The sequence below is a fragment of the Egicoccus halophilus genome, from assembly GCF_004300825.1.
In the GTDB taxonomy this organism is placed as follows: domain Bacteria; phylum Actinomycetota; class Nitriliruptoria; order Nitriliruptorales; family Nitriliruptoraceae; genus Egicoccus; species Egicoccus halophilus.
Genome location: NZ_CP036250.1, coordinates 2,634,702 through 2,692,372, shown reverse-complemented (window position 1 = coordinate 2,692,372; position 57,671 = coordinate 2,634,702). Strand labels below are relative to the sequence as shown.

Here is a 57,671-nt window from a genome sequence, read left to right as displayed (position 1 = left end):
TCACCGGTGACCTGCGCCACCACGTCACCCTCGACGCGCTCGAGCAGGGCCTGGCGCTGATCGACGCCGGCCACCACGCCACCGAGGTGGCCGCGCTGCCGGCCTGGATCGAACGGCTGTCCACGGCCGCCGACGGACGGGGGCTGGTGGCCCCGGTGATAGCGTCGACCACGCCGACGACCACGTGGAGATGACGGTGGCGGATCCGACTTCCGAGGACCTCGAGCGTCTGCTCGAGCTGCAGGCCACCGACCATCGCGTGCGCAAGGTGCAGCACATCCTCGACGACCTGCCCGAGCAGCAGCAGCTGGTCGAGGCCAACGAGCGGGTCGCGGAGCTGCGACGGCAGCACGAGGACCTTCGCGTCGAGCTCGAGCGAGCCAACGCCGAGCAGCGGCAGCTCGAGCGCGAGACGGACGTGCTCATCGAGCGGCGCGACGCCGAGCGCGTCCGCCTCTACGACGGGTCGGTGACCAACGCCCGCGAGCTCAAGTCGGTCGAGGCCGAGGTCGACGCCACCGTGCGGCGCATCGAGGAGCACGAGGATTCCATGCTGGCGGTCATGGAGCGGCTCGATGAGCTCGAGCAGCGCAGTACCGAGCTGCTGCAGGGCGCCGAGGCCGAACGCCAGCGGATCGCCGAACTCGAGGTGACCCTCGACGAGTCCGCGAAGGACTGGCTGGCCGAGCTCGGCGAGCTGCGCGCGATGCGCGACCGGCAGGCCGCCGAGCTCCCCGGGCCGCTGCTCGAACGCTACGAGGAGGCCGCCCGACGCGGCGGCGGCACCGGCATCGGCCGGCTCGACGGCAACGCCTGCACCGCGTGCCGCATCGAGATGTCGTACGCCGACGTGGGGGAGCTGTACGAGGGTCCGGCGTTGACGAGCTGTCCGCAGTGCCGCCGGCTGCTCGTGGTCGCCGACTAGGCGAAGCGCCGCGCCCGTCCGGTCGCGGCCGCGACGGGTGGTGGTGGTCAGAGCACGCGGCCGTCGGCGGCGGCGGCTCGATCCAGGCCGGCGGCCTTGGCCCGCTCCTTGGCGCGATCAGCGGCCCGCAGCAGCGAGACCTCGTCGCCGGCGTCCTCGGGGTACCGCGCCAGGCCGTAGGCGGCGTGCACCTCGAACCAGCTCCCGTCGGGCAGGACGACCTGCTCGTCGTGCAGGCGGGTGACGACGTGCTGGAGGATGTCGCCGGCACGTTCGCGCTCCGAGCCGGTCAGGGCCATGGCCACCTCGTCGCTGCCGAGCCGACAGGCACGCAGTTCCTTGCCTGACGCGCGACGCAGGACGTGGGCCAGCACCCGAACGGCCTCCGTGCCGGTCGGATGTCCCCACCGCTCGTTCAGGGTGCGCATCCCGCGGATGTCGGCCAACAGGATCGTGAACGGCTCCTCGGCCCGGCGCAGTTGCGCCAGCTGGTCGTAGAACACCCGGACGTTGAGCAGACCGGTGACCGGGTCCTCCCGGACCGAGCGCTGGACCGCCTTCTCCTTGGCCCGAGCCAGATCCGTTCCGGCGGCCCCCACCACCGCCAGCCACGGCAGGGCCGCCGATCGCGCCAGGAACCCGATGGTGTCGGCCGGCGAGGGCTGCTGGGTCAGGTCGACGGCGAGGTGGGCGAGCGCCGCCGCGCCGGCGTACCCCAGCGCCGGCCGCACCCCGCCGGCCAACCCGGCGAGCAGGACGATCGGCGCCAGCAACCAGGCGACGTTGCCGTCACCGAGCGCGAGGTGCAGCCCGACGCTGACCGCGAGCGACCCCGCGAGGACGGCGATCCGCACGGGCCGCGGACGCAGCGCCGCGGCGGCCTCGGTCAGCCGCGTGCGGGTCGTGCCGGGCAGCGTCGGTCGTCCCACCTCGTCCTCGTCACCGGGTCGCGGATGTGTGGCCGGTCAGGGACCAGCGTCGCCTCCGGCGTCCCCGAGGGCGCACAGGAACGCGACCACGTCGTCGGGGTCCCGCAGGCGGCGACGTGCCACCGTAGCGCGCGCGGTGTCGGCGACCAGGATGCCGAGACCGTCACGGCGGTCGGCCTCCCGGAAGGCGTCCTCGTCGGTCACGTCGTCGCCGAGCACGAGCGGTCGTCGGCCGGGGGTGCGCTCGGCGATCCAGGCCAGGGCCCGCCCCTTGTCGACCCCGGCCGGTCGCAGCTCGACCACGGCCTTGCCGGCCAGGACCTCGAAACCGGGACCGTCCTGCCGCCGCTGTTCGAGCAGGTCCAGTACCTCGGGCAACGTCGCGTCGCGCAGGTCGTCGGCGACCCGACGGTGGTGGACGGCCAGGGAGGCGGTCTTGCGCTCGACCTGCCAGCCGGCGTCGTCGGGCAGGCGCTCGCGCAGGTGGGTCTCGAGCTCGTCGAGGACGCCGGCGACCGTGTCGACGTCGACGAACGCACTGGGTTCGCCCTCGGCGGTGCGTACCTCGGCCCCGTGCCCTCCCGCGTAGGTGATCGGCAGGCGCCCCAGACGCGCGTCCAGCTCGGCGATCGGCCGCCCCGAGACGACCGCGACCGGGGTGCGGGCGGCCAGCCGCTCCACGGCGGCGACCACCCCGTCGGCGGGCGCGGCGTCCTCCGGGCGCTCCACGATGGGGGAGAGCACCCCGTCGAAGTCCAGGACGAGCAACCAGTCCTCGACCGGGCCGAGTTCGTCGGCGAGCTGGATCGGGTCGTCGAGGTTCATGGTGAGGCGTGCCCCCGGGCGATGTCGGACAGTTCGTCGTCCACCCAGCGGAACACGTCGCAGGAGCGGACCGCCTCCGCCATCCGACCGATCCGTTGGCGGCGGTCGCCCTCGTCGAGCTGCAGCGCGGCGGCCATCAGGTGGCTGGTGCCCTCGGAGTCGAACGGGTTGCACCGCACGGCGTCCTGCTCGAATTCCTGGGCGGCGCCGGTGAACTCGCTGAGCAGCAGGGTCCCGGCCTCGCCGGCGGCGGCCTGGACGGTGACGAACTCCTTGGCGACGAGGTTCATCCCGTCCTTGAGCGGGGTGATGCACATCACGTCGGCGAGCCGGTAGTAGGCGGCCAGACGGGTGCGCGGCACCCCCCGGTAGAGGTAGTGCACGGGCACGTCGGACCCGGGTTCGGTGAACCGACCGTTGATGCGCCCGACCTCGGTCTCGACCTGGGTGCGCAGGTCCCGGTACTCCTCCACGTCGTCGCGGCTGGGGACCGCGATCTGCACGAAGGCGATCTCGCCCCGCAGCTCCGGGTGTTCCTCGAGGAGCAGCTCGATGGACTGCAGGCGGTGACGGATGCCCTTGGTGTAGTCGAGTCGGTCCACCCCGAGGAACACCTTGCGGCCGGCGAACTGCTCGCGCAGCTCGGCGAGCTCGCGCTCGGTCTCCGGGTCGTTGGCCAGGTCGCTGAACTCCTCGGTGTCGATCGAGATCGGGTGCGCCACCGTCTGCACGTAACGGCCGTCGGGCAGCGCCAGGGTGTCGCCCAGCGAGGTGATGCCCGTGAACAACTGCTGCACCGAGCGGACGAAGTTGTCCCGGTACCGGGTGGTGTGGAAGCCGATCGAGTCGGCGGCGAGCATTCCCTGCAGCAGCTGGTCGCGCCACGGCAGGCGTGCCATCAGCTCCGGCGGGGGGAACGGAACGTGCAGGAACAGCCCGATCGGGCTCTGCGGGCTGAGCCGCCGCAGCAGGTCCGGCAGCAGCAGCAGGTGGTAGTCCTGCACCCACAACAGCGGCGGCTCGTCGGCATCGGCGATCACCCGGTGGGCGACCTCGGCGAACCGGCGGTTGACCTCCTGGTAGGCCTGCCACCAGCTGCGGTCGATGACCGGTTGCACCACCGCGTCGTGGAACAACGGCCACAGCGTGCGGTTGGAGAAGCCGTGGTAGTGGCCGGCGACCTCCTCGGCGGTGAGCGAGACCGCGTGCAGGTCGGCATGCAGACCCTCGACGCGGCGGGGCACCGCGTCGGCGTCGTCGTCCCAGCCGATCCAGGCGCCACCCGTCTCGGCGATCACCGGACGCAACGCGGTCACCAGCCCGCCCGCGGAGGCCTCCCAGCCGTCCTCGGTCTGCGTGACCGGCAGGCGGTTGGCGACCACGACCAGTGGACGGCGTCGGACCTCGTCGAGCAGCTGCGGCGCGGTCATGACGGGCGCTCTCCTCGGGGTCGTCGCGGAGCCTAACGAGCCGACCGGCGAGTCCGCGCTCTCCGACGGCGGCCGGTCGTACCGAGCCTGCGACGTCGTTCAGGGGTCCAGCGTCGCCGACACGCGGGCGGCGAAGGCGGCCCGCAGCCGTTCGGTGACCGGCCCGGGAGCCGGGTACTCCACTTCGTCGTCGCCGTCGAACAGCACCGCGTGGACCGGCAGCACGGGCCGGGTCGCCGACACGACGAACACCTCGTCGGCGGCACGCAACGCGTCGAGGTCCGGCACGGTCCGGGCCACCTCGACGACCTCGGCCAGCGACCGGACGGTGATGGAGTCGAGGATCGGCAGACGCTGCGGGTCGGGACTCGACACCTCCCCGTCGTGCACCAGCACCACGGCGCCGCTGGGCAGCTCGTGCACCAGGCCGCCGTCGACGACCAGCGCGTCGTCGGCCTCCCGGGTGTTCGCCTGGCGCAGCGCCCACTGGTTGACCGCGTACGACAGCGTCTTGACCCCGGAGATGGCGGTGCGCCACGGTGCCTCGACCACGGCCAGGGAGATCGTGGCCGGCCAGGACACCGGACCCAGGATCCCGCGTACCGCTCCGCCGCGGGTCACGATCAGCCGGAGCGCGCCGTCCCGGGCGCCGAAGGCCGCGAGCAGGTCGGCGATCGCCCGATCGACCGGCGGCAACGGCAGGTCCAGGGCCTTCGCCGAGCGCCGCAGGCGTTGCAGGTGCGCGTCGCGGGCGTGGGTGCGCCCGCCGCGGACGAGCATCGCCTCGAACACGGCGTCACCGCGCAGGAAGCCCTCGTCGGTGAGCGGCACCGTCGCGTCCGCGGCGGGCAGTACCCGCCCGTCGACCCACGCGATCGCGCGGCCGCTGGCGGGTGGGACGGTCTCGGCCTGCTCGGAACTGGTCATGACCGCATCCAACCAGACCGGCAGGAACCCGACCGCACGCGCGTACCCGGTCGACCCGCCGCAATCCGGCGGATGGCGGAGCGGTGCCCGCGCCCGACGGGGGACTAGCGTGGCGAGCCGACCCGGAGGTGGCCATGGCGGCGCAGGCGGACACAGCGGTGCTCGACGGCCTGCGGGCGCTCGGGGAGGAACTGCCGTTCAACCGGCACCTGGGGGTCGAGGTCGTCGAGCTGACCACCGGGTGCGCGCGGACCCGTCTGCAGGCCGACGAGCGCCTGGCCAACCACGTCGGTGGGGTGCACGCGATCGCCGAGCTGGCACCGGTCGAGTTGGCGGGGGCGCTGGCAGCATCGGGACGGCTGGCCCCGTTGCTGGGGCGTGGGTACGTGCCCGTGGTCGGTGGGCTGACGGTGCGCTACGTCGCGCCGGCACGGGGAGTGCTGTACGCCACGGCCGACGTCGGCGAGGACGTCGTCGCACCGGCACTGGCGGCCGCCGACGCCGGCGAGCGCCCCCGCGTGGAGGTCGAGGTCGCGGTCACCGACGCCCAGGACACGACGGTCGCGTCGGCGTCACTCACGTTCGTCTACCTCGAGATGGCCGCGACCTCCGGGTGAACCCGACGGCCGGCGTGTGTCCGTCCCGAGCCGCGCGCTACCCTGCCTGGCTCGGGAGGAGTCGGCCAGGCGGCCGCGCCACTGACCTCGGTCAGGGTGAGGAAAGTCCGGACTCCTCAGGGCAGGGTGCTGGGTAACCCCCAGGCGTGGTGACACGTGGAAAGCGCCACAGAGAACAGACCGCCACGGTCCTCCGGGGTCGTGGTGAGGGTGAAACGGTGAGGTAAGAGCTCACCAGCACGGTGGGTGACCACCGTGGCTCGGCAAGCCCCACCCGGAGCAAGGCCAAGCAGGGACGACGGTTGCCCGCCCGTCGCACGGCGCGAGCCGTGCGGCACGTCCCAGGTGGGCCGCAACGAGGTGTCGGGAGACCGACATCCCAGAGAGATGGTCGCCACCGCCGGTCCGCCGGCGGAACAGAATCCGGCTTACCGGCCGGCTCCTCCCGAGTTCTCCCGTCGCGTTCCCGGTGGCCTCGCGGCGCGACGCGCGGGGGCGGGGTCGGGGTCGGGGTCGGGCACGGGTACCGTGGCGCGCCGAATCTTCGTGTCCTCGAGGACCTGCATGTCCGCTCCCGACGTCTCCGTCGACGCGCCCCCCCGGACGCACGACGACAGCCCGTTCGTTCGCGCCTGCCGCGGGCTGCCCCACGAACGCGTCCCGGTCTGGTTCATGCGCCAGGCCGGCCGTGCACTGGCCGAGTACCGCGCCATCCGTGAGCAGCACACGTTCGAGCAGGTGGTGCACACGCCCGAACTCGCCGCCGAGGTGACGCTGCAGCCGGTCCGCCGCTACGGCGTCGACGCGGCGATCCTGTTCTCGGACATCGTCACCCCGGTGCAGGCACTCGGGCTCGGCGTGGAGATCCGGCCCGGCGTCGGGCCGGTCGTCGAGCAACCGTTCCGGCAGCCGTCGGACCTCGACCGGCTCCGTCCGCTCGAGCCCGAGCACGACCTCGCGTTCGTGCTCGAGACGGTCGACCTGCTGGTCCGGGAGCTGTCGGTGCCGCTCATCGGCTTCGCCGGCGCCCCGTTCACCGTCGCGAGCTACCTGATCGAGGGAGGGCCGTCGAAGTCCTACAGCCGCACGAAGGCGCTGATGTACGGCGACGAGGCGACCTGGCACCGCCTGATGGAACGCCTCGCCGACATCACGCTGGCCTCGCTCTCGGCCCAGGTCGCGCACGGTGCCAGCGCGGTGCAGCTGTTCGACTCCTGGGCGGGGGCGCTGCACCCGGACGACTACGTCACCTACGTGCTGCCCCACAGCCGACGGGTGCTCGCCGAGCTCGGCGCGCTCGGGGTGCCCCGCATCCACTTCGGGGTGGCCACCGGTGAGCTGTTGGGCGCGATGGCCGCCGGCGGGGCCGCCGACGTCGTCGGGATCGACTGGCGGGTGCCGCTCGCCGAGGGACGGCGACGCGTGCCCACGGGCATCGGCATCCAGGGCAACCTCGAACCGGCCGTCTGCCTGGGCCCGTGGGAGGGTGTCGAACGGCGCGTCCGGGACGTGCTCGCCGCCGCCGACGGCGCCGTCGACCACGTGTTCAACCTCGGTCACGGGGTGCTGCCGGCCACCGACCCCGCGGTGCTCCAGCGGGTGGTCGAGCTCGTCCACGGCGAAGGGCGCGTCGGCGACCACCGCGGCACGGGGGCGGAGCCGACCGATGGCTGAGCTGGCCGTCGCTCTGCTCGGCGGCACCGCACTCACCGGCCCCCTGGCCGAACGCACCGGCGCGACCGTCGTGGGCACCACGCCCGACGACCACCTCGAGGTCGCCGCCCGGCTCGGTTCGGACGCCGAGCTGGTGGTCGGGATGGCGGCGGTGCCCTGGCCGGTCCTGCCCGACCTGCATGCCGAGGGCTCGGCGACGCTGCCGGCCTACGCCGGGGTCGTGTCCTGGTACGCCCTGCCGCAGCTCGCCGACGCGTTGGCACAGGCGGTCGCCAACGGCGCGAACGCGGGCGCGCACGTGCTGGTGACCGCCCCCGACCCGGGGGAGGACGTCGAGCCGCAGGACCTGATGTTCCTGCGCGAGGTGGCCGCCGCGATCGAGGCCCGCGTCGACCTCCCGCACCGCTCGATCGCCTGGCGCGGGACGACGCGCAACCCGACCGCCGTCGACGCGCTCACCAGCGTGGTCCAGGCCCACGGTCGGCGCGACGTGGTCGAGTGCCCGGTCGCTCCGGGCACGGGTGCCGATCCGACCCTGGCCGCCGCCGCCGAGGCGCTGGGTGCCCGGCTGACCTGCGTCGACCTCGGCCGGGCGACGCAACTCGACCTGCTCACCACCGTGGTGCAGACCGTGGCCGGGGTGGACTTCGACGACGACGACGAGCTCGGGACGTGGTCGTGAGCGCGGCCGCGCCGGACGGCTCGGCCGGGGCGCGCGGCCCGGACGCCGAGCGGCGACGCCGGGTGGCGATCGTGGGCGGCGGCATCACCGGACTGGCGACGGCGTGGCATCTGCGCGACGACGCCGAGGTCACCGTCTACGAGGCGGCGACGCGCCCGGGCGGGGAGATTCGCACCGTCGAGTTCGCCGATGCGCCGATGGACGTCGGTGCGGACGCCTTCCTGGCCCGCCATCCCGAGGCGGAACGCCTGGCCCGTGCGCTCGGTCTCGGCGACGAGGACCTGGTGGCGCCGGCGACCGGGCAGGTGCACGTGTGGACCCGGGGACGTCTGCGACCGCTGCCCGGCGGCACGGTCTTCGGTGTGCCGACCGACCTGCGCGAGGTGGCCCGCAGCGGGGTGCTCTCGCCGGCCGCGCTGGCGCGGGCGACCCTCGAGCCGCTGCTGCCCCGACGCGAAGGGCCCGGCGACCGCAGTGTCGCCGACCTCGTCGCCCGCCGCTTCGGAACGGCGGTGGTCGACGCCCTGGTCGAGCCGCTGCTCGGCGGCGTCTACGCCGGCCGTGCCGATCGGCTGAGCACCGAGGCGACCGTGCCGCCGGTGTGGGCGGCCGCCACCGCCCACCGGTCGCTGACACGCGGCCTGCGCGAGCACCGGGCGGGGACGCGCCACGACGACCGGCCGGTGTTCCTCACCGTCCGCGGGGGCATGAGCCGTCTCGTGACCCGACTGCAGGATGCGCTCGGTGGGCGGGTGCGGCTCGCGACGCCCGTGCACGAGGTGGAGGCGGATGCGGCCGGCTGGCGGCTCCACACCGAGAACGGTCCGGTCGCGTACGACGAGGTCGTGCTGGCGGTCCCGCCGGCGGTCGCCGCCCGGCTGCTCGTGGGCGTGTGCGACGACGCGGCCCGTGAGCTGGCCGGGATGGCCAGCGCCTCGGTCGGCGTCGTCGCGCTGGCCTACGACCGGGACGCCGCGGCGACCGTGCCCGCCGGCAGCGGCCTGCTCGTCCCCCGCTCCGAGGGGCGGCTGATCAAGGCCGCGACGTTCAGCTCCCGGAAGTGGCCCCACCACGGCGAGCGGGAGCGGTTCCTGCTCCGTGCCAGCGTCGGACGGGTCGACGACGCGAGCGCGCTGGAGCTCGACGACGACGAACTGGCCGACCGCGTGGATGCCGAGGTCCGCGCGGCGACCGGGATCCTCGAACCCGCCGAACAGTGGTTCGTGCAACGTTGGCCCGCGGCACTGCCGCAGTACGACGTCGGCCACCGCGCGCGCGTCGAGCGGATCCGGCACGCCCTCGCGGCCCGGCCCGGTCTGCACCTGGGCGGGACGGCGCTCGACGGGCTGGGCATCGCGGCCCGCGCCCGGGACGCCGAGCGGCTCGCCGCCGCCGTCCGCACCCGCTGACCCTCGTCCGCCCGCGTCGGGTGCCGGAATGCCGGAGTGCCGGTATGCCGGCGACGCTCAGGCGGGGACGGGCTCGAGCAGCTCCGGGCCCTCGTTGCGGACGTTGTTGACCCGATCGACGATGGGGGTCGCCGTCAGACGTGGCGGGGCGAGCGCCGCGACGGCGTCGACGAGGTGGGGCGCCTCGTCCTCGGAGGCCGTCAGCCAGTCCGACCACAGCCGGCGCGGCAGCATCACCGGCATCCGGTCGTGGAGCTGCTCCATGCGCCCACCTGCGGCGGTGGTGACGATCGCGGCGCTGAACAGCGGTGCGGCGTCCTCGACGGACGGATCCCGCCAGACGGTCCAGATCCCGGCGAACGCCAGCGGCTCGCCGTCCGGGTCGGCGATGTGGAACGGTTGCTTGCGGTCGCGGTCCGGTCGTGCCTGCCACTCGTAGAACCCGTCCGCCGGCAACAGGCAGCGTCGGCGGCGGAACGCGTCGGCGAACATCCGCGTGGACGCGACCGTCTCGATCCGCGCGTTGATGGGCTGTCTCGCGCCCGTGAGCTGGCGGGTCCAGAACGGCACGAACCCCCACCGCAGCGTTCCGAGACGGCGCGTGCCGTCCTTCTCGATCACGCCGTAGACGTCCTGCGTCGGTGCGACGTTGTAGCGCACCGGCAATGCCTCGGTCCGCACCTCGTCGACCTCGAGGTGTGGCGCCAGGTGTTCCGGCTGCGACAGGGACAGGAAGCGACCGCACATGCGTCCCACCGTAGCGGTCGCTCGACCTCCTTCTCCGGAGCGGGACCGACAGCTACTCTCGTGGGTCGGCCGGACCGAACCCCACCCTGCCATCGACCAGGAGACGCGGCCGTGTCCGAGGACGCGCGGGACATCGCGCAGCGCATCGTCCGCGAGGTACTCGACGCCCACCGCACCGAGCCGACCGGAACCGACCCGCTGGACGGTGCGGCCGGGACCGTCGACGCGGCGGTGTCGCCGACGACGCACGCCGATGCCACGGCCACCCCGGACGCGATGGCGGCCGCACGCGACGACGACCCGGCACGACGAGCCGCCCGGCGCATCGTCGCGGAAGTCCTCGCCGCCCACGCCGAGGCCACCCGACCACCGGTCGGGGACGACCACCCGGCGGTCGCCGAGGCGGAGCAGGCGGGTCCGGCGTCCGCCAGCCCCGTACTGCAGCCGGTGCCTGGTCGCCCCGCGGTGGTACCGGCGGTCCCGCCCGCCCCCGTCGTCGAGGCCGAGACCGACACGGCCGAGGACGCCTCGGCAATCGCCCGCCGGATCGTGGCCTCGGTCCTGGCACAGCAGCCGACCGACGTCGTCACCCGCGCCCGTCCGGCGGCGCCGGATCCGCTGCCGGATCCGCTGCCGGGTCCGGTCGACGAGGTCCGGGCGGTGCAGGAGTCGCCACGGCCGTCGGCCGACACGCCGTCGGCCGACACGCCGTCGGTCGACACGCCGTCGACCGGCCTCGTCGCGCGGACGCGCGAGACGCCGGCCCTCGAACCGCTCGAGGACCTGTTCACGTCGAGGGCCCCGATGTCCGCCGACGCCGCGGGTCCTTCCGCCACGGCGCCTGCCGGGACCGCCGCTGACGTCGCCGAGCCCGCCGCCGACGTCGCCGAGCCCGCCGCCGCGGCGGTCGCGCACGGTTCGCAGGCGTTGGGGGTGGCACGTCGGCGGCGGGACCGGAAGCGCGCGAGCGACGCCCGTCGGGAGCGTGAGGTGGCGCCGGCGGGTGAGCCCGAGGTGCCCTCCGGCTCGGATCCGGTCGAGGTGCCGCCGGTCGCCCCGGCGTCGGCGCTGGCGGACGAGTGGCCGGAGCCGGCGGCGCCGAGCGGTGGCGTGCTGCCGCCGGCGGTCGCGCGCGGTTCGCAGGCGTTGGGGGTGGCACGTCGGCGGCGGGACCGGAAGCGCGCGAGGGACGCCCGTCGGGAGCGTGAGGTGGCGCCGGCGGGTGAGCCCGAGGTGCCCTCCGGCTCGGATCCGGTCGAGGTGCCGCCGGTCGTCCCGGCGTCGGCGCTGGCGGACGAGTGGCCGGAGCCGGCGGCGCCGAGCGGTGGCGTGCTGCCGCCGGCGGTCGTGCACGGTTCCCAGGCGCTCGGCGTTGCGCCGTCATCGGCATCGGAGGCCGCAACGGTCCCGGGTGACCGTCGCTCGGACGGGTCCGGGCAGACACGGACACCGCCGGCCGAGGAAGCGCCCCTCGTCGCGACGACCCGGGATGCGGGCCCCACGGCGTCTCCTGCGCCGGAGACGCCGGAGACGGCCGAGCTGGCGGATCCGCACGCCCCCGTGACGCCGCACGGCTCCCTCGCCCTGGGCGTGGCACCACGAGCCGAGTGGGATCCGCCGCTCGCGCCCCCGACCTCCGCGCCCCCGACCTCCGCGCCGGCGACGGAGAAGCCGGCGACGGAGAAGCCGGCGACGGACGAGCCCGGAGCAGGGACGACCGAGCCCGAACCGGCCGTCGCCGAGCCCGAACCGGAACCGGTGCCCGTGGCGCCGCGGCGCGCGCCGCTCGAGGCGGTGGTCGCCGTTCCGTCCGCGACGGAGGACGCACCGAGCCCGGCGGACGCGTCGGACGACGCTCCAGACCGCCGTCCGGGCACGGCCTCGCCGATGACCGAGGACACCACGGGCGGCCTCGCCGCCGTGGACGTCGACCCCGACGACGAGCCGGTGTTCGGCATCCCGGTGACCGGCCCGCCCCGACGTACCGGCCGCTGGCTGTTGACCAGCATCCTCGGGGCGGTCGCGCTCGCCGTGCTGCTGCCGATGGCGATCGCCGCGCTGCGCGATCTCGTGGCCCTGTCCTGACCCTTCCGACGCCGCGCGGTTCCGGGTGCCGCTCGACGCGAGGTCAGGTCGCCCAGGCGTCGGCGTACCAGGGTGGCTCAGGCGGCACCGGTCCGGGAGCCGGGAACCGCTCCTCGGCCTCGTCGGTCAGGTCGAGCGTGAAGATGACGCCCAGGCCGCCGGGGAACATCACGTCGAGGTCCGGTCGACGCACGAACCCCGCTCGCTCGTACATCCGGTGCGCGCGGGTCATCCAGCTCATCGACGAGATGAACAGGCGGTGGCGCCCCTGTTCGCCGGCCCGCTCACGGCAGGCTGCCACGAGCCGCGGGCCGACCCCGCGCCCCTGGACGTCGGGGTCGACGGCCAGCACACGGAACCCACAGTCGCCGGGCGCCGGCTCGGGGCCTTCCCACTCCCCGTCGCCGGGGACGACATAGGTGACGGTGCCCACCACCTCGCCGTCGACCTCGGCGACCAACAACGCCGAGGACGTGTCCAGGCGCAGCCGCGGGTCGGCGAGGAAGGTCCGGTACGGGCCCTCGATCGTGCCGAAGCGGTCGTAGGCCTCGATGGTCAGGCTTCCGACGCGCTCGGCCTCCGCCAGACGCATGCCGCGGATGCGGACCTCGGCCGGTCCGCGCGAGGCGACGGTGGCGACGAACACCCGGTGCCGCAGCTGCAACGGCACGGGCTCGGGCAGCGGACGGCACCCGTCCAGCCAGTGCGCCAGGACCTCGTGCGCCTCCGACGCGTCGCGGAAGCCGATCGTGGTGTCGAACACTTCGACGGCGAAGCCGCGGTCGGCGAACCAACCCAACGGCTCACCCCCGGCGCCACCACACATGCCGGTCACGTCGTCGTCTCCGGCCGAACCGACCAGCACGATCGGGGCGCCCGGTCGAACGACGCGGTGCAGCTCGGCCAGGCCCCGCGACGGGTCGAGCGTCGAGGGGCGGAAGTAGTCCCCGGTCGCGAAGGCGCCGTCGAGGCTGCCGTCGGCGAAGGGCAGCTGGCCGGCCTCCCCGACGACGACCGTGCCCGCGGGACGGTCCGATGTGGGCCGGTCGTCCCCGGCGCCCGCCACCAGCGCCACGACGCGCCGACGCCGGCCCTGGAGACGTGCGGGGAGGGCACCGTCGGCGAAGGCGCCGATCCCGAGCACCGTGGCGTCGAGCGGCAGCCGGGCATCCAGGCAGGCCGCGACGGGGCCGGTGGGGTCGCTCGCCGTCCTCGTGAGCGGGTCGGCGACCGAGACGTCGGTGCGGGGCAGTGGTGACACGGGCGGGGAAGTCCTGGCGGCATCGAGCGAACGAGGCCGCGCAACCTATCGGCGCACGTGGCACCGACGGTCACGGTCCCGCGCGCAGCTCCATCTCCAGGACCTCCTCGAGGTCCAGCAGCATGCGGTCGAGCAGCTGCATTCGCTCCCCGCAGCCATCGGTCTCCAGCACCCGCTGGGCGTCGATGGGGCTCAGCGGTGCGACCACGGCGGCCTGCCAGCAGGCGACGTCGAGGTCGTCGGAGAGTTCGACGGTCGGCGGGACGCCGTCGTGGCCGAGCTCGAGTTGCAGCGCGAGGATGCGCCGCAGCCGCGGAGCCAGCGTGTCGCGCAACGCCACCGCCGGTGCCGCGGCCCGTTCCTCGGGCAGGTCGGTGACGGTGGCGAGCGGATAGGGCGACTCGGTATCCCATCGATCGACCCGGAAGCGGCGGGTGCCCACGCTCAGCACCAGCCAACGACCGTCATCGAGTCGTTCGGCGCGAAGGACGCGAGCGACGGTGCCGACGGCGTAGCGCTCGTCGCCGCCACCGACCTCGTGGCCGCGTCGGATGAGCACGACACCGAACTCCCGGTCGCCCTCGAGCACGTCGTGCATCAGTGACCGGTAGCGGGGCTCGAAGACGTGCAGCGGCAGCACCATGTGGGGCAGCAGCACGGTCCCGAGCGGGAACATCGGCAGGGGGTTCAGTCGGCATTCCTCGGCGGGGTGGGGGACCATTCGTGGCCGGAGGCCCGCCCGGGTCGCCGGTGTGCGATCGCCACGCGGCGGGCGGGCGGCAGCGTACGGTGGCCCGGGGACGACGCCGACGCGTCCCTCCGGTCGCTGGCGCGGCCGACGCCGGGCTGATAGGACACGTTCATGAGCACCCTCGATCCGGACACCGTCGACCAGGCCCTGCGCGAGCGTCCCGGCTGGTCCCGCGACGGGGACGCACTGGTGCGCCGCCTGCAGTTTCCCGACTTCCCCGCTGCCGTCGCGTTCGTGACGCGGGTCGTGCCACTGGCCGAGGACGCCAACCACCATCCGGACCTGGCGATCTCGTACCGACGGGTGGAGGTGCGCCTGTCCAGCCACGACGTCGGGGGGATCACCGACCGCGACCTGGCTCTGGCCGAGCGTATCGACGCGGTGGTCGAGGACGGGGAGGACGCCGGTCCGCGTTGACCGGCGCTCGTGGACCGGTCGTCGTGCCGACACCGCATCGGCGCCCCGGCGGAGCCGTCGACGCACGGATGCGCTGCCGGGCACCTGCCGCCGGCGGGAGCAGGAGGACGAGGTGAGGGTCGTCGTCGCCCCGGACGCCTACAAGGGCACGGCGACCGCGACCGAGGTGGCCGATGCACTGGCCCGTGGCTGGCGACGTCGACGTCCCGACGACGAGGTGGTGGTCCTGCCGCTGGCCGATGGCGGCGAGGGCACCGCCGAGGTGCTCGCCACGGCGCACCCCGGAGCCCGGTCCGTACCGGCGCACGTCGATGGTCCCGATGGCCGCCGTCACGAGGCGGCCTGGCTGGCGTTGCCCGACGGTACGGCCGTGGTGGAACTGGCCGGCGCCTGCGGGCTGCCGTTGCTGGCTGAGCCGGATCCGCTCGGTGCCGCCACCACCGGGCTCGGCCAACTGAGTGCCGCGGCGCTCGACGGCGGTGCCACCCGGTTGCTGGTGACGCTCGGCGGTTCGGCGTCGACCGACGGTGGTACCGGGGCACTGGCCGCGCTCGGTGCCCGGTTCCTCGGGCCGGACTGGCGACCGCTCCCACGCGGCGGCCGCGCCCTGCACGCCCTCACGCGGATCGACACCGCGGGTCTGCGCCCCCCGCCACCCGGCGGCGTCGACTGCCTGGTCGACGTCACGGCGCCGCTACTGGGCCCGAACGGGGCGGCGCGGGCGTTCGGGCCGCAGAAGGGCGCCGATGCCGACCAGGTCGAGCAGCTCGAGGCCGGCCTCGCGCACCTGGCGGCGGTGACGGCGGCGCACGTCGACCGGTCGGCCGACGCCACGTCGGCCGGACCGATCAAGCACCCGACGGATCTGGTGACCGCGCCCGGGTCCGGAGCGGCCGGTGGCACCGGCTTCGGCCTGGCGGCTCTGTGGGGAGCTCGGTTGCGGCCCGGTGCCTGCGCCGTTGCGGACGCGGTCGGGCTTCCCGCGCACCTGGCCGACGCCGACGTGGTGGTCACCGGCGAGGGCGCCTTCGACGCCACCTCGCTGCAGGGGAAGGTCGTGGGGGCGCTGCTGGATGCGGTCCCATCGCGAGCCAGGGTCGCCCTGGTCGCCGGGCGGCTGTCCACGCCACCGCCCACCCGCGTCGCCACCTCCCGGTCGCTGGTGGAGCTGGCCGGCGGTGAGGCGCCCGCCATGCACGAGCCGATCCGCTGGCTGGTGCGGGCCGGGGCCGAGCTGGCGGCGAGCGGATGGCACGGGGACGGAAGTGCGGCTGACCCCGGTCGGCGTTGACGTGCCCGGCCCGGGTGCCGGTCTTCGCCCGAGTGGAGGCGCCGTGGTGCGGACGCGCGTCGGGATGCCGTCGCGGTCGTCCACGGTGGCTAGCGTTCGGTGCACCACGCGGAGGTAGCGGCGCATGCAGGTCCGGGTCGATGGCAAGGTCGGGTTGGTCACGGGCGCCAGCCGGGGGATCGGCGAGGCGATCGTGCGTGAGCTGCTCGACGCAGGAGCGGCGCGGGGGTCGTGATCACCGGGCGACGGGCGGAGACCCTCGAGCCGCTCGCCGCGGACCTCGGGGACCGGGTCGTCCCGGTGGTCGGCAACGTCACGGACGGCGAACACGCCGCGGACGCCGTGCGGGCCGCCGTCGAGACGTTCGGCAGTTGCGACCTGTTGGTCAACAACGCCGGTACGAACCCGGCGGCCGGACCGTTGACCGACGTGGACCTCGGAGCGCTCGACAAGACCTGGGAGGTCAACCTGCGCGCTCCGCTGTTGTGGGCGCGGGCGGCCTGGCACGGTTCGATGCGCGAGCGCGGCGGTGCCGTCGTCAACATCGGGTCGGTCGGTGGGCTGCGGCCGAGTCCGGTCATCGGCGCCTACAACGTCTCCAAGGCCGCCCTGCACCACCTGACGCGGCAACTGGCGCACGAACTGGCACCGACGGTGCGGGTCAACGCGATCGCCGCGGCGGTCGTCAGGACCAGGCTGTCCGAGCTGTTGTGGTCCGCGGACGAGGAGGCCGCCGCGGCCGCGCACCCGTTGGGACGGCTCGGGGAACCCGAGGACGTCGCACGTGCCGTGACGTTCCTCCTCTCCGAGGCGGCCTCGTGGGTCACCGGCGTCGTGCTGCCGGTCGACGGCGGGACGACGGGGGCGTCGGCCGGACTGGCGGGCTGACACCGCGTCCGCAGCGCCACCGCGCGTTCACGGACCGACGGGGTCGCCGACCTCCACCGGCCGCGGCAGTGGCACCTCGAGGCAGCCGTGGTCCGCGCCGACGGCGGCGAGTCCGGCGCGGTCGCCCGCGCCGAGCACGACCGGCCCCTGCCCCGGGTGGACCGACATCAGCTGGTCCTCGGCGGTGACGTGGGCGAGGCCGACGAGGTGACCGAGCTCGTGCAGGATCGTCGCGCCCCAGGCATCGGCGCGGTCCCGGAACCCGGACCGGAGGTCATCGCGGTCGCGGTTGAGGACCACCTGGCCGGTGACGTAGACGCGCTCGCCCGGGCGCCCGACGGCCACCGGCACGGCCAGGCCGCGGTCGGTGTCGCGCAGCGACAGTCCGTTCTCGTGCGGCGTCGCCCAGGCGACCAGGACCGGCGCCCACCGTGGGCCGTACCGCTCCGGCTGGTAGGGGGGGCGGCGACCCGCCGGCCGCTCGTCGGCCTCGCCGATCACGCGAAGTGTCAGGCCGGTCGCGTCCGCGATCGCGGTCACGGCCCGCTCCAGGTCGTCCTCGGCGCCGGCGGGTGCTCCCTCGCGGGCGACGACGAGGTCGATCGGGGTGCACGGGTCCCAGCGGATCGGTCGGCCGTCGTCGTTGTACTCCCAGACCGCGTAGCCGCTGGCGGCCTCGATCCCCGACGCGGCATGGTGGGGCGCCTCGACAAGGTTCGCGGACGCGGCGCTGCCGCCGTCCAGTCCGTGGCTGACCCCGACCGCGGCGACCGCGAGGCCGGCTGCCAGCGCAGCGAGCGCGAGCAGCAGCACGCCGACGAGCCGGGGCCCCGCCGGGGCGTCGGCGTCGGTCGGCGTCGTCGGCGCCGGAGGGCGGCAGTCGGTCTGGTCGGCCACGGTGCCGGACGGTACCGCGAGTAGGGTGCGGGCAGCCGACCGCGAGGATGGTCCGTGCAACGGTTGCGGTGGGTGGACGCCGAAGGCAGGCGCCTGCCCGTGCTCGTCGGCGGCGATCCCGCCGCGCCGCCGGCCGTGCTCGTGCCCGGACTCAGTGACGGGTTGACCCCCGTGAGCCTGCCGGCCACGCAGGCGTTGCTTCGCGAGGTGCCCCTGCCGCTGCGGCACTTCTTCGCCATCGCGGTCTCCTACGGCGACCGGCAGTCCGACGAGCCGCCGCCGTCGACGGCCGACCTCGCGGACGAGGTCGCCGGTGCACTCGAGCAGCTCTCGGACCGGCCGGCGTGGCTGCTGGCGCACTCCATGGGGGCGATGGTCGCGCAGCACCTCGCGGCGACGCGTCCGGACCTCGTCGCCGGCCTCGTGCTCTCGGCCACGACCGGTGTGGCCGACGAGCGACTGCGCACCGTCCTCACCGAGTGGCAGGACGCGGTGGTCGCGCGCGACTGGACCGGCTTCGCCCGGGCCGCCCTCGACGCCTCCTACACGGGCCGGGAGCACGCACGACGTCAGGTGCTGCTGCGTGCAGCGCCACCGCCCGGCCATCCCGACGACCGGATCGCCCGGCACGTCGCGCTGACGGCCGCTGCGCTCCACCACGACGCGCGCGAGGTGCTGGGCGACATCGCCCGACCGACGCTGGTGCTGTCGGGGGAGCACGACCCGCTGTGTCCACCCGACGCCGGCCGCACCCTCGCCGCGGCGATCCCGGGCGCACGCTTCGCCGTCCTCGACGGTCTGGCGCACGGGTTCCCCGAACAAGCCCCACGGCGCTTCGCGGGGCACGTGCTCGATTTCCTGGCGGCCGCCGGTGCCCCGGGGATCGGGTCGGCACCGTCGTCCGCCGCTCCCCGCTGAGGAAGGTCGCCGACATGTCCCGTCTCGTCGTGGTCACCGGAGGCTCGGCCGGTCTCGGTGCGGCGCTGCTCGCCGCCGCACCCGCCGGTGCCCACCGCGTCGACGTGAGCCGTTCCGGACGCGCGCCGGCCGGCGGGGAACATTGGCCGTTGGATCTGGCGGACCCGGAGGACTGGACGACGTTCGCCGAGGCGTTCGCGCGGACGGTCGCGGACAGGAGCTGGGAGCGGATCACGGTCGTGCACAACGCCGGCACCATCGAGCCCATCGGGTTCGTCGGTGAGGTCGACACGGCGACCTACACCCGGCACGTCCTGCTCAACAGTGCCGCCACGCAGGTCGTCGGGCACGCCGTGCTCGCGGCCCTCCGCGACCTGCCGATCCGCCGGGAGCTGCTGCTGATCTCGTCCGGCGCCGCGCGGACCGCACGTCCCGGCTGGGCTGCCTACGGGGCCGCGAAAGCCGCCGGCGACCACTGGGTACGTGCCGTCGGGCAGGAACAGGCGCAGCGGGGCGGGTGTGTCGTGCTCGCCGTGGCGCCCGGGGTGGTCGCGACCGGCATGCAGGAACGCATCCGTGCCACCGACGCCGAGGACTTCCCGGGCGTGGAGCGCTTCCGGCGTCTGCACGAGGACGGGGCCCTGCTCGCACCCTCGGACGTCGCGCCCCGCCTGTGGGCGCTGCTCGACGATCCGTCGGTGTCGAGCGGTGACGTGCTCGACCTGCGCGACTTCGCCTGACCGTCCGGCGCCTCGGTCACGCGGTCGCGTCCGGTCGAGGTTCCTCGTCGTCCGCGGCGCCGGCGCCGGTCGCGTCGCCGCCCTGCGTCTCGGCCGGCTCGGTCGGCCCGGGCGTCGGCTGCGGCTCGGTCGGGGACGGCGTCGGTGTCGGTGCGGGCTCGGTCGGGGACGGCGTCGGCGTGGGTGTCGGCGTGGGTTCCGGCTGGGGCTCCGGTTCCGGTTCGGGTTCCGGTTCCGGTTCGGGTTCGGGCGCCGGTTCGGGCTCGGGCTCGGGTTCGGGCGCCGGTTCGGGCTCCGGTTCCGGCTCGGGCTGCGGCGCCTGCTCGACGCAGGGTTGGCCGTCGGCGTTGGTGAGGTCCTCGCGCACGTCGGGCATCGGGTCGGTCCCGGGCGCCGGCGGGTCCGCGAAGGTGTAGCCCGACGGGCAGGAGACGGTCTCGTCCTGGCGCTCGAGGTCCGAGAGGTCGGGGGCGGTGAAGTCGACCACCTCGAGGCCCTCGACGGCCTGGCGCATGTACTCGCCCCAGACCGGTGCGGCGAGCCCACCTCCGGTGGCGTCGCCCTCGATGGGGGTGTTGTCGGCATTGCCGAACCAGACCGCGGTCGCGACCTGTGGGACGTAGCCGACGAACCAGGCGTCCTGGTTGTTCTGCGTGGTGCCGGTCTTGCCGGCGACGGGACGGCCGATCTGGGCGGACTGCCCGGAGCCGTTCTGCACCACGCCCTGGAGCACCTGGGTGACGCCGCGGGCCACGTCGGTGTCCACGTCGGGTTGGCCGTTGGTCGACGCCTCGTAGACCACGGTGCCCTCGGCGTTCTCGACCCGCGTGACCAGGTGCGGGCGCACGTGGGTGCCCTCGGCGGCGTAGGTCCCGAAGGCGCCGGCCATCTCCAGCGGGGTGAACGAGGCGACGCCCAGGGTCAACGAGCGCACCGGCGACATGGTGTCGCGGCGCACCACCTCGCCGTCCTGTGCGACCTCGCGGTTGATCGGCAGGCCGGCGCGGCGGGCCGCGTCGATGACGCGTTCGCGCCCGACCTCCTCCTGGATCAGGTAATAGGTGGTGTTGGTCGACGACGCGGTGGCCTGCAGCACCGTCTGCTCGCCGGGGCTGCTGCCACCGAAGTTGCGGATGCGGACCGGGTCCGGGTCGGTGGGCTCGGTGACGTCGATCTCGGCCGGCGCCGGGTAGCGCGAGTCGGGGGCGTTGCCGGCTTCGAGGAAGGCCTGCAACGTGAAAGCCTTGAACGTCGAGCCGACCTGGCGCGCCGAGCGGTAGGCGTCGTTGCGCGGCTGGGCGGCGAAGTCGGCGCCGCCGACCAGGGCCATGACCCCACCGGTCGCCGGGTCGAGCGAGACGATCGCGCCGGTGTCGGTGGGGCCCTGCTCGACCGCCTCCGTGACCGTCTGCTGCGCCAGCTCCTGCATGCGCGGGTCGAGCTCGGTGTGGATGCGGTAGCCGCGGAACAGCTCCCCGGCGACGAAGTCGGGCAGCTGGGCGAGCTCGCGCTGGACCCCGTCGAGGAAGTAGGCGTTGGGGCCGAGGTCCCGGCCACGACGCTCGATCACCTCGGGGAGACCGGCGGCGCGCAGCTCGTCGTGGGTGGCCTGGTCGATCCAGCCCTTCTCGAGCATGCCGGCCAACGACACGCGCCGACGCGCCTCGGCACGCTCGGGATTCTCCCGCGGGTCGAAGTTCTCCGGCGAGGCGATGACGCCCGCGAGCGTGGCGGACTGGTTGACGGTCAGTTCGCTGGCAGGGACGTCGAAGTAGCTGCGCGCTGCGGCCTGGATCCCGTAGGCCCCACGGCCCCAGTAGATCGTGTTGAGATAGAACTCGAGGATCTCGTCCTTGCCGTACGCCTGCTCGAGCTTGAGCGCGAGCGCGGCTTCCTCGACCTTGCGGGCGTAGGTCTGATCGGCGCCGACGGCGGCGTTCTTGATGTACTGCTGGGTGATGGTCGAGCCGCCCTGCTGCACGCTGCCGGCGCGCACGTTGGTGAACAGGGCACGGGCCACCCCGGTGACCGACACCCCGTGGTGCTCGTAGAAGTCGCGGTCCTCGACGCCGAGGACGGCGTGGCCGACGTGGTCGGGCAGGTCGGCGATGTCGACGTCCTCGCGTGACGCCTGGTCCGGGCCGGCGAACCCACCGATCTCGTCACCGTTGCGGTCGTAGACCACCGAGGCGTCGGCGGCGATGTCGTCGGGAAGCGGCACGCGGGAGACGATGAGGAAGAAGGCCAGCAGCGCGACGGCGCCCAGCAGCAGACCCGGGAACACGAGCAGCGCCGCCCACCAGCGGCGGTACCAGGGCTTCTTCTGCTTGTGCCGCTTCGAGCCGCGGGGCGTGGAGCCCGTCGGGCCCGTCGAGCGCGGCGGCGTGGAGCGTGTGGCCACGGAGCGTCTGGTCCTCCAGGAACGCGCCGCGGCGAGGACACCACGACGTCGGCCTTCCTACGGTACCCCGCGGCGCGCGGCGCAACGCCCTGCGCAACCAACGGGTCGCGTCGGGCCGCGCTGGTCGCGCGTCGGGCAGGAGACTCCTTGAGTTTCCCCGTGGCCCGCTCCCGGGAGCGGGGAGCGGACCACGGAGCTTCATGGGAACCGGTGACCAGTGCGCGAGCACCGACGGCGCCGGTCACCGCAGCTGGCTCGCGGTACCCCGGGCCGCCGCCGGTGACCAGTGCGCGAGCACCGACGGTGCCGGTCACCGCACCCCGCCCACCAGGAACCGGCGGCAGAAGAATCAGAACGCGCTCTCGGGAACCTCCATGAGCCAGCCGTCCTCGACCTGGGCCTTCTGACGGCGCAGTGCGACCTTGGGCGGGACGGTGCGCAGGAACCAGCGGGCGGACGCGACCTTGCCGGTGTAGAAGTCGCCGTCACCGTTGGTGACGGCGGCGTCGAGCTGGTCCTGGGCGATCTCGGCCTGACGCAGCAGCAGCCAGCCGATGACGACCTCGGCGAGCGAGTAGAGGAACTCGGTGCTGTTGAGCCCGGCCTTGTAGATCTCGGCACGCTTGGTCTCGTCCATCGACGCCATGGCGTGGCCGACGAGGATCCCGAGGTGCTGGCTGACGTCCTCGAGCGCCTGGCCGAGGGCCTGGCGTTCGCGGGCGAAGGGGTCGTCGTCGCGGCCGGCCTTGACCAGTTCGCGGACCTGGTCGGCGAGCCAGGTGAGCGTGGCGCCCTGGTCGCGGACGATCTTGCGGAACAGCAGGTCGAGCGCCTGGATCGCGGTCGTGCCCTCGTAGAGGGTGTCGATCTTGGCGTCACGGAGGTACTGCTCGACGGGGTAGTCCTGCGTGAAGCCGGAGCCACCGAAGGTCTGCAGCGACAGGGCGAGCAGTTCGTAGGCCTTCTCGGAGCAGTAGCCCTTGACCAGTGGGAGCAGCAGGTCCTCGCGGGCGATCCAGCGGGCGTGCTCCTCGGCGTCCTCGCCGTGCAGCTGGGCCTGGTCCTGCACCCAGCCGGTGTACATGACCAGGGCGCGCATGCCTTCGGCGTGGGCCTTCTGCTCGATCAGCAGGCGGCGCACGTCGGGATGCTGGATGATCTCGACCTTGGGTGCGCGCTTGTCGGTCGACCGGGTGAGGTCGGCGCCCTGGACGCGGACCTTGGCGTAGTCCAACGCGTTGAGGTAGCCGGTCGACAAGGTCGCCATCGCCTTGGTGCCCACCATCATGCGGGCGTACTCGATGACGAGGAACATCTGCCGGATGCCGTCGTGGACGTCCCCGACGAGGTAGCCGACGCACGGGGTGCCGTCCTGGCCGAGCGAGAGCTCGCAGGTCGCCGAACCCTTGATGCCCATCTTCTTTTCGAGGTTGGACACCCGCACGCCGTTGCGCTCGCCGAGGTCGCCCTCGGCGTCGACGTGCAGCTTGGGCACGATGAACAGCGACAGGCCCTTGGTGCCGGGGCCGGCGTGCTCGGGGCGGGCGAGGACGAGGTGGACGGTGTTCTCGTGGGTCTGGGCGTCGGCCGAGGTGATGAACCGCTTGATGCCCTCGAGGTGGTAGACGGCCCCGAGGTCGTCGTCACCGTTGTCCTCGACCCGGACGGCGCGGGTGACGCCGGCGCCGACGTCGGAACCGGCGTCAGGTTCGGTCAGCACCATGGTGCCGCCCCAGCAGCGCTCGATCATCGGGCGTCCGAAGCGCGCCTTCTGCCCTTCGGTGCCGACCTGGTCGATGATCGCGCCCATGAGGGCGCCGATGGGCCACAGCATGGCGGTGGCGTGGCCGCCGGAGAGCAGTTCCGAGGCGGCCCAGCGGATCGAGGGAGGGGCGCCGAAGCCGCCGAGGTGGGTGGGCAGCGGCAGCAGGTGCCAGCCGGCCTCGTAGAAGGCACGCAGGGCCTGGTCGAGTTCCTCGGGGATGGTGATGTCGCCCTCGGGGGAGAGCTCGAGCGGGGTGCGGTCGGCGGGCACGAACGACTCGGCCCAGATCGAGTTCCGGGTGAAGCGGTCGAGCTCGCCCAGCAGCATGCGGGCCTGGTCGGCGTCGACGGCCGCGAACGGGCCGGTCCCGAAGTAGTCCTCGGCGCCGAACACCTCGTAGAGGTTGAACTCGATGTCGCGCAGGTTGCTCTTGTAGTGGCTCACCGAACGTCTCCCTTGTCGACGAACCCGATCCGCTCCACGGATGCGGCAGCTCCAACGCTTTGGAGCGTCTGCTACATATTGGAGCGTTCGCTCCAGTTCTGCAAGTCCGGGTTCGGTCGCTGCGCCGACGGTGGCGTCGTCCCGGGTGGCGGGGCGCGCACTACCGTGACCAGCGAGGACGCCGGCAGGCCGGGACCACCGCCGTCGGCGATCCGCACGGACGACGAGGAGGAGTGGGTGGCGCGCTACCGGGTGGGCCTGCAGACCAGGGAACGCATCCTGCACGCGACCCGACGTCTGGTGTCCGAGCTGGGGGTCGAAGCGGTCACCCTGAAGGCCATCACCGACGAGGCGGGGGTCGGGGCGGGCAGCTTCTACAACCTGTTCGAGTCCAAGGAGGCGGCCGTCTTCGAGGTGGTGCGCGAGGCCATCGAGGCGGTGGACCCCGACCCGGCCAGGGCCGGTACCGACAGTCTCGACGAGCTCGTCGACGCGTTCGTGGCCTTTCTGACCGACGACCGCCCGATCGCGCGCATCTACCTGCAACTGGCGGTCGGACGCGGACTGACCGACGCGGACGTCGGCGCTCGCACCATGCGCAGCCACCGGTGGCGGGTCGAGCGGTTCGCCGACGCCTGGCGTCGCGAGGACCGCACGCTGACGAGCGCGGAGTCACAGGCCTTGGCCGAGACGTTGCTGGCCGGGCTGACGGGCCTGGGCATCACCGCGCTGCTCGACCCGGACTTCGACATGCGTGCGCACGCCCGCCGTCTGCTGGTCCGGGTCCGCTCACCGCAGCCGCAGCCGGCGGAGCGCTAGCCTGCGCGGCGTGGACGACCCCAGCCATCGCCGCCCGCACCCGCCCTCGGCACCCGCGTGACCGGGGCCCTGGCGTTGCTGCTCGTCGTGGCGCTCATCGTCGCCAACGGGTTGTTCGTCGCGATCGAGTTCGCGTTGGTGTCGCTGCGGCGTCCGGTGGTCGAGGACGCCGCCGAGACGGGGGACCGGCGTGCCCGCATGGTCGTCCGCGAGCTCTCGCAGTTGTCGTTCGCGCTGTCGACGGCGCAGTTCGGCATCACCGCGACGTCGCTGATCCTGGGCTACGTGGCCGAACAGGCCATCGGGGACACGCTGATCCGTCCGTTGCTGGACGCGGTGGGCATCCCCCAGGGAGCGGCGCTGGGCGTCTCGGTCGCGCTCGCGTTCCTGCTCTCGACGATGGCGCAGATGGTGCTGGGCGAGCTGTTCCCGAAGAACCTCGCCATCTCCCGACCGCTCGAGGTGGCGCGGGCGGTCGTGCCAGTGACCCGGGCGTTCGGCATCGTGCTCGGACCGGTCATCCGGGTGTTCGACCGGTCCGCCGAGTCCGTCTCCCGCTGGGTCTTCCGCGTCGACACCCCGGCGGAGCTCGAGGGCGGGCACTCGCTGGACGAGTTGGCCCGCATCATCAGCGCCTCGGGCGCCGAGGGCAGCCTGACGGTCGAGCAGACCGAACTGCTGCGCCGGGCGGTCGCCCTGGGCGACACCCGGGTCGGCGAGGTGATGGTCCCCCGCCCGGACGTGCGGTGGCTGGCGGCCGACGACACGCTCGCGGACCTGCGCCAGGCCGCCCGCCGAACCGGTCACAGCCGGTTCCCGGTCCACACCGGCAACGAGGACGACGTGCTGGGCACCGTCCACGTCAAGGACCTGCTGCAGGTGGCGACCGAGGACCACGCCACGACACCCCTGCGGACGGTCGTCGTGCCGGCCCTGGCGGTCCCCGAGAGCGAGCCGTTGCGGCGCCTGATCACCGACCTGCGTCGGGAGCAGCGCACGTTCGCGCTCGCGATCGACGAGTACGGCGGCACGGCGGGCATCGTCACCGTCGAGGACGTGCTCGAACAGCTCGTCGGCGACATCGAGGACGAGTTCGACCGGGCCGGACACGACGTGCGCCGAGTCGGCGCCGGCCGCCACCTCGTCAAGGGCTCGCTGCGCATCGAGCGTCTCGACGAGTTGTTCGGGGTACCGGTCCCCGACGGTGAGTACGAGACCATCGCCGGGTTCGTGCTCGACCGCCTCGGACACATCCCCGAGCCGGGCGAACGGGTGGCACTCGACGACTGGGAGCTGTCCGTCACCCGCGTGGAGGGCGTGCGCATCACCGAGCTGGCGCTGCGCCGCCCACCCGGCGGACCGGCGGTGCGTCCATGAGCGAGCTGCTCGCTGCCCTGCCACTGGCCGTGGACGTGAGCGCGGCGGCCGACACCCCGGTCAACCCGTGGGCGATCCTGCTGGGTCTCGTGCTGTTGCTGGCCAACGGTGCCTTCGTCGCGGCCGAGATCTCGTTGCTGGCCGCCCGGCGGACCCGCATCGAGGAGGCGGCCGAGGCCGGCGACCCGCGCGCCGGACGTGCGCTCGAGGCGCTGACCGAGCTGTCGGTCACCTTCAGCGGCGCGCAGCTGGGCATCACCATGTGCTCGCTGGCCCTGGGTGCGGTCGCCGAGCCGGCGGTCGCGGCGCTGCTGGTGCGCTGGCTCGGGGTGACGGCGCTGCCCACCGGGCTCGTCCCGGCGGTCGCGCTCGCGATCACCCTGTCCATCGTGGTGTTCCTGCACATGGTCGTGGGCGAGATGGCGCCCAAGAACCTGGCACTGGCGCGGGCCGAGGAGGTCGCGCTGCGGCTCGCGCGTCCGTTCGGCTGGTTCGTCACCGCCCTGCGGCCGTTGATCCTGCTGCTCAACGGCCTGGCGAACGCCCTGGTCCGGCTCGTGCGCGTGCAGCCGGTGGACGAGCACAAGCTCGTGCACACGGCCGAGGAGCTGGCGCTGGCCCTGGCCGAGTCGCAGCAGCTGGGCACCATCACGGTGCAGGACGCGCAGGTCCTCGACGCGGCCCTGGGGCTGGCACGCATCGACGCGGAGGCGGCGATGACCCCGCGGGTCGACCTCGCGGCCCTGCCCGACACCGCAACGCTGCCCGAGGTGCTCGAGCTCGCGTCCGAGACCGGACACACCCGCATCCCCGTCTACCACGACGACATCGACCACGTGGTGGGGCTCGTGCACGTCAAGGACGTGCTGATCCGTGAGGACGCCGAGCTCGTGGCGTTGACGGTGGCCGACCTGTTGCGCCCCATCCCGGCCGTGCCCGAGTCGCGCGATCTCGAGCAGCTGCTACGCGACATGCTCGACGAGCGCAGCCATGCCGTCCTGGTGGTCGACGAGTTCGGTGGCACGGCCGGCATGCTGACCCTCGAGGACGTGGTCGAGGAGCTCGTCGGCGAGATCGCCGACGAGTTCGACGCCGAACAGCACGCCCGGGCCGAGGACGAGCGCAGCTGGGTCGTGCCAGGGACGATGCGGCGCGACGAACTGGGACGGCTCACCGGTCTGGAGCTCGACGGCGAGGCGGAGACGGTCTCGGGCGCGGTGGTCGAGCAGCTCGGCCGGCTGCTCGAGCCGGGGGACCGGTTCACGACCGTGGACGGCTGGGAGCTGACCGTGCTCACGCTCGAGGGACGCCGGGCCGGGGAGATCGAGGTCCGTGCCCCGGAGGAGGTCGGTGCCGACGGCGACGAAGCGGGTGGCGCGGACGACGGCCACTAGGGTCCCGGGCGGTCGGCGGCCGGGTGACGGGTCGCCGGGGAGGAGCCGAGGTGTCCGTGACCGAGACCGATGCCGACGTGCGGGCGCGAGCGGCCGCGGCGCTGCGCCGGTTGTCGCACGCGCTGATCGCGCACGAGGCCGACGAGGACCTGCTCGAGCGGGTCGCGACGACCGCGGACCGGGTGGCGGCCGACCTCGAAGGCCAGCCCCCGCGTCAGCGGGACCTGTTGGAGCTCAAGCGCCGGATGTTCGACATCGACGTGCCCGACGGCGGAAGGGTCGTGCACTTCGACGAGTGTTTCGTGTCGGGTCCGTGGAACCCGATGGGCATCGCCATCGAGGTCCACCGTGAGGCCGACGAGGCGGTCGCCGAGGTGTCGCTCGGTGCGGCCTTCGAGGGCGCACCGGGACGGTCCCACGGGGGGATCGTGGCGGCGATCTTCGACGACGTGCTCGGCTACCTGCTCACGCTGCGCCAGGAGCCCGGGTTCACCGGCCAGCTGACGGTGCGCTACCTCGCCGCGACGCCGATCGGGCAGCCGCTGCGGTTCCGGGCCCGCGTGGAGGCCGTCGAGGGGCGCAAGCGGCGCACGGTCGCCGAGGCGCGCGTGCTCGGTGCCGACGGCACCGAGGGTGAGGTGGTCGCGACGGCCGAGGCCACCTTCGTGGTGATCGACCTGAGCCGATTCCGGACCTGACGCCCGCGACGCAACGCCGGTCGCTCACTCCAGGGCAGCGGCGTCGCCCCCGAGCGCTTCGACGACCGTTGCGGCGTTGCGGCGCATGAGCTCGACGTAGCCGTGCTCCGGGTCACCGGGCTCGCCGGGCAACTCGTCGTCGGCGAGGTCCCCGACGTAGGTCGCGCCGGTCTCGGCGGCGATCGTGTCGACCACGTCCGTGGGGAACACCTCGCTGCCGAACACCGCCGGCACGTCGTGCTCCCGGACCAGGTCGATGACCTCGCGGACGTCACCGGCGCTGGGCTCGGCGTAGTCGGAGGGCTGCACGGCCGTGACCAGGTCGAAGCCGTAGTCGCGGGCGAAGTAACTCCAGGCGTCGTGGTAGGCGACCAGGGTGTGCTGGTCGTCGGGGATCGTGGCGACCGCGTCGACGATCGCGTCGTCGAGGTCGGCGAGCTCGCTCCGCAGCTCCTCGGCACGCTGCCGGTAGGCCTCGGCACCTTCGGGGTCGAGGTCGGTCAGACCCTCGCGGATCGCCTCGACGAGGTCGCCGGCGAGACGGACGCTGGTCCAGACGTGCGGGTTCGGGCCGGGCCCCGCCCCGTCGTGGGTGTGGCCGTCGTCGTGGGTGTGCCCGTCGTCGTGGTGGGTGTGCCCGTCGTCGTGGGTGTGGTCGTGGACGAGGTCCTCGCTCGCGAGGTGCTCGCCGAGCAGCAGCACGGGTGCGTCCTCGGGAAGCGAGGACTCCGCGAGCGCGACGCTGGCGGGGTTGAGGTCGAGCCCGACCCCGAAGAAGGCGTCCGACGACGACAGGCCGACAACGTCCTGCGGGCGGGGCTCGTAGGTGTGGCTGTCGGCGCCGGCGGGCACCAGCGTGTCGACCTCGACCCGGTCACCGCCGACCCGGCGCACGAGATCGGCCACCGGTGCGACGGTGGCGACGACCCGCAGGACCGCGCCGGCCTCCGCCTCGTCCGTCGCCTCGTCCGCGGCCTCATCGGTGCCGGTGGACGCGTCTCCTCGGTCGTCGACGGCGACGGTGTCCTCGGTCGGCGTCGCCCGGTCGGCGGACGGGTCCCCGCCGCCACAGGCGAGCAGCAGCAACGAGAGGACCAACGAGGTCGTCAATGAGCGGGAGTGGGGACGCACGGGAGGCCTCGAATCGTTGCGAGCTGTTCGCAACAAGACGCTAGGAGGGAGTCGGGGCGGCAGCAACTCGCGCGCGGCGCACCCGGCGTCGCGCGGCGAGCGAGGTGGCCAGGTAGGTCGCGAGGAAGGCCACGGCGCCGACGAGGACGATCGCCGGTCCCGAAGGCACGTTGAGATGGAACGAGCCGTAGAGCCCGACGAGCGACGCGAGCACCCCGGTCGCGACCGCGAGCAGCGCCATCGCGCCGATCGAGCGGGACACCAGGCGGCTGAGCGCCCCCGGGATCACGACCGCCGCCGCGATCAGCAGGACGCCGAGCACCCGGATGCTGGCGACCACCACCGCCGCGACGAGCAGGTTGAACGCGAGCTCGACCGCCTGGGTGGGTACGCCGTGCACCCGGCTCACCTGTGGATCGAAGGTCACGCCGACGAAGACCTTCCACCACCGCAGCAGCACCAGCAGCAGCGCCGTGCCGACACCACCCGCGACGAAGAGGTCGGCCCGGGTGACCCCCAGCACGTTGCCGAACAGCACCGCCTCGAGGTTCACCCGCACCGGCACCAGCGACACCACGAGGACACCCAGCGCGAAGATCGCGGTCGTCACGATGCCGATCGACGCGTCGGCGTGCAGGCCGCGCCGCCGGGCCACACGGTCGATGAGCAGTGCCGAGATCACCGTCGCCACCGCGGCACCGAGGTAGAGGCTCCGATCGAGGGCGACCGCGACGGCGACGCCACCCACGACCGCGTGCGAGAGCCCGTGCCCGATGTAGCTCATCCGCCGCAGGACCACGAACACGCTCAGGGCGCCGCACATCGCCCCGACCAGCACCCCGGCGACGACCGCGCGGGTGAAGAAGGCGTACGCGAAGGGCTCGGTGAGCAGCGTCATCCGAGGGGCCGCGTCGGCGGTACGGCGGGGGAGCGGGCCTCCAGCAGCGGCTCCTCGTCGACGACGACCACGGTGCCGCCGTCGCGGACGACCCGCATCGGCGCGCCGTAGGTGAGCATCAGGGTCTCGGAGGTGAGCACGCTCCCGGGTGGCCCGTCGGCGACCACGCCGGAGGCGAAGCAGACGATGCGTGGCAGGTGCGTCGCGACCCAGTTGAGATCGTGGGTCGTGAGCAGCACGGCGATGCCCTCGGCGTTGAGCTCCCCGATCAGGTGCAGGACGTCGTGCCGGGTGGCGAGGTCGACGCCGGACGTCGGCTCGTCGAGCAGCAGCAGGTCCGCCTCGCGGACCAACGCGCGGGCGAGCAGCACCCGCTGTTGCTGTCCGCCCGAGAGCTCCCGGATGAAACGGTCACCGAGTTCCCCGATGCCGAGGCGCTCGAGCAGGGTGTCGACCCGTTGCCGCTCGTCACGGGCGAACCACGGCACGCGACGCGTCCGGGGGACCAGGCCCAGGAGGACGGCCTCGCGCACCCGCAACGGGAAGTCCCAGTCGATCGTTCCGAGCTGCGGCACGACCCCGACCCGGCGGGGCGGCCGGCGTCCCACGGGCTCGCCGAACAGCCGGACCTCACCGTGGTGGCGGTCAGCATCCCCCGTGAGCAGACGCAGCAACGTGGTCTTGCCGGCCCCCGACGGGCCGACGACCCCGACGAGTTCACCGGCCTCGACGCGCAGCGAGAGTCGCTCGAGCACCGGCACGGCGCCGTACCCGGCCGTCACGTCGACGAGCTCGACGGCCGGAGCAGGCGCCATGAGAGGATGCGGAGCGGGGAAGCGGGAGGACACCGGCGACTGCCTGCGAACGGGTTGCAACAGCATACGAGGCCATGGCGTTCGCGGTTCGGCGGCGGGCGATCCGCTCCCTTCGCCCGCGCTCCACCGTCGCCATTCGCCGGACACCGCTGTGCGGCAGCGCAACACCCGCTCCGAAGTCGCGCCTTCAGGCAGGCTTCAAGCTAGCGTCCGGCCACAACGCGCGGGCACGCGACATCCGATCGGGCGGCCGGGGGGAACCGGCCGCCCGGTTCCACGTCGGTCCGCGGCGCGGTCCGGCGATGGTCCCCTCGCCACGTGACCTGCGGCCCTGCCAGTGGTCGGGGGCGGGGGTCAGGCTGGGCGAGTCCGGCCAGGAGATCACGCCATGAGGCGCCTACGCCCCCGCACCGACCCCCGCCTGCATCCCGTCGACGAACGCGGCCTGGTGGGCTGCGCCCGCGTCGGTGTCGACGTCAGCGTGGAACTCTGCATGGCCTGCCCGGCCCTGGAGGGCGTCGAACGGCGCGACGGTCAGTTGGTGACCATCGCCTGCCGTCCACCGGTGTCGCCGACGGCGGCCGCGGGCCCGTTCCCGTGGGACCGCTCCACCTGGACGTGACCCGGTCTCCCGGCGGCCGGCCGACGTGAGGCGCCGCCGGGCGCGCGCACGGATTGGCGGCCGCGCGGTGCCGCCTGACAGGCTGCGTCTCCGTGTCGTCGAACCGGTGGGGGCGTAGGTGGGGCTGTCCCGCGAGCAACTCGAGGCTCATCGCGACGCGACGGTTCCCGACCTCGTCGGCGAGTGGCCGCCGCGACTGGTCTTCGTGGGGATCAACCCGGGTCTGTGGACCGCGGCGACGCAGACCCACTTCGCGCATCCGGGCAACCGGTTCTACCCGGCCCTGCACCGTGCCGGCATCACCGACCGGGTGTTGGATCGGGTCGAGGGCCTGGACGATGCGGACCGCCGGCAGTTGACCGATCGGGGCATCGCCATCACCAACGTCGTGCCACGCGCGACCGCGGCCGCCTCGGAGCTGACGCGGGCGGAACTGCGGGAGGGCGGTGAGGCGCTCGTGTCCCGCCTCGAGGCCTGGGCCCCGAAGGTCGTCGCGATCGCCGGCGTGACCGCGTACCGCAGCGCGTTCGGACGTCCCAAGGCGCAGATGGGCCGGCAACCCGAGCCGCTGGCCGGCGCCGAGCTGTGGGTGGTGCCCAACCCGAGCGGACTCAACGCGCACGAGACCATCGACAGCCTCGCCGCCTGGTATCGGCAGGTCGCCGAGGCCGCCAGCATCGTGTGATCCGCCGGGACCTCGGAGGCGACGGGCCCGGCCCTGCCCGGGCGTCGTCCGGCGCGCCGCGTCAGCCGCGCAGGGGTGGGTCGCTGCCGGAGAGGCGGTGTTCGTGGGCGCCAGTGACCGTCGGTGACGGCCTGTGGTGGCGTCGGCACAGGCAGACGAGGTTGTCGACCGTGGTGGGGCCGTCGCGGCGGCGGGGGACGACGTGGTGGAGGTCGGTCCAGGCGGTCGGTGCGCGGCAGCCGGGTCGAGCGCCTTCTACCCCCCGGCGCAGGTTCGGCCGAATGGCCGTCGTAGGAGTCCGACGGGTTCCCTACCGTGACGCGCTCCAGCGGGGGGGGGCTGGCCCCCCTGCTCGAGTGAAGGGGCCCCGCCTTGCGACGGGTAACGACACTACTGTCCGTGATCGCCATGACCCTGGGGCTGTTCGCTCCGGCGGCCCTCGCCCAACCCAGGGGTGGCCCGCCGGTCGGCGGCGGGGGGCATGCCCAGGGACAGGACATCATCAACCAGCCGCGGTGCGAGGCGCTCGGCGGTGAGTGGTCCAGGGACCGCGGCACCGCGTCCTGCGTCTACACCGAGGAGATCGATCTCGGTCGGGTCGTCGACTACGAACGCGAGCTCTACGACCTCGACCTCACGCTCTTCCGCCAGGACCTGACCCTCGGGGAACTGCTCGACCTGGTGGACCTCGCCGAGGACTTCACCGATGTCGATCTCGGCCCGCTCGGTCCGGTCCTCGGCCTGATCCCGGACGCGTTGCGCGACCTGGACATCGGCTACCTCCGCGTGTCCGTCGAGGGACAGCTGATCCTCACCGTCGAGCTCGACCTGATGCTGCTCGTGACCTACGGCGCGTCCCAGCAAGGGGTCATCGGTGCGCCGGGGACGAGCGACACCTACCGGCCGGTCTTCGACCTCGGCGTCGACGCCGAGACCGAGGTGTACCTGGGCTGGGAGTCCTGCGTGGTCGCGGCGTACGCCGGCTACGACGGGTTCACGATCCCGACGCCCTGGTTCCTCCCCAACATCCCCGTGCCCGGTGACGAGTTCGAGGTGATCGAGGTCGACGTGCCGGGACTCGTCTGCACGACGGCGATGATCGTGGACATCCTGTTCATCGACAACTGACCCGTCGTCACCTTCGCGACGAGCCCCCGGACTTCTCCGGGGGCTCGTCGCGATCGACACCAGCCGACGGGCGGACGGCGCGAGGTCGACCCGGCTCGGCCAGCGTGGGGCAGGTGGGTCTCCACGTCCGCCCACATGCGCGAGCGTAGGGATCAGTCCGGGTGGATCGGCAGACCGCCGCTACCGAGGACGTCGTCCGGCCCGCCCGGCCCACCCGGTCCGGCGGGCGGCTGCGCCGGCAGGGCGTCGACCGCGTGCTGGAGCGGGTGCAGGAACGGCAGCGCGGTCGGGTCGAGCTCCTCGGAAGGCACGAACGCCTCGAGCCCACCCTCCTCGGTGAACCGGGACGCGGTGATGTGCGGCGCGTGCCGGCGGGCGCCGAACACGGTGATCACGGCGTCGGCCCCGTTGACGTCGGCCTCCGCCACGAACCCCCAGGCGGGGATCGCCTCGGGGGTCATGCGGTCGGCGGCGAACTGCGCCAGCAGCGCGTGGCGGACCTCGTCGTCCTCGGGGAAGTCGGGCAGCGCCACCAGCTGGGTCCGCTGCGGGCCGGGCAGGACGACCGTCGGCGGGATCGGCCGGTCGTTGCTGCGCACGACCTCGATGGCCGCCTCCTGGCAGACGTAGCGGAGTTCTTCGAACTGCACACCGTCTCCTCTCCTGCGGCCGGTCCGGCGACGGCCGGCAGCGCCGAGGAGGGCTGCCGGCCGGACGATCACACCGAGGTGGTCGCACCTTCGCTGGCCGAGCGCACCGTACGGGCGTACTTGGCGAGCACGCCTCGGGTGTAGCGCGGCGGCAGCGGCTGCCAGCCCTGCCGGCGCCGGTCGAGCTCGTCGGCCTCGACGAGCAGGTCCATGGTGCGGTTGGGCACGTCGATGCGGATGCGGTCGCCCTCGCGGACGAACGCGATCGGCCCGGCGTCGGTCGCCTCCGGCGCGACGTGCCCGATCGAGAAGCCGTGGGTGGCGCCGCTGAAGCGGCCGTCGGTCAGCAGCGCGACGCTCGAGCCGAGCCCGGCCCCCTTGACCGCCGAGGTGACCGCCAGCATCTCGCGCATGCCGGGGCCGCCCTTGGGTCCCTCGTAGCGGATCACGATCACGTCACCGTCGACGATCTGGCCGGTGAGGACGGCCTCCATCGCGCCGGGCTCGCCGTCGAACACCCGGGCCGGGCCCTCGAACACGAGCTGGTTCTCGGCGAGGCCGGCGACCTTGACGACCGCGCCGTCGGGCGCCAGCGAACCGTGGAGGATGGCGAGCCCACCCTCGGCGTGGACGGGCCGGTCCAGCGCCCGGACGACCTCGCCGTCGGGCGCGGGCACGTCGAGCGCCTCGAGCTCCTCGCCGATGCTGCGTCCGGTGACGGTCAGCGCGTCGCCGTGCAGCAGGCCGGCGTCGAGCAGTTGCTTCATCACGACCGGCACGCCACCGACCCGGTCGACGTCGTTCATCACGTAGCGGCCGCCCGGCTTGGTGTCGGCGATGTGCGGCACCCGCCGGCCGATGCGGTCGAAGTCCGCCAGCGTCAGCTCGATCTCGGCCTCGCGGGCGATGGCGAGCAGGTGCAGCACCGCGTTGGTCGACCCGCCGACGGCCATCACCACCGAGATCGCGTTCTCGAGCGACGCCCGGGTGATGATCTGCCGGGCGGTGATGCCCTGCTCGAGCAGGGCCACGACCGCTTCGCCCGAGCGGCGGGCGAACTCGTCGCGGCGCGGGTCGGTGGCCGGCGCGGCCGACGACCCGGGCAGCGCGAGCCCCATCGCCTCGATCGCCGAGGCCATGGTGTTGGCGGTGAACATCCCGCCGCACGACCCCTCCGAGGGGCAGGCGGCCCGTTCGATCGCGCCCAGCTCCTCGTCGTCGATCTGATCGCGGCCGCGCGCACCCACGGCCTCGAACACCTCCTGGATGGTGATGTCGCGGCCGTGGTGCCGGCCCGGCAGGATCGAGCCGCCGTAGAGAAACACGCTGGCCACGTCGAGGCGGGCGGCGGCCATCGCCATGCCGGGCAGTGACTTGTCGCAGCCGGCGAAGGTGACCATCCCGTCGAGGCGCTCGGCGTGCATGACGGTCTCGACCGAGTCGGCGATCACCTCCCGCGACACCAGCGAGGCGCGCATGCCCTCGTGGCCCATCGAGATCCCGTCGGACACGGCGATGGTCACGAACTCGATCGGGAAGCCGCCCGCCTCGCGGACGCCTTCCTTGGCCTGCTTGGCCAGCCGGTCCAGCGGCAGGTTGCAGGGGGTGACCTCGTTCCACGACGAGACCACGCCGACCTGCGAGCGGCCCCAGTCCTCGTCGGTCATCCCGACGGCGCGCAGCATCGCCCGGGCGGGCGCGCGCTCGTAGCCGTCGGTCACGTCCCGGCTGTGCGGCTTGTGGTCGGCCATGGCGTCCTCCTCGACACGTCACCGTCCCGGCCGTGCGGGAACGGCGCGCCATCTGACCACACCGGTACGGGGACGTCGAAACGCACGGGTAGCGTGCCGGGCCGCACCCAACGACGAGGAGGCGCCGATGACCGAGGCGACGCTGGGCGAGTTGCTGCCGCGCCTGCAGGCGGGGGAGACGGTGCCGGCCGACGAGGTGCCGCTGCTCGCACGCGACGTCTTCGCGACCGGCGTCGTCGGGCTCGCGTGGGGCACCTTGGCGCTCGATCGACTGACCGCGTCGCTGGAGGTCGACGAGCGCCACCACCAGCCCTACGGGATCGTGCACGGCGGCGTGTGGTGCGCGGTCGTGGAGTCGATCGCGTCGGTCGGCGCGGCCCTGCACGCCGCAGCGCGCGACGAGGTCGCCGTCGGGGTCAGCAACACCACCGACTTCCTGCGCGCGCACCGCAGCGGCCGGGTCGAGATCGAGGGCACACCGCTGCACCTGAGCCGCGCGCAGCAGCTGTGGCAGGTGACGGTGCGCCGGTCCGAGGACGGCAAGGACGTCGCGCGCGGGCAGGTCCGGGTGCAGTGCGTGCCCGCCGACCGGCTGGCAGGGGGCCGATGAAGCTCGACGCGATGCTGCTCGGGACCCGGCTGCCGAGCGCCGCCGGTTCGGCGGCCGCCGCCGAGGCCGCCGGCTACGACGGGTGGTTCACCGGCGAGACCGCTCACGAGCCGCTGTTGGCGTGCACCGCCGCCGGGGCCGCCACCTCGCGCCTGCAGGTGGGCACCGCGATCGCGGTCGCCTTCCCCCGCTCGCCGATGCACGTCGCGCAGGCGGCGTGGGACCTGCAGGACCTCACCGGCGGCCGCTTCGTGCTCGGCCTCGGCTCGCAGGTCAAGGCCCACGTCGAGAAGCGTTTCAGCGCGACCTGGTCGGCGCCCGCCGCGCGGATGCGCGAGCACGTGCAGGCCCTGCGCGCGATCTGGCACGCCTGGGCGACCGGTGAGCGGCTGGCCCACCGCGGCGAGTTCTACCGCCACACGCTGATGACGCCGTTCTTCACGCCGCCCGACCACGGCCACGGCGCACCACCGGTGTGGCTCGCTGCGGTCGGCCCGAGGATGACCGAGGTGGCCGGGGAGGTCGCCGACGGGCTGCTCTGCCACGGGTTCACCACCGACCGCTACCTGCGTGAGGTGACGCTGCCGGCGCTGACCGCCGGTGCCCGACGGGCGGGACGTGACCGCGACGGGCTCGAGGTGGTGCTGCCGGTGTTCGCCGTGACCGGCCACGACGACGCCGAGGTGGCCGCGTCCGAGGCGTTCGTGCGCCAGCAGATCGCCTTCTACGGCTCCACGCCGGCCTACCGGCCCGTGCTGGACCTGCACGGCTGGGGCGGTCTGCACGAGCAGTTGCACGCCCGTTCCCTGCGCGGCGAGTGGGAGGCGATGGCAGCGGCCATCGACGACGAGGTGCTGCACACCTTCGCGCTGGTCGCGCCGCCCGACCGGCTGGGCACCGAGATCCGGGACCGCTACGCCGGCCTGGCCGACCGGGTGAGCCTCTACACCCCGTTCGTCCCGTCCGTCGACGACGTCGCCCGCCTCGTGCGGGACCTGGCGGGATGAGCCGGGCCGACGGCCGTGGGCCGCTGTTGGTGCTCGCGGCGGCGACGCTGTGGGGCACCGCCGGCACCGCCCAGGAGCTCGGCCCGCCCGAGGCGTGGCCGCCGGCGGTGGCGGCACTGCGCACGCTCACCGGCGGGGCGGTGCTGCTCGCCGTCGTGGTCGCCTGGCGGGGTCGGGCGGCGATCGCCACGGTGGCCCGCGTGGCACGGGGGCCGCTGCTCGGCGCCGCGGCGGCCATCTCGGTGTTCCAGTGGGCCTACTTCACCGGCATCCGCGCGGCCGGTGTCGCGGTCGGCACGCTGCTCGCCATCGGCAGTGCCCCGGTGTGGGCCGGGGTGCTCGAGGCGCTGGCCGGCCGCCGGCCGGGCCGGCGGTGGATGACCGCCACGGGCGTGACGGTGGTGGGCACCGCGCTGCTCGTGCTCGGCGGGTCCGACGCGGGGGCCGGCCCCGACGCGGGCACCACCTCGCCGGCGGGGGTCGTGACCGCGCTCACCGCCGGCGCCGCGTACGCGACCTACACGGTGGCGTCGAAGCGGATGGTCGACCGGGAGGTGGACGGCACGGCCGGGGTGGCCCTCACCTTCGCGGTCAGCGGGGTGCTGCTGGTGCCGGCGCTGCTGCCCCACGGCGTCGCCTGGATCGGACGGACCGACGGCCTGGTCATGATCGCCTGGCTCGCCGTGGGGACCATCGCGCTGGCCTACACCCTGTTCGCCGCCGGTCTGCGCAGCGTCGACGCCCCGACGGCCACGACGCTCACCCTCGCCGAGCCGCTGACCGCGACCGTGCTGGCCGTCGCGGTCGTCGGTGAACGCCTGTCGGCGGGGGCGCTCGCGGGCGCGGCGCTGGTCACGGTCGGGCTGGCGCTCGCCGGCCGCGGTCGTCGGGTCGACGCCCCGGCCGATCCGACCCCGGGTCGGGCGGTGCCCGACCGCTAGGCTGCCGGTCCCTGGTCAACGGAGGATCACGCGTGGTCACGGTCGGCATCGATCTGGGCGGCACCAACATCTACGCCGTCGTGCTGGACGGCGAGGAACGGCTGGGGCGGGCCAAGTTGCGCACCCCCTCGACGGGGGACCGCACCGGGGTCATCGACGTGATGGACGCCGCGGTACGCGACGCGCTGGGAGACGCGGGCCGCGACATCGACGAGGTCACCGGCGTCGGCGTCGGCTCACCCGGCGTCGTCATGGCCGGCACGGTCGGCGGCGCCTCCAACGTCCCCGGGTTCCTCGAGCGCTTCTCGCTGGCCGACCTGCTCAAGCAGAAGGTCGGTCGCGAGGTCCGGGTCACCAACGACGTCACGGCGGCAGCGGTCGCCGAGCACCGCCTGGGTGCCGGACGCGGCACCGACGACCTGCTCGCCGTCCACGTCGGCACCGGCGTCGGCGGCGGCATCATCCTCGGCGGTCGTCCCTTCGAGGGCGGCGCGGGCGGTGCGGGGGAGTTCGGGCACATCGTGGTCCGGCAGGGCGGTGCGGTGTGCCCGTGCGGTCGTCGCGGCTGCGTCGAGGCCTACGCGGGCCGCCGCGCGATGACGCTGGCCGCCGAGCGGGCGAAGGCGGCCGGCACGTCGACGATCCTGTTCGACGTCATGGAGGACAAGGGCAAGGCCCGGGCCACCTCGGGCGTGTTCGCCGCCGCCTACGAGCGCGGCGACACGCTGGTCGCCGACCTGCTCGACGATGCCATCGAGGCGCTCGGTGCCGGCATCGCCAGCGCGGTGAACCTGCTCGACGTCGACGTGGTCGTGCTCGGCGGCGGGTTCGCCGACCGGTTCGGCGGCTGGTTCCGCTCCCGGGTCGACGCGGCGATGCGGCCGCACCTGTTCCTGCAGCCGCCCCGGATCCGCGTCGTGGCCGCCGAACTGGGCGACGAGGGCGGAGCCATCGGTGCCGCGCTGTTGGCCGCCGAGATCTGAGGGTCGAGGCCGAGGCCGGCACCGGGCGTGTCCGCCTCGGCTTGGAGGTGCCCGCGGCGCGGTGGCAGGCTGCCGGGGCGCGTGTCGGCATCCGACACGCGACGGCCACCGAGGGAGGCACGCCCGTGGAGCCGCTGGCGCAGGCACGGTCCATCGTCACCGCACTCGAGGAGGCGGTCGCCACCTCGACGCGGGCGCTCGCCGGGCGCTGCGCGCAGGACGGGCGGATCAGCACCGGCCGGCTCGACGAGCACCAGACGGTCGCCTACGACCTCGCCTCGATCGCCTCGGCGGTCGCCGCCGCCCGCCAGCTGCTGGCCTACGGCGAGCGTGGGGACCACGAGGCGGCCCTGGCGCTGGCCTGGGCGGCCGACGTCGCCGCGGACCTGCAGGGCCGCACCGCCGGCCGCCTCGCCGCCTGGGGCCTCGGAGCCGACCCGCTCGCCGGGGTCGCCGACGCCGTCGCCGCGGGACGCGACCCGGGCGTCCTCGCCGGGCTCGCCGAGCGGGTGCTCACCACCGGCGAGGCCGGACCGCGCCACCTCGACGAGGAACTCGAGATGGTCCGGCAGACCTTCCGCCGGTTCGCCGAGGACAAGGTCGTGCCGGTCGCCGAGGAGGTCCACCGCGAGGACCGCGACATCCCGCAGGACGTCGTCGACGGACTGGCGGAGCTCGGCTGCTTCGCCCTGTCGATCCCCGAGCAGTACGGCGGGTTCTCGGCCGGCGGGGAGGACGAGCTGCTCAACATGGTGCTGGTCACCGAGGAGCTCTCGCGCGGATCGCTCGGTGTGGCCGGCTCCCTGATCACCCGGCCCGAGATCATCGGCACCGCCATCCTCAAGGGCGGAACCGAGGAGCAGAAGCAGCGCTGGCTGCCGCCGATCGCGGCAGGCGAGAAGATGTGCGGTGTCGCGGTCACCGAACCCGACGTCGGCTCCGACGTGGCCGGGGTCAAGGTCTCGGCCACCCGCGACGGCGACGAGTGGGTGCTCAACGGCGTCAAGACCTGGTGCACCTTCGCCGGTCGGGCCGAGTACCTGCTGGTGCTCGCCCGCACCGACCCGGACCGCTCGCTCGGTCACCGGGGCCTGAGCCTGTTCGTGGTCGACAAGCCGTCGTTCGACGGGCACGCCTGGCAGGTGTCGCAGGACGCGGGCGGCGCGATGGACGCCCGGGCGATCCCGACGCTGGGCTACCGCGGCATGCACTCGTTCGAGGTCGTCCTCGACGGCTGGCGGGTGCCGCACGCGAACCTGATCGGCGAGGACGACGGCCTCGGCCGCGGCTTCTACCTGCAGATGCAGGCGTTCGCGAACGCGCGGCTGCAGACCGCGGCGCGGGCGCTCGGGGTGATGCAGTCCGCCCTCGAGCACGCCTGCGGCTACGCGCAGCAGCGCCACGTCTTCGGCACGCCGCTGGCGGGCTACGAGCTCAACCGGACCAAGATCGCGCGGATGGCGGCGATGATCGCCGCCTGCCGGGTGTTCGCCACCGACGTGGCCCGACGGCTCGCCCGCGGCGACGACGACGCCGCCCTGGCGGCCAGCCAGCTCAAGCAGCTGTCGTGCCGGGTCGCCGAGTGGGTCACCCGCGAGGCGCAGCAGATCCACGGCGGCTACGGCTACGCCGAGGAGTACACCGTGTCGCGCCTGTTCGTCGACGCGCGGGTGCTGTCGATCTTCGAGGGCGCCGACGAGGTCCTCGCGCTGCGCGTGATCGCCCGCACGCTGCTGGCCGACGCACTGCGCGACCCGCCGTCCGCCGCGTAGCCCGCCGCGCACGACGCGCCGACTGGCGGGTCCGCCGGCCCGTCCCTAGGGTGCCGGTCCCGGGTGCCGGCCACCGGCCGCGACCGGGCGACCAGGGGTTGGCGGCGTGCTGGAACTGCAGGAACTGCGACGGGTCTTCGGCGACGTCGTCGCCCTCGACGGGCTGTCGTTCGACGTGCGTCGGGGGGAGCTGTGCGGCTTCCTCGGCCCCAACGGCGCCGGCAAGACCACCGCCATGCGGGCCGTGCTCGGCGTGACCCGGCTCGACGGCGGCGAGGTGCGCTGGGACGGCGTCCCGATCACCGCCGACGTGCGGGCCGGCACCGGCTACCTGCCCGAGGAACGCGGCCTGTACGCCAAGATGCCGATCGGTGAGCAGCTGGTGTACTTCGCCCGCCTGCACGGTCTCGACCGGACCACGGCCAACGCCCGGGTCGAGGTGCTGCTCGAGCGGCTCGGGCTGGCCGAGCGGATCGGCGATGCGACCGAGGCGCTGAGCCTCGGCAACCAGCAGCGGGTGCAGTTCGCCGCCGCGCTGGTGCACGAACCGGAACTGCTGGTGCTCGACGAGCCGTTCAGCGGGCTGGACCCGCTGGCCGTCGACATGATGTCGGCGCTGCTGCGCGAGCAGGCCGAACGTGGTGCGGCGGTGGTGTTCTCGTCCCACCAGCTCGACCTCGTCGAGGACCTGTGCAGCACGGTCGCGATCGTCAACGGCGGCCGCACGGTCCTGCACGGGGACGTGGCCGAGCTCAAGAGTCGTGGGCCGACGCGGTTGCGTGTGGTCGTCGACGGGCCGGAGCGGTGGATCGCGAGCATCCCGCCCGAGGCGCGGGTCGTGGCCCGCGACGGCGACGAGTTCACGCTCGTGCTCGACGACGACGTCGACCCGGTCGGTGTGCTCCAGCACGCCCGCCAGAGCGGTCCGGTGGTCCGCATGAGCCTCGAGCAGCCACGTCTGTCCGAGCTGTTCCGCGACGCGGTGGGAGAGCCGGTCTGATGCGCACCCGACAGATCCTGCTCGTCGCCGGTCGGGAGATCCGCCAGCGCCTGCGCTCCAAGGCGTTCGTCGGCACGACGGTGCTGATCGCGGTGGTCGTGTTCGCCGGGGCGCTGTTCGTCCTCGCGGGCGACGAGCTGTTCGGCGGCGGCGACGATGCGCCCGCTGTCGGCGCGGTCGCGACCGGGCCGACCCTCGAGGTCGCCGTGGTCGGTGAGCTCCCCGAGACCGCCCGCACGGCCCTCGACGCCCGTCTCGGCCAGCCGCCCGACTACCGGGACGTCGCCGACGAGGCGGCGGCACGCGAGGCGGTCGCCGAGGGGGCCGACTTCGCCATCCTCGACGGTGGTCGGCGACTGCTCGCTCCTCCCGCCGAGGGTCCCTTCGTCCCTCCCGTCCCACCCGGGGTGTCCGAGGCGCTCGGGGTCGCGACCGCGCTCGACGACGCGGGCGCCGACGCCGACGAGGTGGGGGTGGCCCTGCGGGCGGCGCCCGTCCAGGTCGACATCGTGGAGACCGGTGCGGGCGTCGACGCGGACACGGCGGCGGCCCGCTTCGGCGTCGCCTACGTCGGCTCGTTCTTCCTGTACCTGGCGCTGATCTTCTTCGCGCAGATGGTGGCGACCGGGGTCATCGAGGAGAAGGGCTCCCGGGTCGTCGAGCTGATGCTGCCGACCGTGCCGCCGCGGCAGCTGCTGGGCGGCAAGCTGATCGGGCTCGGGGTCGTCGGCACGCTCCAGATCATCGTGATTCTCGCGCCGGCACTGCTGCTGGTGCTGCTGCGCGATCCGGGACTGTTGCCGCCGGGGGTCGGCGCTGCGGTGGTCTCGGTGATCGTGTTCTTCGTGCTCGGCTTCGCCCTCTACGCCGGCGTGACCGGGGGGCTCGCGGCCCTGGCGTCCCGGGTCGAGGACCTGCAGGCCGTCGTCATGCCGCTGTGGGCGATCATCATCTTCGCGTTCTTCCTGGCCTTCCCGGCGCTCAACGCCCCTGAGAGCACGATCGCGGTGGTCGCGACCTACGTGCCGTTCTCGGCGCCGTTCGTGGTGCCGGTGCGCCTGGCGCTGGTCGAGCTGCCGCTGTGGGAGGCCGCGCTGTCGGGCCTGATCGTGGCGGTGACGGCCGTGCTGCTCACGCTGTTCGCCGCGCGGCTCTACGAGGGATCGATCCTGCGCAGCGGCGGGCGCGTCGGGTACCGCACCGCCTGGCGCGGCGCCCGCGACTGACCGCGTCCGGCGCCCTCGGATGCCGTCAGCGGCCGGGGAAGTCGGGGGTGCGACGTTCGCGGCCGGCGGCGAGGCCCTCGCGCAGGTCGTCGGTGCCGTAGCTGACCGCCTGGCAGGCTGCCTCGCGGGCCAGGGCGGTGTCGAGGTCGGCGTCGGCGGTGGTGGCCAGCGTCCGCTTGAGCTGACGCACCGTGACCGGGGACGCGGCGGCGATCTCGCCGGCCAGCGCGAGCGCGCGCGGCAGGACGTCCCCGGCGGGCACCGCCTCGAGCGCCAGGCCCTGCGCCGCGGCCTCGGCGCCACGCACGAGCCGGCCGGTGTAGAGCCACTCGGCGGCGCGCTGGTGGCCGAGGATGCGGGCGAGCAGCCACGAGCCACCCATGCCCGGGTGTAGGCCCAGGCGGGAGAAGTTGAGGCCGACCTTGGCGTCCTCGGCGACGATGCGCAGGTCACAGGCGAGTGCGACACACAGCCCGGCACCGACGGCGTGGCCGTTGATCGCGGCCACGACCGGGACGGGCAGGTCGCGCACGCTGAGGAACCGGCCGTAGAAGGCGCGCATGTGGCCGGTGGCGTCGTAGCCCTCCTCGCGGGTGCGGCGGGCGAGGTCCTCGAGCATGTCGAGGTCACCGCCGGCCGAGAAGGCCGGAGGTGTGCCGGTGAGCACCACGGCGCGCAGCCCGGCGTCGTCGCGCAGTTCGGCCGTGGCGTCGCGCAGCGCGTCGCCCATGTCGACGGTCATGGCGTTGCGACGCTCGGGGTCGTCGAGCGTGAGCACGACGATCCCGTCGTCGTGCCGGTCGAGGCCTACGGACACGGGCGTCGCTCCTCTCGTGGGTCGGCGGTCGGACTCTAGGCAGCGCGTCCGCACCTTCCTGGATGGACATCCGGCCGGGCGGACCGGTAGGCTTGTCGACGAGCAACGGCGCTCCCGACACGACGGGGCGCCGTTTTTTCGTGCCTCCGGCGGCGACCATCTCGCGTGGCGCCGCCACTCGACGTCGGCCTGCTGGTTCCTGCCGTTCGTGCGCGCGTCGATCGACGCCGCGCCTTGAGTCGAAGGCCTTCCCGTGACCTCCGTCGACCTCCCTCCGCCCGACCACGCCTCGCCGGCGGCGCGTCGCGCCGCCCGCGCCACCGCGTTCGACCCGCGTGGTGAACGCGACGCCTGCGGGATCGGGTTCGTGGCGCACGTCGACGGTCGACCGCGGCGCAGCATCGTCGCCAAGGCGCTGCAGGGCCTGTACGGCGTCGAGCACCGCGGAGCGGTGGCCGCCGACGGGCTGTCCGGGGACGGTGCCGGCATCCTGACGCAGATCCCGCGCGACCTCGTCGCCACCTGGGCGGCGGAGCTCGGCGCGGCCGACGTCCCCGCCGAGGCGCTCGGGGTCGCGTTCCTGTTCCTCACGCCCGGCACGACGTCCGAGGCCGAGCAGGACCGGGCGACCGCCCGTGGCGCCTTCGAGAAGGCCTGCGCCGCCGAGGGCGTGCGCTTCGTCGGCTGGCGCGAGGTGCCCTCGGACCCGTCGGTCATCGGCGAGATGGCCGCCGCCGTGCAGCCGGCTCTCGAGCAGGCGCTGTTCGTGCGCCCCGACGGCGAGGACGGCCCCGTCGACGACCGCCAGGCCGAACGGGTCGCCTACCGCCTGCGCCGCCGGGCCCGCAAGAACTGCGAGGCCGCCGGGGCACGCTTCTACGCCGCCTCGTGCTCGTTCGTCACCGTGACCTACAAGGGCATGGCCAACGCCGACCAGCTCGGCACCTTCTACCCGGACCTCGACGACGAGCGCTTCACCAGCGCGCTCGCGATCTTCCACTCCAGGTTCTCGACCAACACCACCCCGAGCTGGGAGCGGGCGCAGCCGTTCCGGATGCTGTGCCACAACGGCGAGATCAACACCATCGCCGGCAACGGCAACCTGATGCGCGCCCGTGAGGGACAGCTCGTCGAGGGGTCGCTCTCGGTCGACGGCAGCGACTGGGTCGAGCCCTCGCTGCTCGTCCCGGTGGTCGACGACGACCAGTCCGACTCCGCCAAGCTCGACCAGGGACTCGAACTGCTGGTCCGCGGCGGTCGTGACGTCCGCCACGCCCAGGCGATGCTGGTCCCGCAGGTGTGGGAGGGCGCCCGTGACCTCGACCCGAACGTCCGCGACTTCTACCGCTACCACGCCGGCCTGGTCGAGCCGTGGGACGGCCCGGCCGGACTGATCTTCACCGACGGGCGTCGCGTCGGTGCGACGCTCGACCGCAACGGCCTGCGCCCGCTGCGCTACCACGTGTGCGAGGACGGCACCGTCGTCGCCTCCTCCGAGGTCGGCGCGGTGCCCACCAGCACGCCGTCCGCCGAGCACGGCACCATCCGTCGGGAACGCCTCGGCCCCGGCCAGATGCTGTGCGTCGACCCCGACGAGGGCGGCCTGCAGGAGGACCTCGAGATCAAGCTGCAGCTCGCCCGGCGCCAGCCGTACGGCGAGTGGCTGCACCAGCACCTGCAGCCGGTGCGGGCGGGCCTGCCGGTCGAGAGCGCGCCGGCGGACCTGCAACGACGCCAGCTCGCGTTCGGGTTCACCAAGGAGGAGGTCATCTCGATCCTGCGGCCGATGGCGACGCAGGGCAAGGAGACGATCTCCTCGATGGGGGACGACACCCCGATCGAGCCGCTCAGCCAGGTGCGCCGGCCCGTCTCGCACTACCTCAAGCAACGCTTCGCCCAGGTCACCAACCCACCCATCGACCACTACCGCGAGTCGCAGGTGATGAGCCTGCGGACCCTGCTCGGGCCGCGCGAACCGATCCTGACCGAGCGTCCCGAGGCGGCGCGGCTGCTCGAGCTCGGGTCGTTCTTCCTGTACCCGGAGGGCCTGCAGCGTCTCGTGCTCGACCCCGAGATCCCGTTCGCGGTGATGGCGGTCGACGCGACCTTCCCCGTTGCCGACGGCCCGGCCGGGCTGCGTGATGCGCTCGACCGCCTCGGCCGGGAGGCCGCCGCCCACGTACGCGCCGGTGCCGGCATCGTCGTCGTCTCCGACGCCGGGGTCGACGAGGACCACTGCCGCGTGCCGATCCTGCTCGCCGTCGGTGCCGTGCACCAGCACCTGCTCGACGAAGGTCTGCGCACGCGTACCTCGATCGTCGCCGAGACCGACGAGGCCCGCGAGACCCACGACGCCGCGACGCTGCTGGGCTACGGCGCCGACGCGATCGTGCCGCGGCTGGTGCTGCAGACCATCGCCGACCTCGCCGACGAGGGCCGCATCGGTGGCGACAGCCCGACCGCCAACGTCGCCCAGGAGCGCTACCGCAACGCCGTCGAGGACGGCGTGCTCAAGATCATGTCCAAGATGGGCATCTCCGTCCTCGACAGCTACCGCAGCGCCCAGATCTTCGAGGCGCTCGGGCTCGGACCCGACGTCGTCGAACGCTGTTTCACCGGCACCGTGTCGACGCTCGGTGGCCTGACGCTCGACGACCTCGCCGAGGACGTCCTGGCCCAGCACGCCGAGGCGTTCGCCGCCGCCGACGACGCCCTGCCCGACCTGCCCAGCCCCGGCATCATCAAGTGGCGCAAGGGCGGCGAGTACCACGACATGAACAAGCCGGTCATCGACGCGCTGCACGACACGCTCGGGCTCGGCCGCCGTCCCAGGACCGACCCGTTCGCCCTCGACGCCCCCGACGACCTGCTGCCCGGCTCCGACGTCGACCAGGTCGACGGTCGCACCGCCCAGCTGTTGCGGGCGGCGTCCGAACAGGGGCGTTACGACCTCTACCAGGTGTTCTCCGAGACCGTGCGATCGCGGCCGGTCGCCTACCCACGCGACTTCCTGCGTCCGCGGGCGACCGGTGGCGCCGTCCCCCTCGACGAAGTCGAGCCGGCGTCCGCCATCGCCCGCCGGTTCTCGACCGGAGCGATGTCGCACGGTGCGCTGTCGGCCGAGGCTCACGAGACGTTGGCGGCCGCACTCAACCTGATCGGCGGTCGGGCCAACTCCGGTGAGGGCGGCGAGGACCCGGCCCGCTTCGCCACCCGCGGCAGCGAGCGCGACCTCGACTGCCGCATCAAGCAGGTCGCCTCCGGACGCTTCGGCGTGACGCCGGCCTACCTCGCCAACGCCGAGCTGCTCCAGATCAAGATGGCGCAGGGCTCCAAGCCCGGCGAGGGCGGCCAGATCCCCGGCCACAAGGTGACCGACGAGATCGCCCGGCTGCGGCACACCACGCCCGGCGTGACGCTGATCAGCCCGCCGCCGCACCACGACATCTACTCGATCGAGGACCTCGCACAGCTGATCTTCGACCTCAAGCAGGTCAACCCGCAGGCGCAGGTCGACGTCAAGCTGGTGGCCGCAGCTGGCATCGGCACCATCGCCGCCGGCGTGGTCAAGGCACTGGCCGACTCGATCCACATCTCCGGCAACGACGGCGGCACCGGCGCCTCGCCGCTGTCCTCGATCCAGCACGCCGGCATGCCGTGGGAACTCGGGCTGGCCGAGGTCCAGCGCACCCTGCGCGAGAACGGGCTGCGCGGGCGGGTGAGGCTCCGCGTCGACGGCGGGTTCAAGACCGGCCACGACATCCTCAAGGCCGCGCTGCTCGGCGCCGACGAGTACTCGTTCGGCACCGCCGCACTGTTCGCCGAGGGCTGCATCATGGCCCGCGCCTGCCACCGCGACACCTGCCCGGTCGGCATCGCCACCCAGCGCCGCGACCTGCGCGACAAGTTCGTCGGCACGCCCGAGATGGTCGCCGGCTACCTGCTGATGGTCGCCGAGGAGGTCCGCCACCTGCTCGCCGAGCTCGGGCTGCGCAGCCTCGACGACGCGGTCGGCCGGGTCGACCTGCTCGAACCCCGCGATGACCTCGAGGGCCGTGCGGCCCGGCTCGACGTCACCCCGCTGCTCGTCGAGCCCGGCATCGGCGCCCGCTCGTTCGTCTCGCGCGAGCCGATCCAGGACCCGCGCAGCGAACTCGGTGACCGGGCGTTCGACGACGCGCTCGAGACGGTGTTCCTCGGCGGCATCACCGAGTTCACCTACGACATCGCCAATGCCGACCGCACCGTCGGTGCCCGTATCGGTGGCGCCATCGGGCTCGAGTTCGGCGACGCCGAGCCGCACGGGCTCGCCCGGTTGCGGTTCACCGGCTCGGCCGGACAGTCCTTCGGGGCCTTCGTCAGCCGCGGCGTCGAGCTCGTCCTCGACGGCGAGGCCAACGACTACGTCGGCAAGGGGCTCGGGGGCGGGCGGCTGGTGATCCGGGCCCCGCACGACGACGCGGGCGACCCGGTGCTGGTCGGCAACACCGTCCTGTACGGCGCCACCAGCGGTGAGCTGTTCGTCGCCGGACGCGCCGGCGAACGCTTCGCCGTGCGCAACTCTGGCGCCACGGCGGTCGTCGAGGGCACCGGAGACCACGCCTGCGAGTACATGACCGGCGGCACCGTCGTCGTGCTCGGCCCGACCGGACAGAACGTGGGCGCCGGCATGAGCGGCGGCGAGTGCTACGTGCTCGACACGACCGGCGACCTGCTCGCGCACGTCAACCGGCAGCTGGTCGAGGCCCACCGTCCCAACGGTGGACAGCTCGCCCAGGTCCGGGAGCTCGTCGAACGCCACGCCACCCTCACCGGCTCGGTCAACGCCCAGCGTCTGCTGACCGACTGGGACCAGGCCGCCACCAAGCTGTGGCGGATCGCCCCGAAGACCGAGATGGAGCGGGTCGCCTCCGTCGAGCCCGGCGGCGCCGCCAACGTGGACTGAATTCGCTCCACCCCCATCGGCCGCGAGCGGCCTCGTTCCCCCTACCAGGGGGAACCGGGGTGGAGATCCGGCTCCCCCCCATCGGCCGCGAGGCCGGCCCCGCAGACGTGGGGCCGGCCTCGCGGGTCGAGCGGTGGTCAGGCCGCCCGACGGGCGACGACGGCGACCGGCTCGTCGGCGACACGCGCCGCCAGGCGGACCAGTCGGGACGCCACGACGGCACGCACCCGAGAAGGTGGCCGTGGCCGTCGAGGATGCGCGCTGCGGGCCTCGGCGGCGCGCAGGTCCTCGCGGATCCGCAGGTCGGCTTCGGTGTGGGTCAGTCCGGGATGCAACATCAGCGACGTCCTTGCACGGTGGTAGGGATGGTGGGGCAGGGGCATCGCCCGCCGAAGGGCAGACGAGGCAGGGGCATCGCCCGCCGAAGGGCAGACGAGGCAGCGGTCGGAGGCGTTGCCTCGGACCCTGACATCGGTCGAGGACGCCTCCGGACCGGTTCTCGACGCCAGCGACAACGAAGAACGCCGGCGGGGAGACCGCCGGCGCTGCGCTGGGGGAGTGCTGCCTACACTCCGTACCGAGCAGACACGGCGGGACGCACGGCGGCGCCACCGATCAGACCGAGGTCATCACCACACTTCGTCATCGGGGCACCTCCTTCGCTCGGTCTCGCTCGTGCACTCGGGGCCGCGGCTGCCGCAGGAACGCGGTTCACGGCCGAGAAGCACCGTAAACGGCGGGGAGGCGGCCGACAAGGACGTCGGCGCCGACGCGAGCCGCTCGTGCGTTGCCCGCCCCGAGGCGGCCGAGCGGCGGGTGGTCGCCGACCGCACCCGGCGCCGTGCCGGCTGGCCTGCGCGCCGGGGCCCACCACTAGGCTCTGGCGGCGGTCAGAAGGTCCTGCTGCCCCGGTCGCCGAAGGGAACCCGTGCCCCGCCGATCGCTCGCGTCCTCGCTGCGCCGTGCCCGCCGCGGCAGCGCCGTCCTCGTCGTCGCGCTGCTGCTGTCTGTCTCGTCGACCCAGGTCGGCGCGCAGACGTTGGAGGAACTGCAGCAGCGTCGGAGCGAGGCGGCGGCCGCCCGCGCCGCGGTCGAGTCGCGCCTCGCCGATGCCGCCCAGCAGCTCGACGCGTTGCAGGTGCGCGTCGCCGAGCTCGAGATCGAGCGTGACGGCCTGCAGCGTGAGGCCGACGCGCTGGCGGACGAGCTCACCGAGCTCGAGGCGCTGATCGCGCTGCGGGTCCGCGAGTCGTACATGCACGGCTCGACCCTCGAGCCACTGGCGATCTTCCTGGCCAGCGACGATCCGAACGCGGCGCTGTCACGCGCCGAGACGGTGCACCGGCTCGTGGCCGGGGACCGTTCCCGCACCCAGGTGCTCGGCGCGACCCGCACCAGCCTCGAGGCCGTGCGCACCCGGCTCGACGAGCGCACCCGGGAGCTCGCCGACGCCGAGGCCCGCCAGCAGCAGGTGGCCGCGCAGCTGACCGCGGACCTCGAGGAGGCCCAGCGGCTGGAGGCGCAACTGACCGCGCAGGAGCGCGCCGAACGCGAGCGGCTGGAACGCGAGCGCCGGGAACGCGAAGAGCGCGAACGCCGCGAACGCGAGGCGCGGGAGCGTGAGGCTCGCGAACGTGAGGCCGCCGCCGAGCGCGAGCGCAGCCGTGCGGCACCGGCCGTCGACGTGCCGACCGGGGATGGTTCGCACGACGCGGGCGCGAGCGGTGACGGCGGTGCGGCAGGCAGGTCGACCGGTGGTGGTGCGACCACCGGTACCTCCGGCGGCGGCTCGTCGGGTGCCATGGCGTGCCCGTTGGACCACCCGCGGCACTTCACCGACACCTGGGGTGCGCCGCGCTCGGGTGGTCGTGCCCACCGCGGTACCGACATCCTCGGCCCGTACGGGATCCCGGTGCGCGCCATCGTGGACGGCACCTGGTCGATCCGCTCGCCCGGCCCCAGCGCCGGGCTCTGGGCGATCCTGCACGGCGACGACGGCAACCACTACTGGTACCTGCACCTGCAGCGCCACACCGTCACCAACGGCGCGCGGGTCACCGCCGGTCAGCAGGTCGCGACCAACGGTGACACCGGCAACGCCCGCGGGACGCCGCACATCCACTTCGAGCTGCACCCGGGCGGGGGCGCGGCCGTCAACCCCTTCCCGACCCTGCGGCGGGCCTGCGGCTGACCGAGAAGTCCGCCAGCGCCGAGGTGCGTCGTTCGGCCGGCTGCAGCGCTCGGCGCTCGAAGCGGTCGAGCACACGTGACCAGGGATTGCCCGGCAGGTCCTCAGGGATCGCGGCCACCGCCGCCGCCTGCTCGCTGATGCGCACGGGGCGGATGCCCGCGGCCCGCAGCAGGCGGTCGATGGCCCCACCCGTCGCTGAGAGGTCGCTCAGGCGCGCGCCGATCCGGGATCCGCGCAGGATCGGCGGGGAGGTGGCAGGCTGTCGACCGCGACCCGCGTCGGGAGCCGACGGGTCGCGGTGGGAGGACGAGATGACCGAGACCGCCGCACGTCATCGGGTGCAACTGTCCAACGCCGTCATCCGCTTCGCGGGTGACTCGGGCGACGGGATGCAACTGACCGGGGACCGCTTCACGACCCAGTCCGCGCTGGCCGGCAACGACCTCGCGACCCTGCCCGACTTCCCCGCCGAGATCCGGGCGCCGGCCGGGACGCTGGCGGGGGTGAGTTCGTTCCAGTTGCACTTCTCCGACAAGGACATCCACACGCCCGGTGACCGACCGGACGTGCTGGTCGCGATGAACCCGGCCGCGCTGCTCAAGCACCTCGAGGCGCTCAAGCCCGGCGGCACCCTGATCGTCAACGCCGACGCGTTCGAGAAGCGCAACCTGGCCAAGGCCGGCTACGACACCAATCCGCTCGAGGACGGGTCGGTGACCGACTACCAGGTCCACGAGGTGGCGCTGACGGATCTGACGCTGCGCGCCCTGCAAGGGCAGGTCGAGGCGGGTGAGCTCAACAAGAAGGAGGCCGAGCGCTGCAAGAACATGTTCGCGCTCGGCCTGGTGTCGTGGATGTTCCACCGTCCGCTCGACGACACCGAGACGTGGCTGACGACCAAGTTCGCCAAGCGCCCGGAGCTCGCACGGGCCAACGTCGCGGCGCTGCACGCCGGACGCAACTACGGCGAGACCACCGAGGCCTTCACCTTCACCTACGAGGTCAAGGCGGCCAAGCTCACGCCCGGCCGCTACCGCAACATCACCGGCAACCAGGCGCTGGCCTACGGGCTGGTCGCCGCCAGCGTCCGCTCGGGCCTGCCGCTCTTCTACGGTTCGTACCCGATCACGCCCGCCTCGGACATCCTGCACGAGCTGTCGCGGCAGAAGCACTTCGGGGTGTCGACCTTCCAGGCCGAGGACGAGATCGCCGCCATCGGCTCGGTGATCGGCGCGGCGTTCGGCGGTGCGCTGGCGGTCACCGCCTCCAGCGGTCCGGGCATCGCGCTCAAGTCCGAGGCGATGGGGCTGGCCCTGGCGACCGAGCTGCCGCTGGTGGTCGTCGACGTGCAGCGCGGCGGACCGTCGACCGGCCTGCCGACCAAGACCGAGCAGTCCGACCTGTTGCAGGTGCTCTACGGGCGCAACGGCGAGGCCCCGATGCCCGTCGTGGCCGCGACCTCGCCGGCGGACTGCTTCGACGCGGCCATCGAGGCCTGCCGGATCGCGCTCACCTACCGCACGCCGGTCGTGTTGCTCTCCGACGGCTACCTGGCCAACTCCGCCGAACCGTGGCGGCTGCCGGAGGTCGACGACCTGCCCGACCTGCGGGTCGAGTTCACGACCGAGCCCAACGGCGAGGACGGCACGTTCCTGCCCTACCTGCGCGACCCGGACACGCTGGCGCGGCCGTGGGCCGTACCGGGCACGCCGGGGCTGCAGCACCGCATCGGCGGACTCGAGAAGGAGGACGTCACCGGCCACATCAGCTACGAGGCCGACAACCACCAGCGCATGACCGACCTGCGGGCGGCGAAGGTGGCCAAGGTCGCCGACGCGTTGCCGCCGACGCCGGTCGAGGACCCCGACGGTGCCGCACGCGTGCTGGTGGTCGGCTGGGGCTCGACCGACGGGCCGTTGCGCGCCGCCTGCCACGAGCTGCGTGGGCGCGGCCGCGCGGTCGCGCGTATCCACCTGCGCCACCTCGCGCCGTTGCCGCGCGACCTCGACGAACTGCTGCGCCGCTACGACCGGGTGGTGTGCGCGGAGAACAACAGTGGGCAGCTCGCGATGCTCCTGCGGGCCCGGACGCTGGTCGACGTCCAGCCCTACACCCGGGTGACCGGGCAGCCGTTCTCGTCGGCGGAGCTGATGGAGGCGATCACGACACTGGGGTTCGGGACGGGACAGGCGGCCACCACGGCCACCACGGACAACGGGGAGGTCGGACGATGACGGGCAATGGTGAGGGCACGTTGACCAGGAAGGACTTCGCCTCGGACCGGGAGGTGCGCTGGTGTCCCGGCTGCGGGGACTACGCCATCCTCGCCACCGTCCAGGGGTTGCTGCCCGACCTCGGCGCGCGTCCGGAGTCGACGGTGTTCGTGTCCGGGATCGGCTGCTCGTCACGGTTCCCGTACTACATGGACACCTACGGCATCCACTCCATCCACGGCCGCGCCCCGGCCATCGCCACCGGCCTGGCCATCACGCGGCCCGACCTGGACGTGTGGGTGGTCACCGGCGACGGCGACGCGTTGTCGATCGGGGGCAACCATCTCGTGCACGCCCTGCGCCGGAACGTCGACATCACGATCCTGATGTTCAACAACGAGATCTACGGGCTCACCAAGGGCCAGTACTCGCCGACGTCACCGCTCGGGATCGTGAAGAAGTCGACGCCGATGGGCTCGATCGACCGGCCGGTGAACCCGGTGGCGCTGGCGCTGGGTGCCGAGGCGACCTTCGTCGCCCGCAGCATCGACACCGACCGGCAGCACCTGACCGAGGTCCTGACGGCCGCCCATCGCCACCGCGGTGCCTCGTTCGTCGAGATCTACCAGAACTGCAACGTCTTCAACGACGGGGCCTTCGCGGCGCTCAAGGACCGGGACACCAAGGCGCACAACCAGATCCGCCTGACCGCCGGACAGCCGATCACGTTCGGGCCCGACGGGGAGCACGCGGTGGTCGCGCGCGGTGACGGCTCGATGAAGATCGTGCCGAGGACCGACGCCGGTGAGCGCGTGGTCGTCCACGACCCGCACAAGCGGGAGCCGACCACGGCGTTCGCGTTGGCCCGACTGGCCCACAACCCGACCGGGCCGACGCCGATCGGCGTCTTCCGGGACGTCGAGGCACCGGTGTACGACGAGCTGCTGCGCGAGCAACTCGACGCCGCTCGCGAACGACAGGGACCCGGGGAGCTGCGGGCGTTGCTCGAGGGCGGCAACGTCTGGGACGTCATCGGCTGACTCGTCCGAGGCGACCTCGGCGGGCCGCGGCGCCGCGGCTGAGGCGCCTTGGCGTCGCGGGGGCGCGGTCGGCCGGCTTGGTCGCGCCGTGGGGGATCTGCCAGGCTGCTCCATCGCGGGTCGACGACGAGGAGCGTGTGCCGGTGGGAGTCGAGGGCATCGAGGTCGAGCCGGTGACGCGGTGGCTGGCCGAGCGCGCGTCGGTCACACCGCCGCTCGACTTCGCCGTCGTCCAGGGGGGCCGTTCCAACCTCACCTACACGGTCACCGACGCCGACGGCAGACGGCTGATCCTGCGGCGTCCGCCGCTGCACGGGGTGCTCCAGTCGGCCCACGACATGGGCCGCGAGCACCGCATCGTGTCGGCCCTGGCCGATGCCGACGTGCCGGTGCCGCCGACGGTCGGTCACGAGGACGACCCGTCGGTGACCGGGGCACCCTTCTACGTGATGGAGTTCGTGGACGGCGTGGTGGTGCGCGACGCCGAGACGGCCCGCACGCGTCTGGACGCCGACAGCCGCCGGAAGGCGTCGGAGGACCTCGTCGACGTGCTGGTGCGGTTGCACGAGGTGGACGTCGACGCGGTCGGGCTCGGCGACCTCGCCCGGCGCGAGGACTACCTGGCGCGGCAGCTCAAGCGCTGGCACGGCCAGCTCCAGCAGGGCGCGACCCGCGAGCTGCCGGTGCTCGAGGACGTGCACGCCCGCCTGTCGGCCGACATCCCGGCTCAGGGGCCGGCCACGATCGTCCACGGCGACTACCGGCTCGACAACCTGATCCTCGACCCGGCCACCGGACACGTGCAGGCGGTGCTCGACTGGGAGTTGACCACCCTCGGTGACCCGCTCGCCGACCTCGGACTGTTGCAGGTCTACTGGGGCGAGGCGGGCGACGACGTCCTGCCCCTGCTCGACTCGCCGACCGTGGTGGACGGGTTCCTGACCCGCGAGCAGGTGGCGACCCGCTACGCCGAGCGCTCGGGTCGCGACGTCGGCGAGCTCGACTACTACGTCGCTTTCGGCTACTGGAAGCTGGCCTGCATCCTCGAGGGCGTGTACAGCCGCTACGCGTCGGGCGCCTACGGTGAGACCGACGACAGCTTCGAGGCGTTCGGGCAGATGGTGCTCGCACTCGGCGAGCGCGCCGCACAGACGGCGGCCAGGGCCGGCCGATGAGTGCCCAGCGTGGTCTGCTGCTCGACTACGGCGGCGTGCTCACACCGCCGGTCGGGCAGTCGTTCGCGGTCTTCGAGGCCGAGCACGGCATCCCGCCCGGCCAGACCTTCGAGTTGCTGGTGGCGGCCTCGCGCGATGCCGACGGCGGGCTCATCGGCTCGGTCGAGCGGGGCGAGCTCAGCGTCGAGGACTTCGACGGCCGCCTGCGGCAACTCCTCTACGACGCCGGTCACGACCTGGTCGACGGTGCACTGGTCGAGCGGATGTTCGCCGGTCTGCGACCTGCGGGCGAGTTGTGGGACGTGGCCAGGCGGGCGCGGGCCGCCGGGGTGCGGGTCGGGCTGCTGTCGAACTCGTGGGGCACGGCGATGTACCCGCGGGCGCTGGTCGACGAGCACTTCGAGGTGCAGGTCATCTCCGGGGAGGTCGGGATGCGCAAGCCCGAGCCCGGCATCTACGCGTTGGCGCTCGATCGGCTCGGGATCCCCGCCGGGCGGGTCGCGTTCGTCGACGACCTGGCCTTCAACCTGCGACCGGCCGAGACGCTGGGCATGCGCGCGATCCACCACGTCGACGACGACACCACCATCGCCGCGCTCGAGGAGCACCTCGGGATGCCGCTGCGCTGACGTTCCCCACCGCGCGGCCGCACGACGCGTGCAGGGACGCCCGCCGGTGCAGCTAGGGTGGGACGCATGGCGATCACCGAACCTGCAGAAGAGCGACTCGCGCTGTTCATCGACCACGAGAACGTGGCGATCGGAGCACGCGACATCGGCTACCGATTCGACCCCGCGCCCCTGATGGAGGCGCTCGCGGAACGCGGCAAGCTGCTGGTCCGCAAGGCGTACGCGGACTGGAACCTGTTCTCCGAGGACCGCCGCGGCATGGTGGACAGCAACGTCGAGCTCCTCGAGATCCCGCAGCGGTCGGACTCGGTGCGCAAGAACGCGGCCGACATCCAGATGGCCGTGGACGCGCTCGAGCTGGCGTTCACCCGCGACTTCGTGTCGACGTTCGTGATCGTCTCCGGCGACTCGGACTTCACCCCGCTGGTGAGCAAGCTGCGCGAGCTCAACAAGCGTGTCATCGGCGTCGGGCTGAAGGGCTCGACCTCGGCGATGCTCCCGCCGGCCTGCGACGAGTTCCTGTTCTACGACCGGCTCGAGGGCGCGCCGCGGCGCACGCCGGGCAGTGCCCCGGCCGGCCGGGCGAAGAAGAAGGGCGGGACCAAGAAGTCGAGTGGCAAGGCGACCACCACCCCGGCGCCGGCGAGCGAACCCAAGGCCGAGATGACGCCCGACGACGCCGGTCAGGCGGACAAGCCGGCCAAGGCGTCGAGCCAGAAGCAGGACCTGCGCAAGCTCGAGCGGCTCATCGCGCGCACCCTGTCGGGGATCCAGTCCTCGGCCGACGGCGCCGTGCAGGCCTCCAACCTCAAGCGGGCACTGCTGCGCAAGGACCCGACGTTCAACGAGCAGGACTACGGCTTCCGCGGGTTCCGCGAGCTGCTGCGCCACCTCGAGGAGCAGAAGGTCCTCGTGCTGACGCAGGGGAGCGCCAAGGGCGACCCGGAGGTCGACTTCCCGTCCGCGCCCCGCGACGAGGACGCCGCGTTCCAGTTGCTGCGGACCACCGTCAAGGAGCTGATGGACGAGCTCGGCGGTGACCCGCCGCTGTCCGGGCTCAAGGACCAGCTGCGCAAGCGCCAGCCGGACTTCTCCGAGAAGGACCTCGGCTACTCCGGTTTCCTGCAGTTC

50 protein-coding genes, 1 other RNA gene and 1 pseudogene (2 of these 52 cut by a window edge) are annotated in these 57,671 nt (G+C 73.5%); 34 read left to right on the top strand and 18 right to left on the bottom strand.

Translation table 11 applies throughout. The annotated features are described in order from the left end of the window. Positions 1–194: the end of a Nif3-like dinuclear metal center hexameric protein gene (locus tag ELR47_RS12085; protein ID WP_130650124.1), read on the top strand. It extends 928 nt beyond the left edge of the window; only the last 194 of its 1,122 coding nucleotides appear in the window; its start codon lies beyond the left edge, outside the window; the stop codon is at positions 192–194. A 2-nt stretch (positions 195–196) separates the two neighbouring features. After that, positions 197–925 (top strand): zinc ribbon domain-containing protein, encoded by a 729-nt coding sequence (locus ELR47_RS12080; RefSeq protein ID WP_130650123.1) that lies wholly within the window; start codon positions 197–199, stop codon positions 923–925. 47 nt (positions 926–972) lie between these two features. On the opposite strand, the gene ELR47_RS12075 is transcribed toward ELR47_RS12080, so the two are convergent. From ELR47_RS12075 to ELR47_RS12060, 4 genes are all read right to left on the bottom strand, one after another. Then, the gene (locus ELR47_RS12075; protein WP_130650122.1) at positions 973–1,854 is read right to left on the bottom strand and encodes a GGDEF domain-containing protein; all 882 of its coding nucleotides are present in this window, start codon (positions 1,852–1,854) and stop codon (positions 973–975) included. A 36-nt stretch (positions 1,855–1,890) separates the two neighbouring features. Continuing rightward, positions 1,891–2,679: a trehalose-phosphatase gene (otsB, locus tag ELR47_RS12070; protein ID WP_130650121.1), complete on the bottom strand. Its 789-nt coding sequence runs from the start codon at positions 2,677–2,679 to the stop codon at positions 1,891–1,893. Continuing rightward, complete coding sequence (locus ELR47_RS12065; RefSeq protein ID WP_130650120.1) at positions 2,676–4,109, bottom strand: alpha,alpha-trehalose-phosphate synthase (UDP-forming); 1,434 nt, start codon at positions 4,107–4,109, stop codon at positions 2,676–2,678. Before ELR47_RS12065 ends, otsB begins: the two co-directional genes overlap by 4 nt. A 99-nt stretch (positions 4,110–4,208) precedes the next feature. After that, the gene (locus ELR47_RS12060; protein WP_130650119.1) at positions 4,209–5,036 is read right to left on the bottom strand and encodes an aminotransferase class IV; all 828 of its coding nucleotides are present in this window, start codon (positions 5,034–5,036) and stop codon (positions 4,209–4,211) included. A 134-nt stretch (positions 5,037–5,170) separates the two neighbouring features. On the opposite strand from ELR47_RS12060, the gene ELR47_RS12055 reads away from it, so the two are divergent. From ELR47_RS12055 to hemG, 5 genes are all read left to right on the top strand, one after another. Then, on the top strand, positions 5,171–5,653 hold the full coding sequence (locus tag ELR47_RS12055; protein WP_130650118.1) for a PaaI family thioesterase: 483 nt from the start codon (positions 5,171–5,173) through the stop codon (positions 5,651–5,653). A gap of 57 nt (positions 5,654–5,710) precedes the next feature. Further along, positions 5,711–6,100, top strand: an RNA gene (gene rnpB / locus ELR47_RS12050) — RNase P RNA component class A. Between the two features lie 117 nt (positions 6,101–6,217). Next, complete coding sequence (gene hemE, locus ELR47_RS12045; protein WP_130650117.1) at positions 6,218–7,327, top strand: uroporphyrinogen decarboxylase; 1,110 nt, start codon at positions 6,218–6,220, stop codon at positions 7,325–7,327. Beyond that, positions 7,320–8,009, top strand: a complete 690-nt coding sequence (locus ELR47_RS18400) for a hypothetical protein (RefSeq protein WP_165404037.1) — start codon at positions 7,320–7,322, stop codon at positions 8,007–8,009. The genes hemE and ELR47_RS18400 overlap by 8 nt, the downstream gene beginning before the upstream one ends. Then, positions 8,006–9,418 carry a protoporphyrinogen oxidase gene (gene hemG, locus ELR47_RS12040; RefSeq protein ID WP_165404036.1) on the top strand — a complete coding sequence of 471 codons (1,413 nt, stop codon included), beginning with the start codon at positions 8,006–8,008 and terminating at the stop codon, positions 9,416–9,418. Before ELR47_RS18400 ends, hemG begins: the two co-directional genes overlap by 4 nt. Positions 9,419–9,475: 57 nt before the next feature. Here hemG and ELR47_RS12035 read toward each other — a convergent pair whose 3' ends face one another. After that, complete coding sequence (locus ELR47_RS12035; protein ID WP_165404035.1) at positions 9,476–10,165, bottom strand: SOS response-associated peptidase; 690 nt, start codon at positions 10,163–10,165, stop codon at positions 9,476–9,478. Between ELR47_RS12035 and ELR47_RS12030 the strand changes: the two genes are divergently transcribed. Then, entirely contained in the window at positions 10,127–12,250 is a 2,124-nt protein-coding gene (locus ELR47_RS12030) for a hypothetical protein (protein ID WP_165404034.1), read from the top strand. The genes ELR47_RS12035 and ELR47_RS12030 overlap by 39 nt on opposite strands. A 43-nt stretch (positions 12,251–12,293) precedes the next feature. On the opposite strand, the gene ELR47_RS12025 is transcribed toward ELR47_RS12030, so the two are convergent. Both ELR47_RS12025 and ELR47_RS12020 read right to left on the bottom strand, forming a co-directional pair. Beyond that, positions 12,294–13,511, bottom strand: a complete 1,218-nt coding sequence (locus tag ELR47_RS12025) for a bifunctional class I SAM-dependent methyltransferase/N-acetyltransferase (protein WP_130650113.1) — start codon at positions 13,509–13,511, stop codon at positions 12,294–12,296. Between the two features lie 70 nt (positions 13,512–13,581). Next, positions 13,582–14,232, bottom strand: coding sequence for an LON peptidase substrate-binding domain-containing protein (locus ELR47_RS12020; RefSeq protein ID WP_205745230.1), 651 nt, complete (start codon positions 14,230–14,232; stop codon positions 13,582–13,584). Positions 14,233–14,373: 141 nt separating this feature from the next. Between ELR47_RS12020 and ELR47_RS12015 the strand changes: the two genes are divergently transcribed. The 3 genes and pseudogenes from ELR47_RS12015 (at position 14,374) to ELR47_RS12005 (ending at position 16,858) form a co-directional block, all read left to right on the top strand. After that, complete coding sequence (locus ELR47_RS12015) at positions 14,374–14,679, top strand: 4a-hydroxytetrahydrobiopterin dehydratase (RefSeq protein WP_130650112.1); 306 nt, start codon at positions 14,374–14,376, stop codon at positions 14,677–14,679. 112 nt (positions 14,680–14,791) lie between these two features. Further along, complete coding sequence (locus tag ELR47_RS12010; protein ID WP_205745229.1) at positions 14,792–15,970, top strand: glycerate kinase; 1,179 nt, start codon at positions 14,792–14,794, stop codon at positions 15,968–15,970. A 124-nt stretch (positions 15,971–16,094) separates the two neighbouring features. Then, positions 16,095–16,858 (top strand): annotated as a pseudogene (locus ELR47_RS12005) (SDR family oxidoreductase). 27 nt (positions 16,859–16,885) lie between these two features. Here ELR47_RS12005 and ELR47_RS12000 read toward each other — a convergent pair. Continuing rightward, the gene (locus ELR47_RS12000) at positions 16,886–17,755 is read right to left on the bottom strand and encodes a zinc metalloprotease (RefSeq protein ID WP_130650110.1); all 870 of its coding nucleotides are present in this window, start codon (positions 17,753–17,755) and stop codon (positions 16,886–16,888) included. Between the two features lie 54 nt (positions 17,756–17,809). On the opposite strand from ELR47_RS12000, the gene ELR47_RS11995 reads away from it, so the two are divergent. Both ELR47_RS11995 and ELR47_RS11990 read left to right on the top strand, forming a co-directional pair. Beyond that, positions 17,810–18,673 (top strand): alpha/beta fold hydrolase, encoded by an 864-nt coding sequence (locus tag ELR47_RS11995; protein WP_130650109.1) that lies wholly within the window; start codon positions 17,810–17,812, stop codon positions 18,671–18,673. Positions 18,674–18,687: 14 nt separating this feature from the next. Beyond that, complete coding sequence (locus ELR47_RS11990) at positions 18,688–19,413, top strand: SDR family NAD(P)-dependent oxidoreductase (RefSeq protein ID WP_130650108.1); 726 nt, start codon at positions 18,688–18,690, stop codon at positions 19,411–19,413. 16 nt (positions 19,414–19,429) lie between these two features. Here the strand turns inward: ELR47_RS11990 and ELR47_RS11985 are convergent, their stop codons facing one another. Beyond that, entirely contained in the window at positions 19,430–21,814 is a 2,385-nt protein-coding gene (locus ELR47_RS11985; protein WP_130650107.1) for a transglycosylase domain-containing protein, read from the bottom strand. Between the two features lie 349 nt (positions 21,815–22,163). Then, positions 22,164–24,023 (bottom strand): acyl-CoA dehydrogenase, encoded by a 1,860-nt coding sequence (locus ELR47_RS11980; protein ID WP_130650106.1) that lies wholly within the window; start codon positions 24,021–24,023, stop codon positions 22,164–22,166. A gap of 237 nt (positions 24,024–24,260) precedes the next feature. On the opposite strand from ELR47_RS11980, the gene ELR47_RS18395 reads away from it, so the two are divergent. The 4 genes from ELR47_RS18395 to ELR47_RS11960 are packed head-to-tail and all read left to right on the top strand — an operon-like array spanning position 24,261 to position 28,311. Further along, the gene (locus tag ELR47_RS18395; RefSeq protein ID WP_165404033.1) at positions 24,261–24,842 is read left to right on the top strand and encodes a TetR/AcrR family transcriptional regulator; all 582 of its coding nucleotides are present in this window, start codon (positions 24,261–24,263) and stop codon (positions 24,840–24,842) included. Between the two features lie 57 nt (positions 24,843–24,899). Next, complete coding sequence (locus ELR47_RS11970) at positions 24,900–26,219, top strand: hemolysin family protein (protein WP_130650104.1); 1,320 nt, start codon at positions 24,900–24,902, stop codon at positions 26,217–26,219. Continuing rightward, a complete protein-coding gene (locus ELR47_RS11965; RefSeq protein ID WP_130650103.1) occupies positions 26,216–27,613 on the top strand; it encodes a hemolysin family protein in 1,398 nt (465 codons plus the stop codon). The genes ELR47_RS11970 and ELR47_RS11965 overlap by 4 nt, the downstream gene beginning before the upstream one ends. Before the next feature lie 56 nt (positions 27,614–27,669). Further along, positions 27,670–28,311: a PaaI family thioesterase gene (locus ELR47_RS11960; protein ID WP_130650102.1), complete on the top strand. Its 642-nt coding sequence runs from the start codon at positions 27,670–27,672 to the stop codon at positions 28,309–28,311. A gap of 24 nt (positions 28,312–28,335) precedes the next feature. On the opposite strand, the gene ELR47_RS11955 is transcribed toward ELR47_RS11960, so the two are convergent. The 3 genes from ELR47_RS11955 to ELR47_RS11945 all read right to left on the bottom strand — a co-directional run bounded on the left by ELR47_RS11955 (position 28,336) and on the right by ELR47_RS11945 (position 31,155). Beyond that, the gene (locus ELR47_RS11955) at positions 28,336–29,409 is read right to left on the bottom strand and encodes a metal ABC transporter substrate-binding protein (protein ID WP_165404032.1); all 1,074 of its coding nucleotides are present in this window, start codon (positions 29,407–29,409) and stop codon (positions 28,336–28,338) included. 73 nt (positions 29,410–29,482) lie between these two features. Then, on the bottom strand, positions 29,483–30,340 hold the full coding sequence (locus ELR47_RS11950; RefSeq protein ID WP_130650100.1) for a metal ABC transporter permease: 858 nt from the start codon (positions 30,338–30,340) through the stop codon (positions 29,483–29,485). Continuing rightward, positions 30,337–31,155, bottom strand: a complete 819-nt coding sequence (locus ELR47_RS11945) for a metal ABC transporter ATP-binding protein (RefSeq protein WP_130650099.1) — start codon at positions 31,153–31,155, stop codon at positions 30,337–30,339. The genes ELR47_RS11950 and ELR47_RS11945 overlap by 4 nt, the downstream gene beginning before the upstream one ends. Before the next feature lie 388 nt (positions 31,156–31,543). Between ELR47_RS11945 and ELR47_RS11940 the strand changes: the two genes are divergently transcribed. Next, positions 31,544–31,777, top strand: coding sequence for a hypothetical protein (locus tag ELR47_RS11940; RefSeq protein ID WP_130650098.1), 234 nt, complete (start codon positions 31,544–31,546; stop codon positions 31,775–31,777). A gap of 118 nt (positions 31,778–31,895) precedes the next feature. Then, entirely contained in the window at positions 31,896–32,462 is a 567-nt protein-coding gene (locus tag ELR47_RS11935; RefSeq protein ID WP_130650097.1) for a mismatch-specific DNA-glycosylase, read from the top strand. A 61-nt stretch (positions 32,463–32,523) separates the two neighbouring features. Here the strand turns inward: ELR47_RS11935 and ELR47_RS19370 are convergent, their stop codons facing one another. Further along, positions 32,524–32,733, bottom strand: coding sequence for an HNH endonuclease signature motif containing protein (locus tag ELR47_RS19370; RefSeq protein ID WP_370469427.1), 210 nt, complete (start codon positions 32,731–32,733; stop codon positions 32,524–32,526). Between the two features lie 128 nt (positions 32,734–32,861). Here ELR47_RS19370 and ELR47_RS11925 point away from each other — a divergent pair, with 128 nt between their 5' ends. Then, positions 32,862–33,590: a hypothetical protein gene (locus tag ELR47_RS11925; protein ID WP_130650096.1), complete on the top strand. Its 729-nt coding sequence runs from the start codon at positions 32,862–32,864 to the stop codon at positions 33,588–33,590. Positions 33,591–33,742: 152 nt separating this feature from the next. On the opposite strand, the gene ELR47_RS11920 is transcribed toward ELR47_RS11925, so the two are convergent. Beyond that, complete coding sequence (locus ELR47_RS11920) at positions 33,743–34,240, bottom strand: hypothetical protein (RefSeq protein ID WP_130650095.1); 498 nt, start codon at positions 34,238–34,240, stop codon at positions 33,743–33,745. A gap of 68 nt (positions 34,241–34,308) precedes the next feature. Continuing rightward, positions 34,309–35,991, bottom strand: coding sequence for a dihydroxy-acid dehydratase (ilvD, locus tag ELR47_RS11915; protein ID WP_130650094.1), 1,683 nt, complete (start codon positions 35,989–35,991; stop codon positions 34,309–34,311). Positions 35,992–36,118: 127 nt separating this feature from the next. Between ilvD and ELR47_RS11910 the strand changes: the two genes are divergently transcribed. The 7 genes from ELR47_RS11910 (at position 36,119) to ELR47_RS11880 (ending at position 43,530) form a co-directional block, all read left to right on the top strand. Further along, a complete protein-coding gene (locus ELR47_RS11910) occupies positions 36,119–36,601 on the top strand; it encodes a PaaI family thioesterase (RefSeq protein ID WP_130650093.1) in 483 nt (160 codons plus the stop codon). Next, positions 36,598–37,608, top strand: coding sequence for a TIGR03617 family F420-dependent LLM class oxidoreductase (locus ELR47_RS11905; protein WP_130650092.1), 1,011 nt, complete (start codon positions 36,598–36,600; stop codon positions 37,606–37,608). Before ELR47_RS11910 ends, ELR47_RS11905 begins: the two co-directional genes overlap by 4 nt. Next, positions 37,605–38,549: a DMT family transporter gene (locus ELR47_RS11900; RefSeq protein ID WP_130650091.1), complete on the top strand. Its 945-nt coding sequence runs from the start codon at positions 37,605–37,607 to the stop codon at positions 38,547–38,549. The genes ELR47_RS11905 and ELR47_RS11900 overlap by 4 nt, the downstream gene beginning before the upstream one ends. A 32-nt stretch (positions 38,550–38,581) precedes the next feature. Further along, on the top strand, positions 38,582–39,532 hold the full coding sequence (locus ELR47_RS11895; RefSeq protein WP_205745227.1) for an ROK family protein: 951 nt from the start codon (positions 38,582–38,584) through the stop codon (positions 39,530–39,532). 125 nt (positions 39,533–39,657) lie between these two features. Then, the gene (locus ELR47_RS11890; protein WP_130650089.1) at positions 39,658–41,304 is read left to right on the top strand and encodes an acyl-CoA dehydrogenase family protein; all 1,647 of its coding nucleotides are present in this window, start codon (positions 39,658–39,660) and stop codon (positions 41,302–41,304) included. A 106-nt stretch (positions 41,305–41,410) separates the two neighbouring features. After that, complete coding sequence (locus ELR47_RS11885; protein WP_205745226.1) at positions 41,411–42,304, top strand: ABC transporter ATP-binding protein; 894 nt, start codon at positions 41,411–41,413, stop codon at positions 42,302–42,304. Continuing rightward, complete coding sequence (locus ELR47_RS11880; protein WP_130650088.1) at positions 42,304–43,530, top strand: ABC transporter permease; 1,227 nt, start codon at positions 42,304–42,306, stop codon at positions 43,528–43,530. The genes ELR47_RS11885 and ELR47_RS11880 overlap by 1 nt, the downstream gene beginning before the upstream one ends. 25 nt (positions 43,531–43,555) lie before the next feature. On the opposite strand, the gene ELR47_RS11875 is transcribed toward ELR47_RS11880, so the two are convergent. Further along, positions 43,556–44,347 carry an enoyl-CoA hydratase/isomerase family protein gene (locus ELR47_RS11875; RefSeq protein WP_130650087.1) on the bottom strand — a complete coding sequence of 264 codons (792 nt, stop codon included), beginning with the start codon at positions 44,345–44,347 and terminating at the stop codon, positions 43,556–43,558. Between the two features lie 253 nt (positions 44,348–44,600). On the opposite strand from ELR47_RS11875, the gene ELR47_RS11870 reads away from it, so the two are divergent. Further along, the gene (locus ELR47_RS11870; RefSeq protein ID WP_130650086.1) at positions 44,601–49,292 is read left to right on the top strand and encodes a glutamate synthase-related protein; all 4,692 of its coding nucleotides are present in this window, start codon (positions 44,601–44,603) and stop codon (positions 49,290–49,292) included. Between the two features lie 137 nt (positions 49,293–49,429). Here the strand turns inward: ELR47_RS11870 and ELR47_RS11865 are convergent, their stop codons facing one another. Beyond that, positions 49,430–49,630, bottom strand: a complete 201-nt coding sequence (locus ELR47_RS11865) for a hypothetical protein (protein ID WP_130650085.1) — start codon at positions 49,628–49,630, stop codon at positions 49,430–49,432. A gap of 590 nt (positions 49,631–50,220) precedes the next feature. Between ELR47_RS11865 and ELR47_RS11860 the strand changes: the two genes are divergently transcribed. From ELR47_RS11860 to ELR47_RS11835, 6 genes are all read left to right on the top strand, one after another. Continuing rightward, positions 50,221–51,483: a murein hydrolase activator EnvC family protein gene (locus ELR47_RS11860; RefSeq protein ID WP_130650084.1), complete on the top strand. Its 1,263-nt coding sequence runs from the start codon at positions 50,221–50,223 to the stop codon at positions 51,481–51,483. Positions 51,484–51,794: 311 nt separating this feature from the next. After that, positions 51,795–53,717: a 2-oxoacid:acceptor oxidoreductase subunit alpha gene (locus ELR47_RS11855; RefSeq protein ID WP_130650083.1), complete on the top strand. Its 1,923-nt coding sequence runs from the start codon at positions 51,795–51,797 to the stop codon at positions 53,715–53,717. Further along, a complete protein-coding gene (locus tag ELR47_RS11850; protein WP_130650082.1) occupies positions 53,714–54,736 on the top strand; it encodes a 2-oxoacid:ferredoxin oxidoreductase subunit beta in 1,023 nt (340 codons plus the stop codon). Before ELR47_RS11855 ends, ELR47_RS11850 begins: the two co-directional genes overlap by 4 nt. 143 nt (positions 54,737–54,879) lie before the next feature. Beyond that, on the top strand, positions 54,880–55,911 hold the full coding sequence (locus ELR47_RS11845) for a phosphotransferase family protein (RefSeq protein ID WP_165404031.1): 1,032 nt from the start codon (positions 54,880–54,882) through the stop codon (positions 55,909–55,911). Next, the gene (locus ELR47_RS11840) at positions 55,908–56,540 is read left to right on the top strand and encodes an HAD-IA family hydrolase (protein ID WP_130650080.1); all 633 of its coding nucleotides are present in this window, start codon (positions 55,908–55,910) and stop codon (positions 56,538–56,540) included. Before ELR47_RS11845 ends, ELR47_RS11840 begins: the two co-directional genes overlap by 4 nt. Before the next feature lie 66 nt (positions 56,541–56,606). After that, positions 56,607–57,671: the 5' portion of an NYN domain-containing protein gene (locus ELR47_RS11835; RefSeq protein WP_130650079.1), read on the top strand. It continues 99 nt past the right edge of the window; the window shows 1,065 of its 1,164 coding nt (coding positions 1–1,065); its start codon is at positions 56,607–56,609; its stop codon lies beyond the right edge, outside the window.

What these genes read in the sequence shown, in the direction of transcription:
- hemE (WP_130650117.1), top strand. Translation starts at nt 6,218, where the DNA reads ATGTCCGCTCCCGACGTCTCCGTCGACGCGCCCCCCCGGACGCACGAC.
- ELR47_RS11865 (WP_130650085.1), bottom strand. Translation starts at nt 49,630, where the DNA reads ATGTTGCATCCCGGACTGACCCACACCGAAGCCGACCTGCGGATCCGC.
- ELR47_RS11855 (WP_130650083.1), top strand. Translation starts at nt 51,795, where the DNA reads ATGACCGAGACCGCCGCACGTCATCGGGTGCAACTGTCCAACGCCGTC.
- ELR47_RS11910 (WP_130650093.1), top strand. Translation starts at nt 36,119, where the DNA reads ATGACCGAGGCGACGCTGGGCGAGTTGCTGCCGCGCCTGCAGGCGGGG.
- ELR47_RS11840 (WP_130650080.1), top strand. Translation starts at nt 55,908, where the DNA reads ATGAGTGCCCAGCGTGGTCTGCTGCTCGACTACGGCGGCGTGCTCACA.
- ilvD (WP_130650094.1), bottom strand. Translation starts at nt 35,991, where the DNA reads ATGGCCGACCACAAGCCGCACAGCCGGGACGTGACCGACGGCTACGAG.
- ELR47_RS11905 (WP_130650092.1), top strand. Translation starts at nt 36,598, where the DNA reads ATGAAGCTCGACGCGATGCTGCTCGGGACCCGGCTGCCGAGCGCCGCC.
- ELR47_RS11990 (WP_130650108.1), top strand. Translation starts at nt 18,688, where the DNA reads ATGTCCCGTCTCGTCGTGGTCACCGGAGGCTCGGCCGGTCTCGGTGCG.
- ELR47_RS11900 (WP_130650091.1), top strand. Translation starts at nt 37,605, where the DNA reads ATGAGCCGGGCCGACGGCCGTGGGCCGCTGTTGGTGCTCGCGGCGGCG.
- ELR47_RS11850 (WP_130650082.1), top strand. Translation starts at nt 53,714, where the DNA reads ATGACGGGCAATGGTGAGGGCACGTTGACCAGGAAGGACTTCGCCTCG.
- otsB (WP_130650121.1), bottom strand. Translation starts at nt 2,679, where the DNA reads ATGAACCTCGACGACCCGATCCAGCTCGCCGACGAACTCGGCCCGGTC.
- ELR47_RS18400 (WP_165404037.1), top strand. Translation starts at nt 7,320, where the DNA reads ATGGCTGAGCTGGCCGTCGCTCTGCTCGGCGGCACCGCACTCACCGGC.
- ELR47_RS12035 (WP_165404035.1), bottom strand. Translation starts at nt 10,165, where the DNA reads ATGTGCGGTCGCTTCCTGTCCCTGTCGCAGCCGGAACACCTGGCGCCA.
- ELR47_RS12020 (WP_205745230.1), bottom strand. Translation starts at nt 14,232, where the DNA reads ATGGTCCCCCACCCCGCCGAGGAATGCCGACTGAACCCCCTGCCGATG.
- ELR47_RS12055 (WP_130650118.1), top strand. Translation starts at nt 5,171, where the DNA reads ATGGCGGCGCAGGCGGACACAGCGGTGCTCGACGGCCTGCGGGCGCTC.
- ELR47_RS11965 (WP_130650103.1), top strand. Translation starts at nt 26,216, where the DNA reads ATGAGCGAGCTGCTCGCTGCCCTGCCACTGGCCGTGGACGTGAGCGCG.
- ELR47_RS11940 (WP_130650098.1), top strand. Translation starts at nt 31,544, where the DNA reads ATGAGGCGCCTACGCCCCCGCACCGACCCCCGCCTGCATCCCGTCGAC.
- ELR47_RS11880 (WP_130650088.1), top strand. Translation starts at nt 42,304, where the DNA reads ATGCGCACCCGACAGATCCTGCTCGTCGCCGGTCGGGAGATCCGCCAG.
- ELR47_RS11950 (WP_130650100.1), bottom strand. Translation starts at nt 30,340, where the DNA reads ATGACGCTGCTCACCGAGCCCTTCGCGTACGCCTTCTTCACCCGCGCG.
- ELR47_RS12065 (WP_130650120.1), bottom strand. Translation starts at nt 4,109, where the DNA reads ATGACCGCGCCGCAGCTGCTCGACGAGGTCCGACGCCGTCCACTGGTC.
- ELR47_RS11945 (WP_130650099.1), bottom strand. Translation starts at nt 31,155, where the DNA reads ATGGCGCCTGCTCCGGCCGTCGAGCTCGTCGACGTGACGGCCGGGTAC.
- ELR47_RS12015 (WP_130650112.1), top strand. Translation starts at nt 14,374, where the DNA reads ATGAGCACCCTCGATCCGGACACCGTCGACCAGGCCCTGCGCGAGCGT.
- ELR47_RS12060 (WP_130650119.1), bottom strand. Translation starts at nt 5,036, where the DNA reads ATGACCAGTTCCGAGCAGGCCGAGACCGTCCCACCCGCCAGCGGCCGC.